Annotated in this window: 41 protein-coding genes; 20 read left to right on the forward strand and 21 right to left on the reverse strand. The window is 59.7% G+C overall.

What is annotated here, in order from left to right; translation table 11 throughout:
- Positions 1 to 141 precede the first annotated feature (141 nt).
- The 3 genes from ISS99_RS00440 to ISS99_RS00450 form a co-directional block, all read right to left on the reverse strand.
- Positions 142 to 411: a hypothetical protein gene (locus ISS99_RS00440; protein WP_204629596.1), complete on the reverse strand. Its 270-nt coding sequence runs from the start codon at positions 409 to 411 to the stop codon at positions 142 to 144.
- Positions 412 to 506: 95 nt separating this feature from the next.
- The gene (locus ISS99_RS00445) at positions 507 to 779 is read right to left on the reverse strand and encodes a contact-dependent growth inhibition system immunity protein (RefSeq protein ID WP_204629597.1); all 273 of its coding nucleotides are present in this window, start codon (positions 777 to 779) and stop codon (positions 507 to 509) included.
- A 444-nt stretch (positions 780 to 1,223) separates the two neighbouring features.
- Positions 1,224 to 1,532 carry a helix-turn-helix domain-containing protein gene (locus ISS99_RS00450; protein ID WP_204629598.1) on the reverse strand — a complete coding sequence of 103 codons (309 nt, stop codon included), beginning with the start codon at positions 1,530 to 1,532 and terminating at the stop codon, positions 1,224 to 1,226.
- Between the two features lie 162 nt (positions 1,533 to 1,694).
- On the opposite strand from ISS99_RS00450, the gene ISS99_RS00455 reads away from it, so the two are divergent.
- The 4 genes from ISS99_RS00455 (at position 1,695) to ISS99_RS00470 (ending at position 3,929) form a co-directional block, all read left to right on the forward strand.
- A complete protein-coding gene (locus ISS99_RS00455) occupies positions 1,695 to 2,267 on the forward strand; it encodes a hypothetical protein (RefSeq protein WP_204629599.1) in 573 nt (190 codons plus the stop codon).
- Between the two features lie 33 nt (positions 2,268 to 2,300).
- Positions 2,301 to 2,675 (forward strand): hypothetical protein, encoded by a 375-nt coding sequence (locus tag ISS99_RS00460; protein WP_204629600.1) that lies wholly within the window; start codon positions 2,301 to 2,303, stop codon positions 2,673 to 2,675.
- 120 nt (positions 2,676 to 2,795) lie between these two features.
- Complete coding sequence (locus tag ISS99_RS00465) at positions 2,796 to 3,461, forward strand: SseB family protein (protein ID WP_284343870.1); 666 nt, start codon at positions 2,796 to 2,798, stop codon at positions 3,459 to 3,461.
- A 120-nt stretch (positions 3,462 to 3,581) separates the two neighbouring features.
- The gene (locus ISS99_RS00470; protein WP_239537516.1) at positions 3,582 to 3,929 is read left to right on the forward strand and encodes a BPSL0761 family protein; all 348 of its coding nucleotides are present in this window, start codon (positions 3,582 to 3,584) and stop codon (positions 3,927 to 3,929) included.
- 315 nt (positions 3,930 to 4,244) lie between these two features.
- Here ISS99_RS00470 and ISS99_RS00475 read toward each other — a convergent pair whose 3' ends face one another.
- The 3 genes from ISS99_RS00475 to ISS99_RS00485 all read right to left on the reverse strand — a co-directional run bounded on the left by ISS99_RS00475 (position 4,245) and on the right by ISS99_RS00485 (position 6,824).
- Positions 4,245 to 4,994 (reverse strand): hypothetical protein, encoded by a 750-nt coding sequence (locus tag ISS99_RS00475; RefSeq protein ID WP_204629601.1) that lies wholly within the window; start codon positions 4,992 to 4,994, stop codon positions 4,245 to 4,247.
- 357 nt (positions 4,995 to 5,351) lie between these two features.
- A complete protein-coding gene (locus tag ISS99_RS00480; RefSeq protein ID WP_204629602.1) occupies positions 5,352 to 6,284 on the reverse strand; it encodes an SOS response-associated peptidase family protein in 933 nt (310 codons plus the stop codon).
- A gap of 12 nt (positions 6,285 to 6,296) precedes the next feature.
- A complete protein-coding gene (locus tag ISS99_RS00485; RefSeq protein WP_204629603.1) occupies positions 6,297 to 6,824 on the reverse strand; it encodes a hypothetical protein in 528 nt (175 codons plus the stop codon).
- 223 nt (positions 6,825 to 7,047) lie between these two features.
- Between ISS99_RS00485 and ISS99_RS00490 the strand changes: the two genes are divergently transcribed.
- The 3 genes from ISS99_RS00490 (at position 7,048) to ISS99_RS00500 (ending at position 12,097) form a co-directional block, all read left to right on the forward strand.
- Positions 7,048 to 7,422 (forward strand): LexA family protein, encoded by a 375-nt coding sequence (locus ISS99_RS00490; protein ID WP_204629604.1) that lies wholly within the window; start codon positions 7,048 to 7,050, stop codon positions 7,420 to 7,422.
- A gap of 1 nt (position 7,423) precedes the next feature.
- The gene (locus ISS99_RS00495) at positions 7,424 to 8,710 is read left to right on the forward strand and encodes a Y-family DNA polymerase (protein ID WP_204629605.1); all 1,287 of its coding nucleotides are present in this window, start codon (positions 7,424 to 7,426) and stop codon (positions 8,708 to 8,710) included.
- A gap of 357 nt (positions 8,711 to 9,067) precedes the next feature.
- Complete coding sequence (locus ISS99_RS00500; RefSeq protein ID WP_204629606.1) at positions 9,068 to 12,097, forward strand: GTP pyrophosphokinase; 3,030 nt, start codon at positions 9,068 to 9,070, stop codon at positions 12,095 to 12,097.
- Positions 12,098 to 12,496: 399 nt separating this feature from the next.
- Here the strand turns inward: ISS99_RS00500 and ISS99_RS00505 are convergent, their stop codons facing one another.
- The 5 genes from ISS99_RS00505 to ISS99_RS00520 form a co-directional block, all read right to left on the reverse strand.
- Positions 12,497 to 13,003, reverse strand: a complete 507-nt coding sequence (locus ISS99_RS00505) for a hypothetical protein (RefSeq protein ID WP_204629607.1) — start codon at positions 13,001 to 13,003, stop codon at positions 12,497 to 12,499.
- Positions 13,000 to 15,015 carry a site-specific integrase gene (locus ISS99_RS00510; RefSeq protein WP_204629608.1) on the reverse strand — a complete coding sequence of 672 codons (2,016 nt, stop codon included), beginning with the start codon at positions 15,013 to 15,015 and terminating at the stop codon, positions 13,000 to 13,002. The genes ISS99_RS00505 and ISS99_RS00510 overlap by 4 nt, the downstream gene beginning before the upstream one ends.
- A gap of 53 nt (positions 15,016 to 15,068) precedes the next feature.
- Entirely contained in the window at positions 15,069 to 17,066 is a 1,998-nt protein-coding gene (locus tag ISS99_RS00515) for a hypothetical protein (protein WP_204629609.1), read from the reverse strand.
- A 1,397-nt stretch (positions 17,067 to 18,463) separates the two neighbouring features.
- Entirely contained in the window at positions 18,464 to 18,928 is a 465-nt protein-coding gene (locus tag ISS99_RS23110) for a ComF family protein (RefSeq protein WP_306482352.1), read from the reverse strand.
- A 33-nt stretch (positions 18,929 to 18,961) separates the two neighbouring features.
- The gene (locus ISS99_RS00520; RefSeq protein ID WP_204629610.1) at positions 18,962 to 19,171 is read right to left on the reverse strand and encodes a hypothetical protein; all 210 of its coding nucleotides are present in this window, start codon (positions 19,169 to 19,171) and stop codon (positions 18,962 to 18,964) included.
- A 145-nt stretch (positions 19,172 to 19,316) separates the two neighbouring features.
- On the opposite strand from ISS99_RS00520, the gene bioB reads away from it, so the two are divergent.
- From bioB to bioC, 5 genes are read left to right on the forward strand one after another with little or no spacing between them, the layout of a single operon-like run.
- Positions 19,317 to 20,363: a biotin synthase BioB gene (gene bioB / locus ISS99_RS00525; protein WP_204629611.1), complete on the forward strand. Its 1,047-nt coding sequence runs from the start codon at positions 19,317 to 19,319 to the stop codon at positions 20,361 to 20,363.
- The gene (gene bioF, locus ISS99_RS00530) at positions 20,350 to 21,534 is read left to right on the forward strand and encodes an 8-amino-7-oxononanoate synthase (protein ID WP_204629612.1); all 1,185 of its coding nucleotides are present in this window, start codon (positions 20,350 to 20,352) and stop codon (positions 21,532 to 21,534) included. The genes bioB and bioF overlap by 14 nt, the downstream gene beginning before the upstream one ends.
- 26 nt (positions 21,535 to 21,560) lie before the next feature.
- Positions 21,561 to 22,343 (forward strand): sulfurtransferase, encoded by a 783-nt coding sequence (locus tag ISS99_RS00535; protein ID WP_204629613.1) that lies wholly within the window; start codon positions 21,561 to 21,563, stop codon positions 22,341 to 22,343.
- Positions 22,340 to 23,113 carry a pimeloyl-ACP methyl ester esterase BioH gene (gene bioH, locus ISS99_RS00540; protein WP_204629614.1) on the forward strand — a complete coding sequence of 258 codons (774 nt, stop codon included), beginning with the start codon at positions 22,340 to 22,342 and terminating at the stop codon, positions 23,111 to 23,113. Before ISS99_RS00535 ends, bioH begins: the two co-directional genes overlap by 4 nt.
- Positions 23,110 to 23,991: a malonyl-ACP O-methyltransferase BioC gene (gene bioC, locus ISS99_RS00545; RefSeq protein WP_204629615.1), complete on the forward strand. Its 882-nt coding sequence runs from the start codon at positions 23,110 to 23,112 to the stop codon at positions 23,989 to 23,991. Before bioH ends, bioC begins: the two co-directional genes overlap by 4 nt.
- Positions 23,992 to 23,996: 5 nt before the next feature.
- On the opposite strand, the gene lptA is transcribed toward bioC, so the two are convergent.
- The 4 genes from lptA to ISS99_RS00565 all read right to left on the reverse strand — a co-directional run bounded on the left by lptA (position 23,997) and on the right by ISS99_RS00565 (position 27,222).
- Complete coding sequence (gene lptA / locus ISS99_RS00550; protein ID WP_204629616.1) at positions 23,997 to 24,590, reverse strand: lipopolysaccharide transport periplasmic protein LptA; 594 nt, start codon at positions 24,588 to 24,590, stop codon at positions 23,997 to 23,999.
- 66 nt (positions 24,591 to 24,656) lie between these two features.
- Positions 24,657 to 25,235, reverse strand: a complete 579-nt coding sequence (locus ISS99_RS00555; RefSeq protein WP_275578092.1) for a DNA-3-methyladenine glycosylase I — start codon at positions 25,233 to 25,235, stop codon at positions 24,657 to 24,659.
- A gap of 32 nt (positions 25,236 to 25,267) precedes the next feature.
- Complete coding sequence (locus tag ISS99_RS00560; protein WP_204629617.1) at positions 25,268 to 26,218, reverse strand: pyridoxal-phosphate dependent enzyme; 951 nt, start codon at positions 26,216 to 26,218, stop codon at positions 25,268 to 25,270.
- Complete coding sequence (locus tag ISS99_RS00565; RefSeq protein ID WP_204629618.1) at positions 26,215 to 27,222, reverse strand: aldose 1-epimerase; 1,008 nt, start codon at positions 27,220 to 27,222, stop codon at positions 26,215 to 26,217. The genes ISS99_RS00560 and ISS99_RS00565 overlap by 4 nt, the downstream gene beginning before the upstream one ends.
- 66 nt (positions 27,223 to 27,288) lie before the next feature.
- Between ISS99_RS00565 and pepN the strand changes: the two genes are divergently transcribed.
- A complete protein-coding gene (pepN, locus tag ISS99_RS00570) occupies positions 27,289 to 29,934 on the forward strand; it encodes an aminopeptidase N (RefSeq protein ID WP_204629619.1) in 2,646 nt (881 codons plus the stop codon).
- Positions 29,935 to 30,002: 68 nt separating this feature from the next.
- On the opposite strand, the gene ISS99_RS00575 is transcribed toward pepN, so the two are convergent.
- Positions 30,003 to 30,188, reverse strand: coding sequence for a hypothetical protein (locus tag ISS99_RS00575; RefSeq protein ID WP_204629620.1), 186 nt, complete (start codon positions 30,186 to 30,188; stop codon positions 30,003 to 30,005).
- 544 nt (positions 30,189 to 30,732) lie between these two features.
- Here ISS99_RS00575 and mnmG point away from each other — a divergent pair.
- From mnmG to ISS99_RS00595, 4 genes are all read left to right on the forward strand, one after another.
- Complete coding sequence (mnmG, locus tag ISS99_RS00580; RefSeq protein ID WP_204629621.1) at positions 30,733 to 32,610, forward strand: tRNA uridine-5-carboxymethylaminomethyl(34) synthesis enzyme MnmG; 1,878 nt, start codon at positions 30,733 to 30,735, stop codon at positions 32,608 to 32,610.
- Between the two features lie 57 nt (positions 32,611 to 32,667).
- Positions 32,668 to 33,429, forward strand: a complete 762-nt coding sequence (locus tag ISS99_RS00585; RefSeq protein ID WP_204629622.1) for an RDD family protein — start codon at positions 32,668 to 32,670, stop codon at positions 33,427 to 33,429.
- A 136-nt stretch (positions 33,430 to 33,565) separates the two neighbouring features.
- Positions 33,566 to 35,893 carry a Tex family protein gene (locus ISS99_RS00590; protein WP_204629623.1) on the forward strand — a complete coding sequence of 776 codons (2,328 nt, stop codon included), beginning with the start codon at positions 33,566 to 33,568 and terminating at the stop codon, positions 35,891 to 35,893.
- 173 nt (positions 35,894 to 36,066) lie between these two features.
- Positions 36,067 to 38,109 carry an autotransporter outer membrane beta-barrel domain-containing protein gene (locus ISS99_RS00595; RefSeq protein ID WP_204629624.1) on the forward strand — a complete coding sequence of 681 codons (2,043 nt, stop codon included), beginning with the start codon at positions 36,067 to 36,069 and terminating at the stop codon, positions 38,107 to 38,109.
- A gap of 77 nt (positions 38,110 to 38,186) precedes the next feature.
- On the opposite strand, the gene ISS99_RS00600 is transcribed toward ISS99_RS00595, so the two are convergent.
- Positions 38,187 to 39,056 (reverse strand): YbaY family lipoprotein, encoded by an 870-nt coding sequence (locus ISS99_RS00600; RefSeq protein WP_204629625.1) that lies wholly within the window; start codon positions 39,054 to 39,056, stop codon positions 38,187 to 38,189.
- Between the two features lie 603 nt (positions 39,057 to 39,659).
- On the opposite strand from ISS99_RS00600, the gene ISS99_RS00605 reads away from it, so the two are divergent.
- Complete coding sequence (locus ISS99_RS00605; RefSeq protein WP_204629626.1) at positions 39,660 to 40,238, forward strand: helix-turn-helix domain-containing protein; 579 nt, start codon at positions 39,660 to 39,662, stop codon at positions 40,236 to 40,238.
- A gap of 165 nt (positions 40,239 to 40,403) precedes the next feature.
- Here the strand turns inward: ISS99_RS00605 and glyS are convergent, their stop codons facing one another.
- Both glyS and glyQ read right to left on the reverse strand, forming a co-directional pair.
- On the reverse strand, positions 40,404 to 42,551 hold the full coding sequence (gene glyS / locus ISS99_RS00610; RefSeq protein ID WP_204629627.1) for a glycine--tRNA ligase subunit beta: 2,148 nt from the start codon (positions 42,549 to 42,551) through the stop codon (positions 40,404 to 40,406).
- The gene (gene glyQ / locus ISS99_RS00615) at positions 42,548 to 43,459 is read right to left on the reverse strand and encodes a glycine--tRNA ligase subunit alpha (protein ID WP_204629628.1); all 912 of its coding nucleotides are present in this window, start codon (positions 43,457 to 43,459) and stop codon (positions 42,548 to 42,550) included. Before glyQ ends, glyS begins: the two co-directional genes overlap by 4 nt.
- Before the next feature lie 99 nt (positions 43,460 to 43,558).
- Here glyQ and tfpB point away from each other — a divergent pair, with 99 nt between their 5' ends.
- Together tfpB and ISS99_RS00625 are read left to right on the forward strand one after the other, a co-directional pair.
- On the forward strand, positions 43,559 to 45,388 hold the full coding sequence (gene tfpB, locus ISS99_RS00620) for a type IV pilus assembly ATPase TfpB (protein WP_204629629.1): 1,830 nt from the start codon (positions 43,559 to 43,561) through the stop codon (positions 45,386 to 45,388).
- A 28-nt stretch (positions 45,389 to 45,416) separates the two neighbouring features.
- Positions 45,417 to 46,145, forward strand: coding sequence for a glutamine amidotransferase (locus ISS99_RS00625; protein WP_204629630.1), 729 nt, complete (start codon positions 45,417 to 45,419; stop codon positions 46,143 to 46,145).
- A gap of 7 nt (positions 46,146 to 46,152) precedes the next feature.
- On the opposite strand, the gene ISS99_RS00630 is transcribed toward ISS99_RS00625, so the two are convergent.
- Both ISS99_RS00630 and ISS99_RS00635 read right to left on the reverse strand, forming a co-directional pair.
- Positions 46,153 to 46,476 carry a DUF1820 family protein gene (locus ISS99_RS00630; RefSeq protein ID WP_204629631.1) on the reverse strand — a complete coding sequence of 108 codons (324 nt, stop codon included), beginning with the start codon at positions 46,474 to 46,476 and terminating at the stop codon, positions 46,153 to 46,155.
- A 9-nt stretch (positions 46,477 to 46,485) separates the two neighbouring features.
- Positions 46,486 to 47,169: a rhomboid family intramembrane serine protease gene (locus tag ISS99_RS00635; RefSeq protein ID WP_284343868.1), complete on the reverse strand. Its 684-nt coding sequence runs from the start codon at positions 47,167 to 47,169 to the stop codon at positions 46,486 to 46,488.
- Positions 47,170 to 47,680 lie beyond the last annotated feature (511 nt).

A 47,680-nucleotide genomic window follows, 5' to 3' on the forward strand; every position in this document is an offset into this window, starting at 1 on the left:
TTAGACCAAGGATAATAAACAGACAGCCGCTAATGCGATGAAACATGTCGTTGACTCCTTAGCTCGATCGCCAAAGTCACTTACTGCCATCTCATTTTTCTATGTCTGCTTTGGGTCGAAAGCGGACCTCACGTATGCGTGTTAACTCGAAGTCGCAGACTGAATCAAAAGAGCGAAGCCTTGGAATGCCGCTGCGATCGCCGCACTACCAGCGGCGCGCTTGTTCCACTTTGATTGCAGCTTCATCATGCCAACCAAGGAAACTTTCATGTCAATCAACATGTCAGGACTTCCCCTTTCAACATGCCCTGGCGGGGGCTCGTCGGTAGCGGAGAGATACCACCAATAAGCAGCGAGAAATGCAAAAATTACGCTAATGATGTTGCAAGCCAGTTCGACAAATTTCCACATTAAGGCAGCTTCCTGTTAGACCAAAATCGTGGGGTTATGGCGCAGCAAAAAATAATTGACGCCTGCATTGGGTCGGACGAGGGTACCTCGTAGCCTTAGCGCAAAGCCTGCGCAACCTCGGTGAGCCAACTGCGGTACAAGCCTGGAGACCCCGGCCAGTAGTAGCATCCAATCTCGCTAATTTTGGCTTCCAGCATGGCGTCGTCAGGGTATTGATGAATCATCTGAATGATCTCTTCAGCAACACGACCAGTCTCTGACTCGGCGGCCTCGGCGCGATAACGCGCTACAACCGCCCGCCAAGTGGAGTCGTCATCAGGCCAATCTTGATGAAAATAGCCACTGAGGAATTGATCTAGCAGCCCCATTTGCCCCCCTTCAATGCGCCAAGTGTGTCCGCCTAGGGTCGGGAGCGGACCTTTCCAAAATATAGCCATAAGCGACCCATGGCATCCATGGTCAGCACCAGCGGGGGTGTTCAGTGGTCACCGGCTTGGGTGTTCAGTCAGACCGGAATCCGCACTACGGCACGGCAACCACCATCAATCTAAAGAGTGGGAGTTCGGGTGTGAAGATCGTAGATGTTGGAATCAACCGCCCCCCCTCCATGGCACCGCAAGCACGACGCGGGTCGATCCGTAGCCATACACGCCGCCCGAGACATTATTTGGTGGCACCGAGACGATCACTTACATTGCAGCCCAAACGGGGGACGTCGGCACTGCCACGGTCACGGAAGGCAATGTGGGGGTGCCGACGGTGGGCAAACTGTCGGCAATGACCCGGTGCGACACCGCCACCGTAATCCACAACTAACGCCCTGAATGGGGAGCGCGAGGCTTTCTTTTTGCCGCAGGCTTTGAAGGCTCAGCCTCGATCGAAACAAGTCGTTTTTCCAATTCCGCGACAAACCCAAGAAAATCCGCCCCGATTTGCTGGCAAAGATCGCGGAGCTCCAGCACGTCGATACGCCGAACCCCGCGTTCGATATCGCTGACGGATGCTTGGCCGCGCCCAAGCCGATCGGACAACACGTCCTGGGTGACGCCCCGAGCGACCCGGGTCTCCCGAATGAATTCAAGCAACACCTTGTACTCGGGACGATGGATCGACTTGGGCATTGGCCGCTACCAGAGGGTGGCGGTCAAGCAAGTTATATTGGAAGATACGATATCGGAAAATCCGATATCGGATGTTACGATATGGCCCCGCGCCCGTCCTGGACGTCGTGTTCGACGGCCGTCAATGCGCAGGAGGTTACTTACATACACACAGGGGGATCTATGGCAAAGCTTGCTTGGCGCCTTTTTACGAGCGGCATTTTGGCTTTCATATGCAGCGGGGCTCACAGCGCACCGAGGCAGCTGATGCTCTTCGGCGCGCCGCTAAAGGGAGCCAGCCGCCCTCAACTCCGAGAAGTGTTCAGAGCACACGGCCTCGCGCCAATACGGGAAGACGATCAATATTGGTATGACGAATACAACCCGACCTCAGTGCTAGAGGGCGCCAGTAGTTTGGCCGTTGGCTATGTGGCTGCGACACATAAATTCGCCGTCGCCGAATACAAATTTTCCGGCACGATGGATACGCAATTGGTCGCTCGGGTTATCAATTTGATCGAATCCAAATATGGCGCGCCATCTTCACGATCGGGAAATATCAATTTAGGCGATGTTTTAGCGACCTGGAATTTCCCCAACGGCATGAAGATTACCGTTTCGCGTGACTGGCCCGATACGACGACCTTTCTCGATTACGTGGACGTGACGGCCAATACGGCGATGCAAGCTGAAATTGATGCCGAAAAGCAACGCCAAGCCAAGGAAAAGGCAAGCAGCGAAAGCTCCGCCTTTTAATTGAAGTAACTGCATTTCATGATAGATGAGCGCATGTCCTTTCAACTGACTATCGACGAAGAAGTATTTATCCCGATCCCTCTCGATGACCTGACGCTTGAAGCTTGGCAGCTTCAATACGACAGAGCCGCCGAGCAAGGAACGGTCGCCGGTTTCTACAAGCGGCTGAGTACGTGCTTCGCGACGACGCTTTGCGAATGCCTTGATGCGGACCTTAAGCCTCCGACAGATGCTCAATTGAAGTACGCAACGGCCATTGCCCGCGACTTAAACCTCCCTCTTCCCCCCGAGGCATTACGCTTTCGTGGAGCAATGACTGACTTCCTTGGCCGCTTTGCAGAAATGCACAAAACGCAGCGTCGGACGCGGCCACAAAAAGGGGGCGGATCTACGATCACGCATGACTGATCAACTGGCGTGAGTGTTCAAACAATGCCAAGTGACAAAAAGCAGCGTACGGTAACGTCGGAACAACTAAGGAAGCGGCTAGAGGCAGCTCGAATGGCGCCGCATGGACCCCAGGGCATCGTGGCCCAAGATGAGGTTTTTAAGGCCATCCTCGACGCAACGGTCTATGCCCTCGCCCCCGTCGAGTCACACCCTTCGGGCCGCCTCCGGTTTATTCAACTGGTACGGCCTGATACAGGTCAAACCGTCCTCCCATTTTTTAGCGACCTTACCCAGGCGGAGCAGGCATCGAACAATCGGATCGCGATCATGGCGATGGCAGGACGCCGACTATTTGAAATAACGCGCGGAGCGACACTCATGCTCAATCCTAATACCGACGCTGTGGCGCTGTATCCGCCAGAAGTCGCGGCCCTTTTGGGAGGAAATGCCATTGGGTATTTTACCAAGGAGACCATCTTGGAAAATGCTCTCGCTTACGCGAGGCCTCCCTCCGTATCGACGGATGACCTTGATGTGGCGTTACGTAGATTGTTTGAGTCCGAGCCCACTGTTAGAACGGCCTATTTGGCCGAAGTGCATCGAGTGGGTGACTGTGAAGAAGTATTTCTACTTTTAACTATTGTGGCGGCACGCTCTCATCACGAGCGTATTCATCACATCGTCGCTCTTGCGTTAACGACAGAACCACCGGATTTGCTGTTGCCTTTGAGCATCACCTTTGCCGCCTCTTATGAACAACTCCCGGCGATCTGCCACGATGGAATTCAGATTTATGGCAAATAGCGCCTTTTACCTCCACGGCGGAATTGTCAGATCACGCCAATGACGTGCGGCTCGACATCTACCGAACCATTCACACTTGGCAACGGCGATCCGTATTGAACACTGAAATATCGTCCGTCAATGGTGATTTCCCAACAGCTTCACGCCCAAAACGAAAATGACATGACCTTACCAGATGAAAGAACAAGGGCACTTCTCCACGCGGGAAGCTTTTTGATTGAGATTGCTCGAAACGGTGACTTGCCCATTGCCATTAGAAGAAGGGCTATAGGTATTGCGCGACACTTTCCAACTCTCGAAGATGTTTCACTCATGGCCATGATCCGCCATCCTTCCGGGCTGGGCATGGGGTTGACTCCACCCCGCGAAGCAGGCTGGGAAAACAATTGTCCGTCAGGGCCACTGCTTCATTCAACACGGCTCGAATGGCCAGAAGAAAGTGAAAGCGTCACTGGTGGTGCCCTGTAATCTAAGCTGCGGATTGCCCCCAGTAGGCGCGGGTGAAATTGACAATCGATGTCACCGTACCCTCGGACCTCCCATCGAATCGCCAGTCTTTGGCCAATCCCTCTCAATCACCAGCCTTACATCGCGCAATCACGTTGACGCAGCATGCATCCCGACCAAATCGGAGATTCCCACGCTCACGGCAGTCGGATTCCTAACTGCCAACCTTCACCAACTTGATGATTCGAACGCCTTTCGGAGCAATGCGAAACTGACTCACTGACCATTCCGAGAAGACAGGCTGAGTGCCTCGACAGTATTGTGCATAGCTATAGACTATTGAATTGGCTCGATGATCTTCAATTTCAATTTGCTCAAAATGGCGTTGGATGACACATGAATTTCGTGCAATGAGTTTAAGACGCGTTTGTGCTCCTCATGCCAGAAGATGAATGATTGCTTAGACGCATCTGCCTGGTTGATGTAATCAAAGCGACTTACCAGATTGCGCGCGACGATTGATAGGCTCACGAAATCGCTTTGAATTTCTGCGAGACGAGCCAATTCCAGGGGATGGGTTCTGAAAAACACGAACCAATCCTGACCGATGGAACGGCGAACTAACGGGTACGTCATCTTCTCAATAATTTCCCGATCCTGATTCGAAAGGCCCGGTTTTTTATATTTCTCTGCGACCTCCTCATTTTTATTAATCGCATTCGTTAATTTGGCTGGAAATTTCAAATATTCCACACGCGCCCAGAATGACCGAATTTCGGCGTCCACAACCTTTTTTGCAGCCTCTCTGAGCTCCAACTCCCCCGCCACGAGAGTCCACGCCGCAGTTGCCGCTGCACCAAAGGCTGCCGACAAGACCAGGAAGCCCCCAATAGCCGGACCGATATCCTTCAACGAGATGTATAAATATTGATGTGGAGTGCAAGATTTTTGAAAGCAGGTGTCCGGCAGATGCCTCAGAACATGAGTGCCCCACTCCAAAGCAGATCCCGCAGTCAGCACCACGACAACCGACCAGAAAATCCAAAACCAAACCCAAAATTTTGCAAAACCCCTCGGCCGCTTCATGCTCCCTCCGGATGTAGCACTCGACATTCGCACGCGTGCAGCCGATCTTCGGATTCAGGTAATCGAGCTGATGTTGCCCCTCGTGCCCCACTGCTTCTGCACCGAATGCCTTGGTGAGGTTCGTGGAACTCATCCAGTTCCTGATTGAAGAACCGAATCTGGTTGTTTCTAATTTGCATCCTGGCCATTGGTGCTCTCTTATTGCTTGCTCGGCTCCAGGCGATCGAAGGCATGTTCGATCCCCCTATCATCTACCCCCAGCTCCGTCCATTTCGTGTGGCTCAGCATGAGCCAGTCGAATTCTTCTTTTTATTCCGCCCCTGCAAGGGATCGAACAGTCCCATACGAGCATTTCCCTTATGCAGCTAGTCGGTGTTCATAATAGGGGTGCCGTTTGTCATCGAAAATCGCATGCAAGGCAGCGATGTTCTTTGGATCCGGATTGAGCCAAGCGTCGATGTGTTCAGGCTTGATGTTGATGATGGTGCGGTCGTGCCCGGTTTCCGCCACCTCCGGTTCCGGCTCGTCGGTGATCGCGGCGAAAGACAACAGATCAGGTTCTTCGCCTTTGGGATCCGTCCAGTTCGACCACAAGCAAGCAATGAACATCGGCTCGCCTGTGCGCGGTTTGAACTGCACCACTTGGTTCTTCCCACCTGGGCCCTCCACGTTCTCGTAAAACGTGGTGCAGACCATCAGCCCATGGGTGTGCCCAAACTGGCCCTTCCAAAAGCCTTCCAAGTTGTCGCGCCTGGCGTTGTACGTGCCCGGAAACTTCGTGTCATACCAGGCCGGTTTTCCCGCCGGTCGGCATCCATATCGCATCGGGAGAAGTATGCGCTGGCCTTGCTCGCTCACCATCACAGGCGCATACCATCCAGGGAAGATGCGACTGTCGCGCGGTTTCAATTCCGTGCGGCGCAAATCATCCAGGTTGAGCTTAGCCTTCTCGATCTTGTTCGTGGCGATGCGCACACTCTCCTGCGCCGCCTTTGTCTCTTTGACTTGAAGCTTGCGCTCGGCCTCGTTCAACCGAGTTTTCTGGCTGAACAGTTCCTGCTCGAACCGCCGCGCCTCTTCCACATTGTGGGCGTCAATCAGTTCTTTGATGCGCTGTTCTTCTGGGCTGCGTGGATGGGCGAATGCCGCTTCCAACGCTTTGGGTATATACCACTTCCCCTCTTTGTCCTTCCGGCCGAACAGGTGGACGAAATCCCGAATACTGAGAACCGATCCGAACTCACGTTCAAATCTCCGGTAGTCCGCCCACACCTCAGCCGAATAGCACACAAGCGATTCCCCTTACGAACAGAACTCGCGAACGATGGCCGCGGCCGGACTGCCGGCAGGCGCCACGATCGTTTGTGTGGAGTCATCCGGCGTAAGGGCCAGACCACCAGGTTTGTCTTTGAAGTAAGTGCGATGGTCGAGTGTGAGCCGGGCACTCCCGCACTCCACTGACACATGCTCAGCCAAGGCTTTATACGTTTCACCCGTGAGGCTGCGCTCTCGTGGTGAAGCGAAAAGCCAAATGGTGCTGCCGGCATGCTCCGCATGTTTGTTTCGCCAATACTCGTTGACGTAGACCTTCCACTCGGATGTGCCACGACCACCGGAGGCGATGACGCGCCACTCGGCAGGGACGAAAGTGAAGAGCACGGTGCAACCGACGGACGGGACGGTGGTGTATTCGATGCTGCCGTCCGGGCGGACGCAATGGTAGACAACACCCTTGGCCGCCGTAGGCGGGTTGGTCGTTTGCGCGACCGCCAGGCACGGCGCCAAAAGCGCCACGGCAATCGCCCACGCGGATAAGTGTCTGATATCCATGTCACCCCCTTCCCCCGTTCCCGGAAATTTTATCGCACCTGCCGGCCCGGCCATAGCAGCCCCGGGCTCTCTCTCAGCGATTGAGACGAATCCAGCAGTAGACTGAGCCCCCAGCAGCCGGGTGTCGCCCATGTCCGCTTCTCTCCACCCGCTTCCTCCCCGGCCCGCCATGGCTCTCGATCCCCGTCCATTCCGCCCCCAGGCCCGCGCTCGGGTCCGGAAGATGGCATCGACGGTCCAGGCCGGCTTCCCATCCCCGGCCGATGACTACCTGGAATCCGTCCTCGATCTCAATCGGCACCTCATCATCCAGGGCCATGAGGATTCGACCTTTATCCTCCGGGTGGCTGGCCACAGCATGGTCACCGCCGGGATCCACGATGGGGATGAAGTGGTCGTGGACCGGGCGCTCGCACCCAAAGACGGATCGGTGGTCGTCGCGGTGGTGAACGGCGAGCTGACGATCAAATATCTGCGGTTCCGGGAAGGCAAGCCGGTTCTGGTCGCCGGCAACCCCCATTACGCTGACCGCGCGTTTGCCGAAGGCGAAGAGTTGACGATTTGGGGCGTCGTCACCCGCGTCCTGCACAAAGTTTGAAATGTCCCGTCGTTTCGTCCTTGTGGATGTCAACAATTTTTACGTGTCGTGCGAGCGTGTCTTTCAACCACGCCTCGAAAGCGTGCCCGTGCTCGTGCTCAGCAATTGCGATGGCTGTGTGATCGCCCGCTCGGCCGAAGTCAAAGCCATGGGCATCGAGATGGGTACACCCTGGTTTCAATTGACGGATCAAGCGCGCAAGCAAGGCATCACCGCGTTGTCGAGCAACTACACGCTCTACGGGGACATGTCCGCGCGCACAATGCGGACGATTGGCCGCTGGGTGCCCCAAGATGACCAGGAAGTCTATTCGATTGATGAAACCTTCCTCGACTTCACGCGGCAACCACGTGTGGATATGACGACGGTCGGGCAAGCGATCCGCACGACGGTGAAGCAACACGTGGGTCTCCCCGTGTGCGTAGGCGGCGGTGCCTCGAAGACTCTTGCGAAGCTCGCCAACCGCCTAGCAAAAAAGCAGCCTCGGTGGGGAGGGGTGTGCGACCTGACCGTCCTGCCTGATGTCGAACTCGAAGGCTTGATGGGCGGCGTGAATGTCACGGATGTGTGGGGCGTGGGGCGGCGCCTGGGCGCACGCTTGAACGCCGAAGGCATCCACACCGCCCTGCATTTGCGCAAAACCGATCCGCGCCGCATTCGGGAACGGTATGGCGTCGTGTTGGAACGCACCGTGCGCGAACTGCGCGGTTTGCCGTGCCTCGATTTGGAAGACATCCCACCCAAGCAACAGATCGTGGCGTCTCGCATGTTCGGGGCGCCTATCTATGACGTCGACGAACTCGTGGAGACGATCCAGGAATACATGGCCCGCGCCGTGCGCAAGCTGCGGCATCAAAACGGCGTGGCCGGGGTGGTGGGCGTGTGGCTGCACACGAATCCGCATCGCCAGCAGGATGCGCAACATCATCCCAGCGCATCTCTGCCCATTCCGATCCCAACCGATGATGTGGGCACACTCACCCGCGCGGCCGTCGCCGTCATGCGGGCGCTTCATCGGCCTGGGTTCCGCTATACGAAATCAGGCGTGATGCTCATGGACTTGCGCGCCAAGGAACACGCGCAAGGCGATCTGTTCGCCGCGGAGCTGATCCAACCGCGCGATGCGTTACTAGACACCCTGGATCGCATCAACGGCAAATGGGGCCGGGGCACCGTGGGCTTGGGTTCGGCGGGCCTACAACGTCCGCGCACCTGGGCGATGAAGCGGGATCAGTTGACGCCCGCTTACACCACGCGCTGGAATGAATTGGCGATCGTGCACGCTTAGGGTGCCGCTGGGCCGGCAGGCGATCAGGGGAACGAGACATGGCAGCAAACGACGATAGGTCACCGCCCAGGCCGAAGTGGAGCGAATGGGGCCGGATCGAAGATTGGGTGCTGATCTTCTTCCTCATTGTCATCGGATGCCCCGGAGACCCTCAAATCTAACGAAATCTAGTGCGATCTAAGGAGAATCGCCTAAATTGGGTTAGATTTCCTTGGATAACCGTCGTCACATCTCCCCGCCGTCGGGCAATGTCTATTCGTAGTCATTATCGCGGCGGCCAACTACCACATATTGATCAGAAGCCACGGCCGTTTGGCGGCCTTCTTGTATCTCGCCCCATGCATACGGACACTGCGTATGAACATAGATGACTATGAGAGGCAGTACTTTCCGGTTTACGAGGCGTTCGCCGCCACGGTTCAGTTCATCCTTAAGGTTGCCCTAGCTGCTGACCCCCAACTTCCCCAGCCGCAGTCCCTCCAATCGCGCGCAAAATCCGTCGAGAGCTTACGCAAGCGACTTAACGATGAAGGGAAGCTGGACTCACAGACACTTGAGCAGGATCGGCGTGATCTAGCCGGCGCCAGGATCATTTTCTACACCAATAATGATGTCGAGCGATTTCTTGCCTCGGCGCTGATACGCGACAATTTCGAGATAGAGGAAGACTCGCCCAAGGTTCATCACCCCACACCCGAGAATGACGGTGTGCGCTACCGCGGCATTCACTACACGATTCGGTTGCGTGATGACCGCATCCAGTTACCTGAGTATGCCCGCTTTGCGGGCCTGCGCTGCGAGATCCAGATACAGACCATTCTCAATCACGCTTGGTCCGAAACCTCACACGACATTATTTATAAAAATCGTTTGGGTGATGGCTTCGGCAAAAAGGCCATCGAGGGCATCACGCGGCGGTTCGAGCGGATCATGGATAAATACCTGATTCCGGCGGGTTACGAGATCCAAAAGGCGCAGCAAGACTACGAAAGAGTGCTCCGTGGCAAACAGTTGTTCGATAGCGATCTCATCACGTTGCTTCAGAACGCAAAAAACAACAATGAGCGTTACGACATCCTCTCTGGACTAAAGGATTATGCAATCCCTCATTACGATGATCTTCCGGCAGCATATGCGAGCTTGAAAGGACCACTTTTGGATGCTGTTCGGGCAGCTCGTGCTGATGAAGTCGTACCCATTGAAACCACCTTTGGAGCCATGAGAGGGATGCGCGCCGAAGATGTCACCAAGCTCGTAATCGACATTATCAGCGTCTTGCGCTATCAGGACGCCGTAGGCACGCTGACCCTCCTCTTCGAGATGTACACGAGCGAGCCGAGTGGGCGCATTAAAGAAGAAATAGTCAGCATTGCTAGACATCTTGGTGAGTACAACATCAACGTCTACAACCAAGTCGGCCCCAGCTTGCAATTGGCTCTGATTAATCACATTGATGCCATGGCCCCTGCCGAAATTGATCGCGCCGGACCGGTAGCTCTGGCCATCTGGTCAGAAGCCCTTAAGCCGGAAATTACGAGCCAGACATGGAAAGCTGACTCCATGATTCTTCGTTCTGGCACCGTGCCCGCATCAGACCAGCTTGGAGACGTGCGAACAAAGGCCATTCATGCGCTATTTGCGGCTTTCGACAGGTCAACCGACGACGATCAAAGACGGCTGGTTCTGTCGGCACTAGAAGAAGCAACGCGTGCGCACGGTGCCGCGGAGCGGAGCGATGCGCTCTTGACCACCTCGCTTCAAGACACGACCCGTATTGTTGAGTTCTTAACCAAGCGCGCCACAGGAATGAGTTATGAGTTGCGTCAGCACCTGGAGCAAGCTCGCGTCCGTGACTACCACTGGGCAAAACACCTAAGTGAAGAAGGATCCCATACACAACGCAAGCTTGCGGAAGAGCTAGCCACGGCGATTTTAAAATTCCGCGACTGCATCAATGGCGACGAGCGATTTGTCCGATACAAAGTGCTTGTCGGGTTTGAGTCGGTCTATCCAGTGCAATGGGATGATCCAAACTTTGGCTTCAACAAGTCTGAGGAATTTCGCAAGACCGAGTGCAGTCGCTATCTGGATGAGATTAACGATGAAACCGAGGAAGAGTGGTTCGCACTGATCACGCGCTGCGCAGAGACAAAATCCAACGACATGGCTACATTTCCTACTTTTATAGATTTTCTTGTTCAATTGGCTCAGCGCAAGCCTGACGTCGTGCAGAGATTTTTGATCAAGGCAGGCCGAGACCTTCGTGGATTCCTGACCGCATTTCTCAACGGGCTGTTTGCCAGTAGTCGGCAGGACATCTACGAGAAAACATTAGCCGCGGAATTGGATTCTGGAGATAACTTGCCTGCTGTGGCGCGCCATCTCCGATATGGCAACACTCATAACCCCAGCGCCGCACGATCGCTCCTAGACCGGGCCATAGCTATTCAAGATTCGTGGTCGGTTATGGAATGCTTGCTTCTCGCCATGCAGCATTGGAGCACGGATAGGGTGACCGCGCCAGACGTATATGTACGGGATGCTTTGAGTTATCTAACCGAACGGAAGGACGCCAGATGGGTATATCAGGCTTGGTTCTCTGCCAGTCGCGAATCATCGTTTTACGACGCGGTCTCCTCAGATATCGCCACCCAGATGCTTGAGAACATGGCGCACCTGCCAAAAATCAACCACCATATTGAGCAAATATTGACTCAACTGGCGAAACACCACCTCGAAGCGGTCTGGGATTACTTTGGCGAGCGTCTCCAGCACCAAGATGGTGATGGCGACGATGCCAAGAGTTTTGAGGCTGTGCCGTTCCAGTTATTCGGTTTGGAGAAGGCACTCGCCAAAGACCCCGCGCTTTCGTTGGCTAAAGGGTTGGCATGGTTCCAGCGCGATGCAAGATTATTCGAGTTTCGCGGCGGCCGACTGCTGAGCGCAGCCTTCCCGCGTGATGCCGACGACTTTTTTGTGGCCTTAGCTAATCTGGTCAAGGCCGGCGGTGAGGTGGAGGCTAAATTCGCTCTGGCCATTCTTCGAAATTATCGCGGCGAGGCTTTTACCCACAATGTTTTAAAAGAGATTGTTTCGCTGTTTCCAAAGAACAGGGCTCTGCATAGTGCAGTACGAACCTGCATCGAAAGCTATGGCATAGCTCATGGTGAGCATGGCGTGGCAGATGCTTGGAGGGTTAGACGGGATTTGCTTGATGATTGGCTGAAGGATTCACGCCAAGCAGTGGTTGCGTTCGCCGAGCGAGAAATCGCCAATCTCACCCGCATGATCGCTGACGAAGAACGTCGAGCAGAGTCTGATAAACGGCTGCGAGACATGAAATATGATGATCAGCCGGATGATGGCAGTGACGATGATAACAATTAGTGTTGGATATCATCCCCAAATCCCGGATGCTGTCAGAGATAGATTGGATCAGATGGTGGCCGCCATGCAGACATCGCAGTCCAAAGCGGCATGTGAGTGGCTCTTTCGAGCCGCCCCCGAAGATTTGGGCGCGGCCGCAATGCGTGGCGCCAAAAGGAAAAAGCGTTGAGTAGAAGCGCTGACCCGGCCCGGGTCACTTCGCCAGCGACTTGGATGACATAGAGAGCAAGGAGCAGAAACGCAGACCCAAGTCCGGCGACCAACACAGAATCCACGCGATCGCGCGGAGTCAGTATCCTGCTGAGGGCGCGACAGTCTTGGCGTACTTCGGACGTGAGAGAGAACCCCAGCGGAGGCTCCCAAGAATCCGCCCGATAAGTTGATGGAGGCTAGCTGTGGTCATTTTTTTCGTGGATTGCGATTTGATAAACTGACGACTTGAGCACCCGTCGTGAGCTTTAGCAATCGAGCGTTTTCAGCTTGCAGTTCCCCGACCTTATCATTCAGTCTTTTAATCTCGCCGTCGCGGGCAGGCATTTCCACTTGGTACATCGCTTGGAATTGAGCAGCTATCCGGCGAAATTCGTCCTTTGCCACATCTGCTCGCTTAGTGACGGTACTCTGAACTGTCGCAGCACCCTCAACTTTCTCTAATTTCCGCAGCCAGTCCAAGACCATTGGTCGTGTCGTATCACGGTGCGACTTCCCCATCATGGTAATGGGATGAACGTCTGCTCGTCGGCAGACTTCTGCCATGGTTAAGCGCCCCCGGTTTTGCGGGTAGATCCCTTCGTTCCCTTTAATCTCATTTTGAATCACACCCATTGCGCGCTTTATCGCTTCAACGACTCGTTGAGTGCGCTCATGCGCGATATGGGTAAGGTGATGCACTTTTGATCCACTCATGGAAGTAACACAACATTTGATAGGTGCTTTGTAATGAGAGGATTGTTGAGGTGATGATCTCGAAAGTGCTGATCGACCTCGCGCCACTGGCGAAGAAGTCCGGTTATTTGCCCAGCGAACTGCGCAATTAGCATCACCTCGCCGTTTTCTGCGGAACATTTCAATTGTTCGACCATGTAATCCACCGTCTCAATTGCCTCCCTGACCGCTGAGGCAACGGTCCCGTTCACTTGCTCATAGTCAGGAAACAACAGCTGGTTGTGGCACTCCGGAGTACAATAATGCGGATTGGCTTCCCCGCTCGCTGCATTGCAAAGACCGCCGGTCCTGAAGCCCGTGCAGACCTTGCCCGGACCGATAATTGCCCATCCACTACCTCCCTCCGTAATCGACTCTACAAACTCTCGAAGATTCTGTGGCTCTAGTGCATTGCGCCCGAGCAATTGGGCGTACTGCTCGACTCTTTCACGCAAAACTGGCGCGGCCTTACCCTGCAATTGGTCCCGCTTATCGATGGCCTCAAGACCCTTGAGTATGATCAGTTCGCGTGTAACTTCCTCGATTTCCGACAACATTCCGGGATCAGAAAGGATGTACCGCATTACAGTCATCTGCTCGTCCCGATGACCGAGAATATCCATGAGAATTTTTGGTGCGTGGACCAACGCGAGCGCAACGATACGTACCAGTGTTTTGCGAAATCGGTGCATATGGACATTTGTGTTCTCCATAAGCGGTTCGATCCCGAACGCCGCGTTAAACGCTACGAGCCCAGTGCCCAAATCATTCAATCTCTCTCCCGCACCGGTCGAAGACTTTAGTCCTATTTTTACCCAAAGGGCGTCATTCTCGACCCCATGAGCCCGTTTAACCAGCTTAGCGAGCCGAACTTGTTGCTGAAGCGTCTGGACAACAACGTCGGGCAACGGCGCTTCAGCATCTCGACCGCTAACGCCGTCAAGTTTCCATGTGACAAATCTCCCAGTCGGCGTTTCGGAGTCTTGCCGTTTCAGGCAATCCTCCTTCATCTCAAGAATTTCGCCGTGACGCCCGGCGAGCGACAGAGCAACCAGCCATAGGTGGGACGTCTGCAGTAAGTTGATTAAGTTCCATGTGTCAGAGTAGGACCTTGGCGGCCAAGGTACATTGCCGGCATTGCGACCAGATGCAGACAGGGTGATCGCCATCGGTAGCGTGTTTAATTCAGAATTATCCGGTGCTCGCCATTCCCAATTCTTTATAACGTCATCCCGAGATGCTTTATTCACGGCGCGTATGGAAGACTTCGACAGCGGTTTTCCTTCAGCTGTTGTTAGGCGAATTGGGATTGATACAGCCCGCTCCATGGCTCCGATCACGTTCGGGCCGACCGCTTGCATCATTGAGATTGCCCGCCACCCTGCCGCTGCCGTATATGGATCGGGAAATGGTTGCCATTGCTTACCTTCATTCTTAGGGGTTGCGTGCTCGGGCTCGCCGGTCCTGTCGCGGCGTGGCTGATGGCCTTTTCTCATCGCTGCGTTCGGCCCATCAGGCAATGCTCCCATTCCGCGAAAATACGCAACGACATTTAGACGTGTAATTGCGGCCTTCCCTCCAAATATGCGGGCATTAGTTGGATCGACGCGCGCCCAGAGACTTTCTTCGCTTGAGTCGGCCAATCCCCGTAACACGCGTCCGATTGTGCCAACGAGTGACCTTATGGAACTTGGCTTCGAAACCAATCCAAACGGACCCGGCCACAAGCGCAGTGCCAATGTCAATCGAAGCAATTCCCTCCACATTCGTTGAGCGAATGGGCTATCTGGATCTTCATTGTCCGGCAGAACAAGTTCCAGGCGATATGATCGCCGGCCCAAAGTTTGCCATTTTCCCCGACCCCATTCTTTGGGGTATTCCCAATGGCCCCAAGTGTTTCCCATCAACAGCTGAGCTTGAATTTGGAGAAGCTGTTCATCGCTTGCATGGCAAAGCTTTTGCGGTGTCAGCCCGATCAAAGATAGGACATCCATCCGATTCTTCTCGATCTCCGCAATAACCGTACTTGAAAGTGACGTAATGGGCATTAGTGTTGGCCTGCAATGCGCAATGGTCGATGGGTCCCGTCTCGGAGGCGATCAAGCCAATGTTTGAGTTCCTTTTCGACTTCCTTTTCTGGCCACTGCTTCAAAGTTCTGCGAAGTTCTTCCAAATCACTTTCATCAGTTGAAACCGAAAACCTCACCATACCTGTTTGCTCCTCTTGCCATTCCAGCTCTGCGGCACGGCGCGCGATCCAGGGCAAGCTTTCATTGAATACCTTCGCTAGCGGACAACGCGACGCAACGCACCGATGCCCCTGAATGCAACGCACTTTTCCATTTCGTGGGTTAGCTGGATCAATGTTGCGCGGCGGGTTGAAATGATCTTCGCAAACACTGCCATCGTAGGTTCGCTGACTTCGATACCAATTTAGACGTGATTTATCACCGTCGGATACATCAATGCCCTCGACCTTGGCACGGGTTAATGCTGCGTCCCAAGTCCGAGTTACGACTATCTGTTCAAACACGTCGTCCATCACCGATTTCACGGCTGCGTGCGACTCTTGACGCGCTGCCTGCGTATCCAAATACCCACGCGTGGTGGACATTTGCTTGTGATCCAGAAATAGCATCGTGACCCAAACTGAATACCGTGAATTCCGATAGACCCAAGCTGCAGCAATATCGCGAAAGTCGCCTATGGTCGTATCCCTCACTTGTAGCTTTGAGCGAGGCCACTGATTGTGCCGCGCAATAGCTAGTTTGAGATGATCATTCGCTACTTTGACTTGTGTCGGGTCAACCGTGAACAGCAGCAGGTTCACTCGAGAGCTCACACCGAGCCACGGACTCCTTAAAGCAATGTCGGGAGTCGGATGAGCATGTCGATTTCGTTCCAACCAGGCTCGTATGGGTGCTGAGCGCGCGATGATGGCTTTGACGATGCCGAAAACACTAGTCGAATCTGCCGTCCGAGATACGGTGTACTGAAACGCACCTTCTGAGCGCCCTTTTGGAGCGAATACCCACGTTGCTTGGTCGTCGTATTGGCTAAACCAGTTGCCAATATTCAATGAAAATAGCGTCGATGGATTCCACCCGCTTCGGCCCAAGCAAAGCAGTGAACAGAGCATTAGGTCGTCCGTCCAGGGATACAAGCCCAAAGACAAGTCGGTGAACGAAATGAGGCTGCCTAGTTTCGCTCCCGCCGGAAGCTTGGCGTCATTCGAATAGTGCGGCCACCAAAGTGGCAGCTTTGAATGTACAGGCAATCCAAGAACTTCTCGAAGAGCTGCCGGTGATGGCAATGGGTTACCAGTGTGTTCTATCAGAGCACGATAAGTTGTATGAGCATCGGCCTCCGTCAGCTCCAGGTCATTTAGAGACTTAACGCCATCGCGGTTAGCGATATCTAGAAGATTTCGCCCGGTAGCGGCTAACTTATCTGCGCGCCTCCATCTTGCAAATATTGTGACGACCTCTGAACGAAGATAGCGGATCAGAGACAGGCCTTCTTCCTGTCTCGGCACGTCCTTTTGAAGACGCCGTGGACTCGGCAGCGCTTGTACGTGAATCTCAGGGAGGTCGTTTGCGAGGATGGCATCGAGAATCACCGTCCGTATCATCTGCAATTGAGTGTGACGCAAGGTCGGCCACCACCCTTCAGGCGCAGGCTTCGCCATCAATTCTAGGTGCGTACCTGTCAGATGATACAAACGCTCAACTTCTTGAACGTCAACACCTTCACGTTCAAGAAGTCGTTCGTAGCCGTCCAAAAATCGAAACAGCCCCCTCAATTGATCCAAGACCGTTTTAAAACTGGTTGCATTTAGCTTGCTGTATTTCGAGCGAATCACAGGTAAAAGATCTTCGATCAAACCCGGACGACCCCGAAATCCGCCGATCCAATTGTATGCACCCTGACCAACCTTTTTGTCAGGGGCTCCCTCTGCAAATTCAGAGAGGTTGTGGATGACGCTTGGATAATCAGGATTTGAACATGGAAACTTCCAGCGTGATTCAAGATGTATGGGCTTCATTGGTCATTCCATGAATCGGAATCAATGAGCTCATTCCAATCTAGTGCTGGATGCCCAATCGCATCAATAAGACGGTGATGTGCGCACTTTAGATAGCGCATCGTCGTGTTTTCACTTACATGTCCCATAAGAGGGCTGAGGATCAGCCTAACTTGTCCCGCCAGAAGGCCGTGGAGCCAACCAATACTGGTAGTACTAGGATCGTGATGACCGTGATGCCTCATTAGAAGGCGCGTTTGTTCACAGATCTTTTCGACTGCAAAAAAGTGCCGGCCGTCGTGAGGATTCCAACCGGTTGGACAGTGGCGCGCTTTTGTCCAAGCTTTGTAAAGCATCGCATTGCTAACTGGCTGTCCTTTACTCTCGCCTAGCCAGAACCGACCGTCGCTGCGATCTTTTGACCGGTCGCCTCGCGTAAAGCGACGAAGTATCGTGGGACGGATCAACTGCTTGTAGTGCCACATTCGATCCGCAAGGTCGATCGGCACTTCAATCGTCCGCGAGCGTGTACTGATAGATGATGCCGGCTCGACCTTGCCACCTTTAACTCCATATCGGAGGGTAACTGGCACGCAACCGCGCTTCAGCCAGCGCGGATTCCAGCGCTCACTGCCCTCGTAGGACTTATCGGGAAAACATGCCAAACGCAACTGATTTGCTTCGGATAGACGGGCGCCCGTTCGGACAATGAATTCGAAGAGAAGTGCCTTTACAGGCGCTCGACTACGAACGCTATTAGTCCACCTTCCCACTTCCTGGTCCGTAGGCAACGATGGTAGAGGGTCGCCAATGACTTGCATCTTTCCGTGTCGCTGAAAGACAACCTTACCTCTATTGCTATGGGAATGGTTTCCGCTCGATGCGCGTACTCTCACCCTTCGGCGCGGCACCTTAAATGGTCCGCGATAACCCCGCTCGGCAGCCCACCGAAGAAAGGCTGTTGCTTCATCGAGGTAAACGTTAACTGTGGCTGGCTGGAGTGTATTGCCCGATGCAGAGCATGTTCCCTTCAAAAGCCCTGGCTGATACTCACCGAGAAGATGCTCGGCATATGTCATGAGTCGCCAGTCATTTGATGGAACCTGCCGGCAATACCGCAGAAAAGCGCACAGCCTGTCTGCAATACCCTGCCGCGACTTAAGCGTTGGAATCGGTGGATAGTCCTCTTCGCCGGGCGCCCATTCCCCACAACTCCTCTCGACCATGTAGGTATTTGCTTCCAGCGGATAACTTCCGTCCTCAGAAATTAGGATCGGAATGTATTGGAGCTTGGGAACGTTTTTGTCGCTGAAAAAGCGATCCGGCGGCATAACCCATCGCATAGTAGTTACTCAGCATCGGCCTAACTCATAACTAACCGTACAACGGCACAGGTGCAGACCACAATGCTTATTTAGTCACTTCCGGCCTCGTAATGTCACATAGTGAAATCCAACGGTTGTACTAGACTGGTTGTAGCCGCGCTCGCGAAGGCGGCGTCGATGCAGTGGCACGGGAACAATTATCGGCGGCAACGCAATGGGCGATGGTTCGCGTTTCCACACGCTGGCCAAGCTTCGGCCCGCGGCAAGATCGCGGCCGAATTTGAAACGGGTTTCCAGGCGATCCAGCGGCCACGTGTAGCGAAACGGCGCCCACGCGGCATCCCACGGCGGCGGTTTGCGCTGGCAACGCCCGCACTGCTGTGCGGGTATCGGCAGCGGCAATGCGCAGTGCGCGCAGCACGAAATATTTCTTGGCAGTTCCGCGATGCAATCGGGACACAGGTCAACGCCCGCAGCACCGCGGTCCCCGCATAGCAGGCAGCGCCACGGCAGCAACCATTGCTGCAAGGCCGATGACCATCGAACCAACGCATCCATGCGCGAATGAAGAACGGGCTTAGAAGAGCGGACTTAGTTGTTCGCCTTGAACATCGCCGCGTCGATGATCGACCAGAGATGGATGATCCAACCCATCCAGAAGATCCACAGAATGCCGGCCAGCACGAACATCACCACCGCCTTCAGCAGGCGCCCCTGTACCAGCTGGCCCAAGCCGGGGATAAACAGACTGCACACGGCCGCAATGACGTTGCCCGCACTGCCCTGACCTGCTGCACTCATGAATCGACTCCTTCGATAGTGGGACGGGTGATGGTAATGGTTTCCAGGGACCGGGATGCCGTCAACCATGCGCCGCCGGATAGAGTTGACACTGTTTGGGACGGCTCCCAAACTTGCGCTCCACACCGCCACGGAGCCCTTCCCCATGCCCGCAGCCGCTCTGCGCCACGACTGGACCCGCGACCAGATCGCCGCCCTGTTTGCCCTGCCATTCAATGAGTTGCTGCATCGCGCGCATGCCGTGCATCGGGAAAACCACGACCCCAACGCGGTCCAGGTCTCCACCCTGCTTTCGATCAAGACCGGCGGTTGCCCGGAAGATTGCGGCTATTGCCCGCAGGCCGCGCGCTACCACACCGGCGTGAAGGCCGAGAAATTGATGTCGGTGGATGCCGTGGTCGCCCGCGCCCAGGCCGCCAAAGACGCTGGCGCCAGCCGTTTCTGCATGGGCGCTGCCTGGCGCAGCCCGAAAGACCGCGACGTGGCCCAGGTGGCCGAAATCGTTTCCGCGGTGAAGGCACTGGGCCTGGAAACCTGCGCCACCCTGGGCATGCTCAACGGCGAGCAGGCACAGACGCTGAAGCAGGCGGGCCTGGACTACTACAACCACAACATCGACACCGCACCGGAGTTCTACGGCGAAGTCATCCACACCCGCCAATACCAGGATCGCCTGGATACGCTGGAACAGGTACGCCAGGCCGGCCTGAAAACCTGCTGCGGCGGCATCGTCGGCATGGGCGAAACGCGCGACCAGCGCGCAGGCCTGCTGCAGACGCTGGCCAACCTGCCGGAACATCCGCAATCGGTGCCGATCAACCAATTGGTGCAGGTGGAAGGCACGCCGCTGCACGGTACCGCGGCGCTCGATCCGTTCGAATTCGTGCGCACGATTGCCGTGGCGCGCATCTTGATGCCGGCCTCCATGGTGCGCCTGTCGGCCGGACGTCAGCAGATGGACGATGCCGTGCAGGCGCTGTGCTTCTTCGCCGGCGCCAATTCGATTTTCTACGGCGAGAAACTGCTGACCACCGGCAATCCCGACGTGGAGCATGATCGCGCCCTGTTCCGCCGGCTGGATCTGCACGCACTGGAAATTACCGAAGAGGCCGACACCGTGCACGCCGACATCCTGGAAGCACAGGCGGAAGGCAGTTGCGGTCAAGGCTGCGGCTGCAGTGCCGCGGCCTGACCTGCTCGAGCGATTGGCCGTCCAGACGGCCGAGCGTGCGCAGGCGCAATTGCAACGGCGCCTGCGCACGATTAGCGAAACCCAGGGCCCTTACGTGCAGAGCGGCGGGCGCCGCCTGCTCGCTTTCTGCAACAACGATTATCTCGGCCTGGCGCGCGACCCGCGCCTGGTTGCCGCCCTGAAAAAAGCTGCCGACGAAAGCGGCGTAGGCAGCGGTTCGGCGCACCTCATCTGTGGGCACCACCGCGAGCACGCCGCACTGGAAGAAGCCCTGGCCGAATGGACCGGGCGCGAACGGGCACTGTTGTTTTCCACCGGCTACATGGCCAACCTGGGCACGATCCAGGCGCTGCTCCAGCGCGGCGACCTGTGTGTGCAGGACAAGCTCAACCATGCCTGCCTGCTCGACGGCGCGCAGCTTGCCGGTGCGACGCTGAAGCGTTATCCCCACGCCGATGTCGAAGCCGTCGCGCGCCAGCTGTGCAGCGAAGGCGATCGCTGCGCCCTGCTCGCCACCGACGGCGTTTTCAGCATGGACGGCGACATCGCACCGCTACGCGAACTCGCGGCACTCTGCTCGAGCGAAGGCGCCAGCCTGATGGTGGACGATGCGCACGGCCTGGGCGTGCTCGGCGACGACGGTGCTGGCAGCGTGACAGCCGCCGGCTTGAATCAGCAGGAAGTACCGATCCTGATGGCAACCTTGGGCAAGGCGCTTGGCTGCAGCGGGGCATTCGTGGCTGGTTCCTCCGCGCTGATCGACGGACTGACCCAATTCGCACGCACTTATATCTACACCACGGCCATGCCGCCGGCGCTGGCCTCGGCCGCCCGTTGCGCGGTCACCCTGGCTCGCGGCGAAACCTGGCGCAAGGAAAAGCTGCAAGCATTGATACGGCACTTCCGCCGCGGCGCCGAGCAGCTCGGCCTGCCCCTGATGCCCTCGCAGACGGCTATCCAGCCGCTGATGCTCGGCGATGCCCGGCGCGCCATGGAAGCCGCCCAGCACCTGGAGGCGCAAGGCTTGCTGGCCGTGGCCATCCGTCCACCCACCGTGCCCCAGGGTCAGGCGCGCCTGCGCATCACCCTTTCGGCGGCCCACGAAGAAACCCACATCGACCAGTTGCTGCTGGCGCTGCAATCCCTGCGGCTGGCGGACGCGCCGGTATAATCGGCGCTCAAGACCTGCTCCCGCCTATGTCGATTCTCAATATTTCCGCCTACCGCTTCGTCAGCCTGGACGACTTGCCCACGCTGCGCGAGCGCATGCTCGAGCAATGCCACGCGCTGGCCTTGAAAGGCACCATTTTGCTGGCGCCCGAGGGCATCAACCTGTTTCTGGCGGCACCGCGCGAAGCGATCGAAGCTTTCCTGACGTGGCTGCATCAAGACCCGCGCTTCGCCGGTATGCAGGCCAAGGAATCGCTTTCCGACGACATTCCGTTCAAGCGCATGCGCGTGAGGCTGAAGAAAGAGATCATCACCTTGCGGCATCCCACCATTCGCCCCGAAGGCGGGCGGGCGCCCGCGGTCGCTGCCGCCACGCTCAAGCGCTGGCTGGACCAGGGCCGCGACGATGCAGGGCGGGAAGTCGTATTGCTCGACACGCGCAACGCTTACGAAACCGATGCCGGCATGTTTCCGCAAGCTGTGGACTACCGCATCGACAGCTTCACACAGTTGCCCAACGCATTGGCCGCGGATCAAGCGCGTTATACCGGCAAGACCATCGTGTCGTACTGCACCGGCGGTATCCGCTGCGAAAAAGCGGCGTTGTACATGCAGGATGTCGGCATGGAAAACGTCTATCAGTTGGAAGGCGGCATTCTGAAATACTTCGAAGAAGTCGGCGGCACGCACTGGCAGGGCGATTGCTTCGTTTTCGATGAGCGCGGCGCCGTGGATCCGTCCTTGAGTCCCGCTCCGCTCAAGCCGCTTTCCTCTGCGGAAGACGCAGGCGACGGAGCACCGCACACGTGAGCCTGCACATCGAGGTACACGGCAGCGGCCCGCTACCGCTGGTGATGATCCACGGCTGGGCCATGCACGGCGGGATCTTCGCACCGCTGGTCGACGTGCTGCGCGAACACTGCACGATGTACCTGGTCGACCTGCCCGGGCACGGTTTTTCGCGCGGTTGCTCGCTGCCGCTGGAACCGCGCGCCTGCGCGCGCGCCATTGCCGAAGCTACGCCGCCCGCGACGTGGCTGGGCTGGTCGCTGGGCGGCCTCGTCGCACTGCGCGGCGCGTGGGATCTGCCTGAGCAAGTGCGCGGCCTGGCCATGCTCTGCGCAACACCTCGATTCGTTTCCGCCGAAGACTGGCCGTACGGGCGAGACGCGTCGCTGGTGCAGCAACTGGCTACCGACCTGGAAACCGATTACCACGCCACCATCGAGCGCTTTCTCGCACTCGAAGTGATGGGAAGTCCGGATCCGCGCGCCGACATGCGCAGGCTGCGCTCGGAAGTGTTTTCGCGTGGCGAACCGGATCTGCGCGTGCTGCAGGAAGGCATCCGCGTGCTCGACCAGACCGATTTGCGCGATGCCCTGCCCCAGCTGAAGCCGCACGCGAGCTGGTGGAGCGCCGGACGCCTGGATCGCCTGGTGCACCCGGATGCCATGCAGGCATCTGCCGCCGTGTGCGACGGCGAGTTTCACGTGGTGGCGCATGCCGGACATGCACCATTCCTCAGTCATCCCGAAGCGGTAGCACGAACCTTGCTGCCGTGGCTTGAGACGCTTCAATGAGTGATTTCCAGGTCGACACCCCGCGCGTACGCGCGAACTTCAGCCACGCCGCCGCAAGCTACGAGCAGCACGACGCGTTGCAGCGCGAGGTGCAGCAGTTGCTGCTGGAACGCCTCGATTTCTATCTGCAACAGCCTGATCGCGTGATCGACGTCGGCGCCGGCACTGGCCGCGGCAGTGCGCTGCTGAAAAAGCGCTACGCCAAGGCACAGGTCATCGCCATCGATGCCGCGCTGCCGATGCTGCGCACGGCCAAGTCGCACGCGAGCTGGATCAAGCCTTTCCTGCGCGTTTGCGGCGACGCCACCGCGTTGCCGCTGCCCGACCACAGCGTCGACGTACTGCATTCGAACCTTTGCTTTCAGTGGATCGACGACCTGCCAGCGCTGTTCGGCGAATGCGTGCGCGTGCTCAAGCCCGGCGGCATGCTGCTGTTTTCAACCTTCGGCCCGGACACCCTGCGCGAACTGCGCGCGGCCTGGGCCTCGGTGGACCAGCATTCGCACGTCAGCCGCTTTCTGGACATGCACGACGTCGGCGATGCGATGATCTCCGCCGGCCTGCGCGATCCCGTGCTGGACGTGGATCGCTACACGCTCACCTACAGCGAACCGCAGGCATTGCTGCGCGAACTCAAAGGCCTTGGCGCCACCCATGCGGATCGCGGCCGCGAGCGAGGGCTGACCGGCAAGCGTCATTTCCAGAGCATGCTGAAAGCCTACGAGGCGATGCGCACGAACGGGCGCATTCCCGCGACCTGGGAAGTGGTGACCGCGCACGCGTGGGGTCCACCGCCGGGCCAATCGCGCCGCGCCAAAGACGGCGGCGAAATCGCCAGCTTTTCGATCGACAGCTTGCGCGGGTCGCGGCGGCGCTGAGGCGCTCAGGGCTTTGAAGCGGGTGCAGTGCTCGCAGCAGCAGGCGTGGCGCCACCTTGCGCCGGAGGAGCAGTCTTGCCCGGCTTCGGCTTGGGCAGATACGTCGCACTCACGTTGCCGTCGCCCGTGAAGTACGTGGTGTTGGTGTTATAGGTCAGCTTGTCCGCACGGGCATCGCCGGTGTCCTGCTCGGTGACGACACCATGGGGCGTCAACACGGCAATGCCGTTGATGTTGTCGTAATCGAGCGTGGGTGCTTCGCCGGTCATCAGCTTGTCGTTGTCGTCGAGCTGCTGGATGTGCGCGGGATTGCCTGTCACCACGATGCGGCTGATCTGGCTATCGGCATCGAGATAAAGGTGCGCGATGTCGCCGGTCGCCTTCATGGTGCCCTGCGTGACCACCACGTGGCCGGTCAACGTGGTAACGGTGTTGGGCGCATTGAAGCCGCTGACCGAGTCCTGGGTGGTGTTCATCGGCTGGTTGCGGTCGCCGGTCTTGGCGTGCGCGCAGGGCAGGAAGCCGATCATCACGAGCGCGGCACAGGAACGCACCACGAGGCCGCCGAAGCGAGCGCCAGAGTCACGGAACGGCTTCATGCAACCTGTCTCCAAGAGCGGATGATTCGGCCCATTCTAGGGCCAGTTTGCGGCAAAGCGAGAGGCTCAGTGCAGGGCCGCGCAAGGTTTGTGACGGAAGCACTCCACCAGGTGGTCGTTGACCATGCCGGTGGCCTGCATGAAGGCGTAGCAGATGGTGGTGCCGACGAAGCGGAAGCCGCGCTTTTTCAGGTCCTTGCTCATCCGGTCCGAGAGGGGGGTGCTGGCGGGCACTTCACCCTTGCTGCGCCACTTATTGTGGATCGGCTTGCCCTCGACGAACGACCAGAAGTAGGCATCGAGGCTGCCGAACTCGTGGATGACGGCCAGCGCGGCCTTGGCGTTGTCTCGCGCCGCGGTGATCTTCAGACGATTGCGGATCAGGCCGGGATCGAGCAGCAGCTTTTCCAGGTCCTTGTCCTTCATCGCCGCCACGCGGGCGATGTCGAAATGGTGGAAGGCCTGCCGGTAGTTCTCGCGCTTGTGCAGCACCGTGCGCCACGACAAGCCGGCCTGCGCGCCTTCCAGGCACAGGAACTCGAACAGCGCGCGGTCATCGTGCAGCGGCGAACCCCATTCGGTGTCGTGATAGGCCTGCATCAGCTCGCCGTCGGCGGCCCAATGACAGCGGATACGCGTTGCCAAGACTGCTCTCCTTTATTCACCCGGCTTGCGGGTCACCAGGGCAGATCGTCGATGTCCACGTTGCCGCCGGTCAATACCAGCCCGACGCGACGGCCTGCGAATTGTTCGCGCCGCTTGAGCACGGCGGCAAACACGGTGGCGCTCGATACTTCCACTACCAGCTTGAGCGATTGCCACAACAAGCGCATCGCCTGGATGGATTCCTGGTCGGTGACGGTGATCACCTCCACGCGGTGCTCGCGCATCGCCTGGAAATTCGGCGCACCGATAAGAGTGCGCAGGCCGTCGCAGACCGTGTCCGGCGTGAAGGCTTCGACGCGCGCACCGCTGGCAAGGGATCGCGCGGTATCGTCGGCGCCGGCAGGCTCCGCTCCGTACATGGCTATGGACGGATTCACGCCATGGGCGGTGATCGAACATCCCGAGGAAAGACCGCCACCGCCGACCGGCGTGATGATCGCGTCCAGCCCTTCGCATTGCTGCAACAGCTCAAGCACCACAGTGCCCTGTCCCGCCATCACGCGCGCATCGGCATAGGGGTGAACGAGGTTGGCGCCGGTTGCCTGCTGCACCTCGGCCGCCTTGGCCTCGCGGGCCGCGGTGGTGGCGATGCAGCGATGCAAAATCGCACCGGCCCGTTCGATCGCTTCCAGCTTCGCCCGCACCGCGCCGTCAGGCACGATGACGTGCGCGGCGATGCCTCGCGTGGCCGCCGCCATGGCCAGCGCATTGCCGTGATTGCCGGACGAATGGGTCACCACGCCTCGCGCGGCCTCTTCATCCGACAGGGACCACACGGCATTGCAGGCGCCACGAAACTTGAAAGCGCCACCGCGTTGCAGGTTCTCGCATTTGAAGTGCAGCTGTGCGCCAACCATGGCGTCCAGCGCCGCGTTGCGCATGACGGGCGTTACGATTGCATGCGGCGCGATGCGTGCAGCGGCATCGCGGATCTGATCGAGACTCGGCAAAGGCGTGCTCATGGCAGCTCGATCTCCACGCCGCAGAGGAACTGTCTTTGCGCGCCCGGCTCCAGGCGAATCGCGTCGGCGCAGTCGGCGCGATTGAACGCATTGGACATGCTTTCCATCGGCTCCAACGCCACCGAGCGCCGTACGTCGCGCGTTACCGTGTCAGCCGTAAACACCAGCATGACGCCGTGTTCCTGCCAGACATTGAGCGCAAGACCGCTTGTTGGATTGCGCAGGTGCGTACGGATGCGTCCATCCGCATCCGCTACCAGGCCCGCGTAGGCGATATCGATGTGGGTGCTGCCGATGGGTTTTGCGTGACGAAAATCCAGCGTACTCGACGCTTCATCCAGCGCTTGATAGGCCTGCTCGCCCGGCAAGGGAATATTGCCCGGCGTCATGCGCACCACGTGCGTGGCCGGAACCTGCAACTCCCACGCATCCACCAGGCTGTCATCCACACGGAAGTACGGGTGCCAGCCAAAGAAGCACGGTGCCGCGACGTCGCCGACGTTGTGCATGCTCACGCGCAAGCTGAGACCCTTGGCATCGAGGGTGTAGGTGACGGCCAGATCGACGGCGTAGGGATATCCGGGATAGGCGCCCGGCCGCAGCACGTCGGTGACGAAGGTGATCTCCGCGGCATCCCCGGTTACGCGCCGGGTCGACACGTCGAAGTCCACGCCGCGCACAAAACCGTGCCGGCTGGCGCGCTGGTCCGCCGGCACGCCCGGCTGAAGATCCTGTTCGCGACCATCGAAGGTATAACGGGCATCGTCGATACGATTGGCGAAGGGCAGCATGATCGCCGAGCGCGAGCTTGGCCGGCTATCCAGCTCGGCCGCACCCCGATAGCCGTCCAGCAGCGACTGCACAGTGCCGTTCACCAGCTGCTCCAGCGCGATGACCGTGGCCCCGCGCCGGGCAATGTGCATGCTGCGCCCGCGCGCGGCGTCACGCAGCACAATCACCTCGTGCGAGCCCAACTGCTGCTTCTCGATGCTAAAAGCGGTCACGTGGTTGTCCTGGGGGGAAAGACCCGCATGTTAGCCTGATACGTCCCAGCCATTGCCGTCCCACTCATGACTCTTGCCAACGAAACAACCGCCGATCCCATCCGCCTGAGCGACTACCGCAAGCCAGCCTGGACAGTGGCCACGGTGGAACTGGACGTGGACCTTGGCATTGATGCCTCCGAGATCGCCGCGCGCCTCACGCTGCACCGGGATCCGGCCCAGGCATCGCCGTTGCGCCTGAATGGCGAAGGCTTGGAATTGCTGTCCATTTCGGTCGATGGCCAGCCGCTTGCCCCCGCGGACTATCGTTACGACGGCAGCACGCTGGAGATCGGCGCCGCGCGCGACGGCAGCGTGCTGGAAACGCGCGTGCGAGTCCGTCCCGCGGCCAATACCGCGCTGGAGGGTTTGTACCTGTCGGGGCCGCGCGAAACCGGATTCCTGTTGACTCAGTGCGAAGCCGAGGGGTTTCGGCACATCACCTTCTTCCCCGACCGCCCGGACGTGCTCGCCCGCTTCACCGTCACCTTGAAAGCCGACCGCGAGCGCTTTCCGGTGTTGCTGGCCGGAGGCAACCCTGCCGGCGCCGGCGAACTGCCCGACGGGCGCCACTGGGCGCGCTTCGTGGACCCTCACCCCAAACCCAGCTACCTGTTCGCCCTGGTCGCCGGCCGGCTGGAGAATATCGAGCGCGACTATGTAACGGGCGACGGGCGCAAGCTCAAGCTGGTGATCTGGTCGGAAGCCAACGTCATCGACCGCTGCCATTACGCGCTCGACGCACTCGAACGCTCGATGCGCTGGGATGAGCGCACCTACGGGCGCCATTACGATCTCGATGTTTTCCACGTCGTTGCCACCCACGACTTCAACATGGGCGCGATGGAGAACAAGGGGCTCAACATCTTCAACGCCAAATATCTGCTGGCCGATCCGGACAGCAGCACGGACGACGAATATCGCGCAGTGGAAGCCGTGGTGGCGCACGAATATTTCCACAACTGGACCGGCAACCGCGTGACCTGTCGCGACTGGTTCCAGTTGTCGCTCAAGGAAGGGCTGACGGTTTTTCGCGAACAGCAGTTTTCCGCCGAAATGAATTCACCCTCGCTCAAGCGCATCGAAGATGTTTCCTTGCTGCGCCGCGCGCAATTTCCGGAAGACGCAGGCCCGTTGGCGCATCCCGTGCGTCCGCAGGAATATCGCGAGATCAATAATTTCTACACGGCCACCGTCTACGAAAAGGGCTCCGAACTGGTGCGCATGCTCGCGGGCCGGCTGGGCACGAGCGGTTTCCGCCGCGGCATGGATCTGTACTTCGAACGCCACGACGGGCAGGCCGCGACGATCGAAGATTTCCTGTCCGCCCTGGGCGATGCGAACGATATCGATCTGACGACTTATCTTGCGTGGTACGCGCAATCGGGCACGCCGCGACTGCATGCCAAAGGTTTGTACGACGCACACAAGCGCGAATACACGCTCACACTGTCGCAGCAGACCCACGCCACGGCAGGACAACCGCACAAGCAGCCGCTGCCGATCCCGGTGAAGCTGTCGCTGTTCGGCTACGACGGCAAAGCGCTGCCGCTGCATCTGGACGGTCACGCTGCTGAGACGGAAAAAGTCGTGGTCGTCGACCAAGCCACGCAATCATTTGTGTTCCGCAACGTTGCTTCGGCGCCGGTGCCTTCGCTGCTACGCGGCTTCTCCGCACCGGTGGTGCTGGAATGCGATTACACCCCGGCCGAACTGGCCTTGCTGGTGACGCACGACATCGACGGATTCAATCGCTGGGAAGCGGGCCAGCAGTTGGCAACACTGGCTTTTGAGAATTTGCGCAGCACCGGCGACACGGCTGCATGCAGCGCATGGTGCGAAGCTCTGTCCGCGCTGTTTCACAACCCCGCGATCGACGATGCCCTGCTGGCCGATCTGATGACGCCGCCGGGTGAAATCGAATTTGCCGATCGCCAGAGCGAAGTGGATCCGGCCAAGATCCACGCACAACGGCAAGCACTGCAACATCGCCTGGCGCAACACCTCGGCGCAACCGCGCTGCTCGACCGCTACCAGGCACTGGCCGCTCACACCAGCCAGGCCTTGGATGCCGACAGCCAGGCGCGGCGGCGACTGAAGCGCCGGGTGTTGGAATTACTCGCGCTACTGGACGCGGATCAGGCCCACGCGCTGGCCGCTCATCAGTATCAAAACGCACCCGGCATGACCGATCGCCTTGCGGCGCTGGGCGTGCTGGTCCGCGATCGTGCTCCGCAGGCCGCCGCCGCGCTTGCCGATTTCCGCCAGCGCTACGCGGACAATCCGCTGGCCTTGGACAAGTGGTTCAGCGTGCAGGCGCAGATTCCGGGCGAACCGGCGCTGGCCACGGTCATGGCGCTGGAGAACGATGCGTCGTTCACCTTGAAGAATCCGAATCGCGCGCGTGCACTGCTCGGCGCGTTCGCCAGCACCAATCCCAGTGGTTTTCATCGGGTCGATGGGCAGGGCTACCGGCTGCTGGCCGAACGGCTGGCACAACTGGATGCGCTCAATCCGCAAATCGCCGCGCGCCTGGCCACGGCATTCAATGGATGGCAGCGCCTGGAGCCCATCCGTCGCGAGGCGGCACGTGCGGCGCTGAAAGAACTGGCTCAGCGCGAAGGGCTGTCACCCAATCTCAGCGAGATTGTCGCCAACGTGTTGCAACGCTGATCCCTATCACGCAAACGGCGGCCTCGTTGGAGGTCGCCGTTTGCGGGGCGGCAAGCGATGGGTCTGGTTCAAGCGGGAAGATGGTCCAGCTCGCTCAACAGATGACTCATGCGCGACTCCAGTCGCGGACGCAGATGTTGCTGCTGCGTAGCGTCGCGCTCAACCAGATGATCCATCGCCATTTCCAGGCGACCGATCTCAATCATCAGGTCATGCCGCAAGTACACCGGTGCGAATTCGTTACAGTTATCCATGACACGTCCCCGTCTTTGGCTTGCATCGGAATGCAGCAATAGGCGTGCCATCCTGTGATGTGTATCACACAATGTTTTCGCGCTAAATCACACTGTGACGCAGTACGTCAGCAGCTGCCGTTAACCGGCATAATTTTGCGTTTCAGTCACCCAATGTTCACGCGTACGGGGTGATGATCGCTCTCACGCAACGGGGGAGCGGCAAGGCCGCGCTGCCTACAGAATCTTAAGTTTCTGGCGCCCGGCAATACGGTCATCCTGGATTCCCCCTGTTCCTGAGACCGCCGGGCGCCAGATCTCTCTTGAATAAGATCGAGATCGCAGAAAAAACGACGGCGCCCCAAGGGGCGCCGTCTTGCTTCCTATCCCGGTACGCGAATGGACCCCTGTCGTCCTATCTCAGCGCGCGTGTCGCGCGGCATCTGCCCGTGAAAGTGCGAGTGAGAGGAAGCAGAAAACATGCCAGCTTTGTGTGAGGGATGCCCTACACCGCGGCTGGCGGTACTATAAGCCTTTGTCTATTCCGCATTTTTGGGTCGCCCCGATGCTTCACCCCAGCTCCTACGATGTGATCGTGATTGGTGGCGGCCATGCCGGCACCGAGGCCGCCCTGGCTGCGGCACGGTGCGGCGCGCGTACGCTGCTGCTAAGCCACAACATCGAAACGATCGGCCAGATGAGTTGCAACCCGGCCATAGGCGGTATCGGCAAAGGGCACCTGGTGAAGGAAATCGACGCCTTGGGTGGCGCAATGGCACAGGCTGCCGATCGCGCGGGCATCCAGTGGCGCACCCTGAATGCCTCCAAGGGCCCGGCGGTGCGCGCTACGCGCTGCCAGGCCGATCGCGCGTTGTACAAGGCTGCCATCCGACGGATCGTCGAAACCCAGCCCAATCTGGACCTGTTCCAGCAGGCCGTGGACGACCTGCTGATCGAAGACGGCCGCGTCACCGGGGTGGTGACGCAAATGGGCCTTTCCTTCCGCGCCAGGTCCATTGTGCTCACAGCGGGCACCTTCCTGGCGGGCAAGATCCACATCGGCCCGGCCCAATACGCCGGTGGCCGTGCCGGAGACCCGCCTGCCACGACCCTGGCCCAGCGCCTGCGCGAGCTGCCGGTGGCCGCCGACCGCCTGAAGACCGGCACCCCGCCGCGTATCGACCTGCGCAGCATCGACTTCGCCGGCCTGGATGAGCAACCGGGAGACAATCCCGCTCCGGTGTTCTCCTATCTCGGCTCGCGCGCCGAGCACCCGCGCCAGATCAGCTGCTGGATCACCCACACCAGCGAACGCACGCACGCGATCATTCGCGGCGCGCTGGACCGCTCCCCGCTCTATACCGGCCAGATCGAAGGAACCGGCCCGCGCTACTGCCCCTCGATCGAGGACAAAGTGGTGCGCTTCGCGGAAAAGGCGTCGCACCAGATATTCATCGAGCCGGAAGGGCTGGACAGCTTCGAGATCTATCCCAACGGCATCTCCACCTCCCTGCCCTTCGACGTGCAGCTGGACCTGGTGCACTCGATCAAGGGCTTCGAGAAGGCGCACATCACCCGCCCCGGCTACGCCATCGAATACGACTATTTCGACCCACGCGGTCTGCATCCGTGGCTGGAGACCAAGACCATTCCAGGTCTGTACTTTGCGGGCCAGATCAACGGCACGACCGGCTACGAAGAAGCCGCGGCGCAGGGCCTGATCGCCGGCCTCAATGCGGCACTGGCGGTACAGGGCAAAGCGCCGTGGTATCCGCGCCGCGATGAAGCCTATGTCGGCGTGCTGATCGACGACCTCACCAGCAACGGCACCATCGAGCCCTATCGCATGTTCACCTCGCGCGCCGAATATCGGCTGCACTTGCGCGAAGACAACGCCGATCTGCGCCTGACCGAAACCGGCCATCGCCTGGGCGTCGTTTCGCAACAGCGCTTCGACGCGCTGCGCACCAAGCGCGAGGCGGTCGAACGCGAGATACAGCGGCTGGGCACGTTGTGGGCGGCGCCGAACAATGCACTCGGCGCGGCGATCGAACGCCAGCTCGGCATCGCGGTAAGCCGTGAAACCAGCGCACTGGACCTGCTGCGCCGCCCCGAGCTGGATTACGCCAAGCTGACCACGGTGACCGAACTCGGCCCGTCGGTGGAAAGCGAAGACATTGCCGCCCAGGTTGAGGTGCAAACCAAATATGCCGGTTATCTGGAGCGCCAGCGCGATGAAATCGAGCGCCAGCGACGCCACGAAAGCACGGCGATTCCCGCCAGCTTCGATTACGACAAAGTACGCGGCTTGTCCGCCGAGGTACTCCTGAAGCTCAAGCGCAGCCTGCCGGCAACCATCGGCCAGGCAGCGCGCATCAGCGGCGTGACACCCGCGGCAATTTCCTTGTTGCTCGTGCACCTGAAGCGGCGCAACGCAGCGTGAGCGCCATCGGCCGCGCTTGCGTGGCATCATGCGCTCCTGCTTAGCGAGGAGCACGCAATGGAAGTCTGGATCGGTCGTCAGGGCGAACGCCACGGCCCCTATCAGGAAGAACAGATCAGGGAATGGCTGCGCAGCGGCCAGCTCAGCCGCGACGATCTGGGCTGGTACGACGGCCTGGCCGACTGGCAGCCGCTATCGGTGCTCTATCCGGACGAGTTCGCCAAACCTGCGTCGCCCTACGCGCCTCCTGAGCTGCCGCCACAGGTTTCCGCACCGTCCACGATGGTGAGCTACGCGGGCTTCTGGAAACGGGTGATCGCCTACCTGATCGATTGCCTGGTGCTTTATTTCCCGTTCTCGCTGCTTGAAATTCCCTTCGGCACCCGCGCCGCCGAAGACGCGCTGAGCGAGAAATTCAAAACCCTTTCGACATTCCACGAAATGATGATCGAGTACCGCCATTTCTACGTGGAACAGTGGCCCTACACCCTTACTACGCTGGTGCTCGGCTGGCTGTACTTTGCGGCGTGCGAAAGCTCTTCCTGGCAAGCCACGCTGGGCAAGCTGGCGGTCCGCATTCGCGTCACCGATCTGCACGGCTCGCGCATCAGTTTCGGACGCGCACTCGGACGCTACGGCGCCAAGCTGATCAGCGCCTTTCTCTTTTGCTTCGGCTTTCTGATGGTGGCTTTCACCCGGCGCAAGCAGGGTCTGCACGATTTCATGGCCGATACGCTGGTGGTCAACGGCCGCGCCAGCGAAGCTGCGCCTCGTACGAGCACATCGGCGTCTCACGACAAGACCTCCTTTGACGCATGAGCGATTCCACCTGAATCGACGGTGCCGGCATCTGCCCGGCGCCGTCTTTTTTATCGCGCAAGCCATCTTGTTATCATCATCAGCTTCTTCACCGCATGTCGGCGCCCGCGCCGGCGCAAGGAAATAGTGCTTCACCATGCTCAGCATTGAACAACGCATTGCCCAGGACATTGCCGCAAAACCGGAACAGGTCACCGCTGCGGTGGATTTGCTCGATGGCGGCGCCACCGTGCCCTTCATTGCCCGCTACCGCAAGGAAGCCACCGGCGGACTGGACGATACGCAGTTGCGCCTGCTCGAAGAACGCCTGCGCTATTTGCGCGAACTGGAAGAACGCCGCGATGCGATCCTCGCCAGCGTCACCGAGCAAGGCAAGCTTACCGATGCACTGAAGAACGACATCCTCGGCGCCGACACCAAGGCGCGCCTGGAAGATCTTTATCTCCCCTACAAGCCCAAGCGGCGCACCAAGGCACAGATCGCGCGCGAAGCCGGCCTGGAGCCGCTGGCGCTGAGCCTGCGCAGCGATCCGACGCAAACGCCGGAAACCTTGGCGGAGACGTTCGTCGATGCGGAAAAAGGCATCGCCGACACGCGTGCAGCATTGGATGGCGCCCGTGCGATCCTGATGGAAAGCATCGCCGAAGATGCGCAACTGGTCGGCGAACTGCGCGACTGGTTGTGGGACAAAGGACAGATCCGCGCCAAGGTGGTCGAAGGCAAGGAGCACGAAGGCGCGAAATTCCGCGACTACTTCGACCACGTGGAAGCGATCGGCAAGATTCCCTCGCATCGCCTGCTGGCCCTGATGCGCGCGCGCAACGAAGGCGTGATCGAGCTTGAACTGGCCCCCGCAGCCGAGGCCGAACAGGGCCACGCCGAAGGCGAAGGCCGCGTGGCCGCACACGCCGGCATCCTCGATCGCGGCCGCGCGGCGGATGCCTGGCTGCGCGAAACAGTGCGCCTGACCTGGCGCGTGAAGTTGCATCTGCATCTCACCCTGGATCTGTTCGGGCGCGTGCGCGAAGGCGCGGAAGACGAAGCCATCCGCGTGTTCGGCGACAACCTCAAGGACCTGATGCTGGCCGCACCGGCCGGTGCAAAGACGGTGATGGGCCTGGACCCGGGTATCCGCACCGGCGTGAAGGTCGCCGTGGTGGATGCCACCGGCAAGCTGCTGGCAACCGACACCATTTATCCGCACGAGCCGCGCAATCAATGGGACCAGTCGCTCGCGCGCCTCGCCGTGTTGAGCAAGCAGCATGGCGTGAACCTGATCGCCATCGGCAACGGCACCGCCTCGCGCGAAACCGACAAGCTCGCCGGCGAGATGATCAAGAAGCACGCCGACCTGAAGCTGTCCAAGATCGTGGTGAGCGAAGCCGGCGCATCGGTGTATTCGGCATCCGAAACCGCTGCCAAGGAATTCCCCGATGTGGATGTCAGCCTGCGCGGCGCGGTGTCCATCGCGCGCCGCCTGCAAGATCCGCTGGCGGAACTGGTAAAGATCGAGCCCAAGGCGATCGGCGTGGGCCAATATCAGCACGACGTCAACCAGGTGAAGCTGGCGCGCGCGCTGGATGCAAAGGTCGAAGACTGCGTGAATGCGGTCGGCGTCGACGTGAACACCGCTTCGGCCGCCTTGCTTTCGCGCGTGGCGGGGCTTACGCCCAGCGTGGCCGAAAATGTGGTGAAACATCGCGATGCGAACGGCCCGTTCCCCAATCGCAAGGCGCTGCTGAAAGTGCCTCGCCTGGGTGACAAGGCGTTCGAGCAATGCGCCGGCTTTTTGCGCATTTCCAGCGGCGACAATCCGCTGGATGCCAGTTCGGTGCATCCGGAAGCTTATCCGGTGGTCGAACGCATCATTGCGCAATGCGGGCGCGAAGTGAAAAGCATCATCGGCGACGCCGGCTTTTTGCGCGGCCTGAAGGCCGAGCAATACACCGATGAGCGATTCGGCGTACCTACCGTGCGCGACATCCTCAAGGAACTGGAAAAGCCCGGCCGCGATCCTCGTCCCGAGTTCGTCGCACCAAGCTTTGCCGAGGGCGTGGAGGACGTGAAAGACCTCAAGCCGGGCATGATTCTGGAAGGCCGCGTCACCAACGTGGCAGCCTTCGGCGCCTTCGTCGACATCGGCGTGCACCAGGACGGTCTGGTGCACGTGTCGGCGCTCTCGCACACCTTCGTGAAAGATCCTCGCGACGCGGTCAAGGCCGGCGACATCGTCAAGGTGAAGGTGATGGAGGTGGACATTCCTCGCCAGCGTATCGGCCTGTCCATGCGTCTGGATGACGAGCCGGGCCAGGCTCGCGGAGGAAAGCCCGGCGGCAACGATGCCCGCCCCGGTTCGCGCGATGGACGCGGATCGCGCGCCGGTTCGCCTGCGTCACCCAAGCCTGCACCGGCGCCCGCCAACAGTGCTTTTGCTGACGCGCTATCTCGAGCCCTGAAGCGCTAAGCCTCGAATCAACCGCGCAAGCGCTTGATTTATCATGTAAATCATAAAAGAGCGGCAGATCTGGCGCCGCTCTCGGGCGGCCATGGGCTGCCATTTGCTTGCAGCGCAGCATGCGCGGACGTATGGCATGCATTAACGTAACTGAACTATAACAAACGCAGGAGCACTACCCCATGCTGTACCCGCGCAAGATAGTAGGCGCCGTGGCGCTAGCCCTTGGCCTCGTAAGTGCCGCCCATGCCACCGGCAACCCGAAGTCCACGTTCGATGGCGTGATCACCTTTGGCGACAGCTTGAGCGACGCCGGTAATATTTCGTTGTCGACCGATCCCAGCATCCAGCCGCCGCTGGAATTCACCACCAATCCGGGCGCGGTGGCCGTGCAAAACGTCGCCAAAGGGCTCGGTTTTTCGTTGAGCGCCTCGTTGGCTGGCGGCTCCGATTACGCATGGGGCGGCGCGGGTGTGCTGAATAACGACCCAGGCACGCCAGCGGCATTGCCCACCATCACCGATCAGGTCACCGGTTATCTCGCAGCGGGACACGTCGATCCGCATGCGCTGTACACGATGTGGGGTGGTGCGAACGATATCTTCTATGCGGCCACCGCCGCGGGAGCTGCGGCAGTAGTGCCTCAGCTCGTGCAGCAGACGATTCAGGGTGAAGTCGCACAGGCCATCGCCAACAACATCATCCCGAACAACCCGACGGCGATTGCCGCCTTTACGGCGCAGATCACGCCGGCCGTGACGCAACAGGTCGAGGCCGCCGTGGCAGCGCAAGCTGGCGTGGCCAGCCTGGAAACCCAGACCCAGGCGGCCGCCAGTATCGCCGCCGCCGCCCAGCAGGAAGTAAAGCTGATTGGCGCGCTGCAGGGTGCCGGTGCCAGGAACATCCTGGTCTTCAACTTGCCCAATATCGGCATCACCCCAGACGCCACCGAGCAGGGTGCTGCGGCAGCATCCGCCTTGACCACGCTCGGCCTGATCTACAACGGCCAGCTCAACGCCGGCCTGGGCAAGCTTGGCGTCGGCATCATCCCGGTGAACACGTTCGCGCTGCTGAACCAGGTTGTCGCCAATCCGGGGCGCTACGGATTCACCAACGTGACCGTTCCTGCGTGCGGCGTAGGCTCCAGTTCGGTGCAGTGCGGCCCACAGGGTTCCGGTCTGCCGTACACCTATGCACCGGGCACGAACAATACTTATCTGTTCGCCGACGGCGTGCATCCGACCACCGCAGCGGATGTGATGTTGGGCCAGGTGGTGTTGTCCGAGCTGGCCGCCCCGCAGCAGATTTCCTTGCTGCAGGAAGCACCGCTCACCGCCATCACCACGCAGACATCGGTCGCCCGCACCCAGATGATGAGCGACAGCTTCGGCTCCCCGACGCGCGCCTTCGCCAGCATCAACTACGCGAACCAGGAGTTCGACCAGAAAGCCGGCGCACCGAAAACCACCAGCAATAACGTGGACCTGACTGTCGGCGTCGACGTACACGCCAGCGACTACATTTCGGCGGGCGCGTCCCTGGGTATCGGCGAGCACTATGCCGACGTCAGCGGCGGCGGCGGTTACGACCTGCAAGCGCTCACCGGCCTGGGTTACCTCACCTGGCACGATGCGGGCGCCTACGCCGGCATCTACACCGATTTCGGCCAGGCCAGCTATACGAACGTCAATCGCGTCTTCATGGTCGGCGCCGCTCGTACCAACGAAGCCGGCAAGACCGACGGCTCCTACTACGGCATGGGCCTGCATGGCGGCTACTGGTTCGACGTGGGCAGCCTCAAGACCGGTCCGTTCGCCAACTTCGAGTACCAGAGCGTTCGCATCGACGGTTACAGCGAAAGCGGCAACGATGCCACGGCCATGTGGTTCGGCCGCCAGGAACGCAACGCACTCGTCAGCACGCTCGGCTGGCAGCTGCAGGGGCACTGGCAGTACGACAGCATGGATCTTGCGCCGTATGTCCAACTGGGCTGGAACCACGACAGCCGTGCCAGCACGGACATGGTCACGGCCGGCCTCAACAGCATGAACGGCAGCTTCCAAATGGCAGGCTTTACGCCTGACAAGAACTGGGGTTCGGCCAATCTCGGCCTGATGGCGCAGTTCACCCAGAATGTGTCGGGCTGGGTTGCCTATAACGGCCACATCGGCGACAAGAGCCAGCACTACAACGGCGTCAATCTGGGACTGAAGTTCGGTTTCTAAGCCGGCATCGCAGGTATGAAAAAAGCCGTCCGCTATGCGGACGGCTTTTTTTGACTCCACATCTTGCTACGGAGACCTTATTTGCCCTTGCCGTTGGTAGCGAGATTGAGGATCTCCTTCGACTGCTGCTGCAGGCTTGCAGCGTCGCTGTCGCTCAGCGTATCGGTATTGCCGCCAGCCTCGTGGGTCTTCAGCACCAGCGAGCCATCATCGCCCCAACCGGCCGTATCCGTAGACGTGGCCTTGGCGCCCTGATTGGCTTTCTTCTGCTGCTGGACCACCCAGGGCTTGCCGTCTTTGTAGGCGTAATCGGTGCTGGTGAAACCCTTGTCGCCGTAATCGACCAGCTCACGGATGAACTTCACTTCGGTGCCGTCACGGAACACCTGCCAGGCACGCGAGGCGTTCGGCTCGAGCTTGGTGCCGGAGGTGCGCTTCATCCCGCCAATCTGCTTCTGCAGGCCCTGGAAAGCTGCCAGCATCTTTTCGCCTGGAGTCTGTTCGGGCGCCAGTTCGATGGTGACGTTGGCGACCGGATTGCCCTTGGTCAGCACGGGCGCCTGGATCGGCATGCTGTAATGGCGCTCGCCATCGGTCAACTCAACCTGCACGATATAAAGATCGTTCGGCGCGACGTTGGCCGGGCTGAAGTCCAGTTCGAACTTCAAGGGGAACGTGGTGGCCGGAGCGATTGTCTTGGTCGCCAGCGGCGCGGAGCCCTGCGCAGTGACGTCGACCAGATTGATCACCAGCTTATCCTGATTGGACGGCGTGATGCCGCCACGAAGGGTAATGGTGCCGGTAACGGTATTGGCGGCTGCAGCCGGTGTGGCGGCACTCTGGTCTTCCGTGCCAGCCGACGACGGCGACGACGAATTGGAAGAACTATTGCAGCCGGCCAGTGCAACCGCTGCCACTGTCATCAGCGACCAAACAACGCTGCGCATGGGATTGAAACCTCAGGTGTGGATCGAAATCGGACGAAATGTTTGCCAATTCACGCGGAGCAAACATTCGCGGGGGAGCCTCAGAGAATAGCCCAATCCCAGCCTGTGGAAAAGTCAACTCGAGCGGCCAACCATTCGCATGCGTATGTAATTATTGAGGTTAGTTACCGACCCGCCTGGTTCCTGGGTGATGCAGCGACGGGGCACTCCCTGACATGACGTCAGAAATGCCCTTCGAACCTCATCAGCAACACCTCCTTGAGCACCCCCTCCGTTTAAAAGACCCTATATTCCGCGCGCTGGCACCTGGAATGGCACGGTTGGCGCGATCCGGCAGCCAGCCTTGCCGATAACTCGCGTAAAGAATCGCCCGGTCCTCCGCAGTTTCTTGCCCCAGCCACCCCCTGACGTGTCAACCCAACCAAACCTGACGCGTTTATGCGGTCGAGAGCAGGTTGTGGCGCCGCTTTTCGTAATAAATTGCGAATTAGTTCAGATAATCGCTCAAACAACTTCGCTCTAACACTAGCTACACAGGTACGTGCAAGGCACACCAGTAAGAATCTGCCGGCAGGCGCCCTCTGTTTACTGTGGAAATTTGCGATGAATCTGCCACTCAATACCCGTCTCGAATCCGCCTCGACGTTTGCCGATCGCATCAAGGTGCTGATCCAGCGCGTTGGCAGTGTCACGGAAATCGCACGTATGTGCGGGTTTTCCGAAGGCGTCGTAAGAAGCTGGCGCGACGGCAACACCGATCCGTCCCGGGCGCGCTGCGTAACGCTGGCGCGTACCTTGGGCATTTCCCTGGTCTGGCTGGTCGCCGGCGAAGGCGCCATGCAGATGGATCCGGCAGCCCTGATGTCCGACGACAGCATCAGCACCGAAACCGTGGCTCCGCAACGCCCCCGCGCCAAGCTGCGACTGACCGCTGATGCCCTGGATAACAGCCTGGGCATGGATGCGCAGCGACTCAACACGGCGCTGCACATCCTGCAGTCCGAGCTGGATCTGGCCAGCAGCAGCCTCACGCTGGCCGAGAATTCGGACATGTTGGCCGAGCTTTACGACATCCTCGGCCCGGGCGGCAACGACGTCGATGCTTCGGCCATGGTTGCGTTCAATCACCGGCTTGCCGAACGCCTCAAGAGCAATCGGGCTGCCGCGCAAGCAACGGCCTGAGCCGCGCCCCAGGCGCGCTTCGAAAAACGGCGGCTCCGGTCGCCGTTTTTTTAAGCCTGAAAAGCCTGGCGCTCAAGGACGACCGTCATCGCCAGGCCCCGCTGTCGGCCCCATCAGCGCAAACCCGCCCTGCGCATTGCACAGAGAGGGTCTTGCTCGGTGCGATTACAGGCGCGCGATATCGGCAATGGCCGTGAACTGCGCTTTCAGGCGCCCCAGCAACGCGAGCCGATTGGCGCGCACGGCGGGGTTTTCGGCATTCACCAGCACGTTGTCGAAGAACGCATCGACCGGCGTCTGCAATTGAGCAAGACGCGTCAGTACCGCCGCATAGTCGCGACGCTGCAGTGCGCCCACGTTGTCCGCCTGCGCCGCTTCCAGCGCCTGCGCGAGGGCACGCTCTGCATCGGCTTCAAAGTGTGCCGGATCGACGTGACCGCCGATGCTCTGCATGCCGTGCTCTTCCTGCTGCTTGCGCAGGATATTGGCTACGCGCTTGTTGGCGCCGGCCAGGCTTGCCGCCTCGGGGCGCCGGCCGAATTCGAGCACGGCGCGCAAGCGATGATCGAAATCGACCAGGCTGATCGGCGCTACGGCCAACACGGCTTCGAATTGCTCCGTGGTGAAACCGCGCTCGGCGTAATAGCCGCGCAGGCGATCCAGCATGAAGTCATTGAGTTCCGACACCAATGCGGCGCGGCGCTCGCCCGCGTCGAACGCAGGTGCCTTGCCGTCTTTGCCGGGCTTGATGCCGGCGGCCAGGGCCGCCTCGGGCAATAGCTCCAGTGCTTCGGCAAACAGTGCCTTGTGATCCAGATCCAGCCCGCCCTCGATCAGGGTTCGCGCCAGACCCAGGGCCGCACGACGCAGCGCAAAGGGGTCCTTGTTGCCACTGGGCTTCAGGCCGACGGCAAAAATGCCGGCGAGCGTATCGACACGTTCGGCAACGGCGAGCACTTGCCCCACTTTGCCGGCCGCAATGGTGTCGCCGGCAAAGCGTGGCTGGTAAACACTGTCGAGCGCATCGGCCACTTCGGCCGGCTCGTTGTCGTGCCGGGCGTAGTAGCGCCCCATCACACCCTGCAATTCCGGAAACTCGCCCACCATGCGGGTAAGCAGATCGCACTTGGCCAGGCTTGCGGCGCGCGTGGCCTGACCGGCATCGACGTCCACGCGATTGGCAGTGATGCGCGCCAGTTCCGCGACGCGAACGCTCTTGTCCCACAGGCTGCCAAGCGCCTGCTGATAGGTGACGTTCTTGAGCGCCTCCTGATAACCGGCGAGCGGCGTTTTCAGGTCTTCATCCCAGAAGAATTTCGCGTCGGCGAAGCGCGGGCGAATCACGCGCTCATAGCCTTTGCGGATCTCGCCGGGCTGCTTGCTTTCGATATTGGCAATGCCGATGAAGTGTTCGGTCAAGGCACCTTGCGCATCGAACACGGGCACAAATTTCTGGTTGGCCTCCATCGTGGTCACCAGGGCTTCCGGCGGCACGCCCAGAAACTCCCGATCGAAGGTACAGGCGATGGCGACCGGCCACTCGGTAAGGTTCGCGATTTCATCCAGCAGCGCATCGTCCAGGCGCGGCGTACCGCCAGTCTGCTTGGCCGCGCGCGCCACTTCGTCACGGATGCGTTGGCGACGCTCTGCCGGATCGGCCAACACCTTGGCCATACGCATGGCATCGGGCCAGCTGTCGGCATCGGCCACGTGCACCGGTTGCGGATGCATGAAGCGATGGCCGCGCGATTGACGGCCGCTTCGCAGGCCAAGCACGTTGCCGTCCACGATGTCCGAACCGTGCAGGATCACCAGCCAATGTACGGGGCGCACGAAGCTGTAATCGTGATCGGCCCAGCGCATCGGCTTGGGAATGGGCAGCCCCTTGAGGGCTTCGTCGACGATCTCCGGCAACAGCGCCGCCACGGCCTGGCCGGGCTTCACCGCACGGAAGACAAACCAAGCGCCTTTGTCGGTTTCCAGCTTTTCCAATTGCTCGACGCCGACGCCGCAGGATTGCGCAAACCCCAGCAAGGCCTTGCCGGGGTTGCCATCGGCATCCATCGCGGCATTCACGGCGGGGCCGCGACGCTCCAGCGATTGCTCCGGCTGCGCCGTCGCCACCTGCGGGATGTGGACGGCCAAACGCCGCGGTGTGACGTACAGCTTGGCCTGTTCCAGCGATGCTGCGATACCGCGCTTGCTCAACCCTTCGCAGATGCCTCGCTGGAACGATGCGCCGAGTTCGTCGAGCGCCTTCGGCGGCAGCTCTTCGGTGCCCAGTTCGATCAGCAGTGACTTGGCGGCGCTCATGCGGCCTGCTCCTTTTTCTGATGCTTGAGGCCGGGGAAGCCGAGTTTTTCACGCTGCGCCACGTAGGTCTCCGCCACGCTGCGGGAGAGTGCGCGCACGCGCAGGATGTACCGCTGGCGTTCGGTCACGCTGATCGCGCGCCGGGCGTCCAGCAGGTTGAAGGTGTGGCTGGCCTTCATCACCTGCTCGTAAGCCGGGAGCGGCAATCCCGCCGCAATCAGCTTGTTGGCTTCGCCTTCGCAGACGTCGAACCAGCGCAGCAGCTCGGCGACATTGGCGTATTCGAAGTTGTAGGTGCTCTGTTCCACTTCGTTCTGGTGGAACACGTCGCCGTAGGTCACCACGCCATGGGGAGCGTGGGTCCAGACAATGTCGTAAATCGAATCGACATTCTGCAAGTACATCACCAGTCGCTCGAGGCCGTAGGTGATCTCACCCGTCACCGGGCGACACTCCAGGCCGCCGGCCTGCTGGAAGTAGGTGAACTGGGTGACTTCCATGCCGTTGAGCCAGACCTCCCAGCCCAACCCCCAGGCGCCGAGGGTTGGCGACTCCCAGTTATCTTCGACGAAGCGCAGATCGTGTATCTGCGGATCGATGCCCAGTTCCTTCAACGAGCCGATGTACAGCTCCAGGATGTTGTCCGGATTGGGTTTCAGCACCACCTGATATTGGTAGTAATGCTGCAGGCGGTTGGGATTTTCGCCATACCGGCCATCGGTGGGCCGGCGGCAGGGCTGCACATAGGCCGCCGCCCAAGGCTCCGGACCCAGCGCACGCAGGAACGTGGCGGGGTGGAAAGTACCTGCGCCCACCTCGGTATCGAGCGACTGAAGCAGCACGCAGCCCTGCTTCGCCCAATAGCGGTTGAGGGTCTGGATCACATCCTGGAAGGTAGGTGCGGACATTGCTTTCCTAACCTAAGTGTAAAGCGCGCTAGTATAGCCGCAGCGCATCATTTCGCTGTTTTTTACCTGCAATCGAAGCCCATTCGGGGGGCCAGGCAGATGGCTGCTACTCAACAAATCGCCTCCATGCTCGGCCGCCGCGGCCGTCTGGCTCTGGATGACGTGCTAGCCGCCCTGGTGGTCGATGGCTATGTAGCGGCCGAGGACGCCAAGCAGTTGCGCCTGGGCCACCATGCAGGACGCAGTGCGATCGAGCTCAACCCGCTGGTGGTGATCGCCAACGCCAAACTCACCAATCAGCGCGATCCCGGGCGGCCGCTCAGCCTGGAAGGGCTGACCGAATGGCTGGCAGGCCAGGCAGGGCTGCCATACCTGAAAATCGATCCGATGAAGATCAACGTGGCGGCCGTCACGCAGGTGGTCAGCCATGCCTATGCACAACGCCATCGCATCCTGCCGGTGGCGGCAAGCACCGGCGAGGTAACGTTCGCATCGGCTGAACCCTTCGATCATGCATGGGCCAAGGATCTGTCCCAGATGCTGCGGCGCGATGTGCATCGCGTGGTTTCCAGCCCGATCGACATCAATCGATACCTGCAGGAGTTCTACGGCGTCCAGCGCTCGATCCAGTTGGCGAAAGATGCCAAGAACCAGATGGGCGGCTACGAATCCGGGGCACTGCTCAATTTCGAACAATTGCTGGAACTGGGCAAGGCCGGCGAGGTGGGCGCCGATGACCGGCACGTCGTGCACATCGTCGATTGGCTGCTGCAGTATGCCTTTGAGCAGCGCGCGTCGGATATCCACCTGGAACCGCGCCGCGAAGCCGGTTTGATGCGCTTTCGCATCGACGGCGTGATGCACAAGGTCTTCGAACTGCCGCCGCCGGTGATGACGGCGGTCACCTCTCGCATCAAGATTCTTTCGCGCATGGACGTGGCCGAAAAACGCCGCCCGCAGGATGGCCGCATCAAGACGCGCGCCACCTCCGGTCGCGAAGTCGAATTGCGTATTTCCAGCATGCCTACCGCTTTCGGCGAGAAGGTGGTCATGCGTATTTTCGACCCGGACATCGTCGCCAAGGATTTTTCCCAGCTGGGCTTTTCGTCGTCCGAAGATGCCTTGTGGCGCAGCATGGTGGAGCGTCCGCATGGCATCGTGCTGGTCACCGGCCCCACCGGCTCGGGCAAGACCACCACGCTGTACTCCACGCTGAAACACCTGGCCACGCCGGAGATCAACGTGTGCACGGTGGAAGATCCCATCGAAATGGTGTCGCCGGAATTCAACCAGATGCAGGTGCAACCGGCGATCGACCTGGATTTCGCCACCGGCGTACGAACGCTGATGCGCCAGGACCCGGACATCATCATGGTCGGCGAAATCCGTGATCTGGAAACCGCCCAGATGGCCGTGCAAGCATCGCTGACCGGGCACTTGGTGCTGTCGACGCTGCACACCAACGACGCACCCAGTGCCGTGACGCGCCTCCTCGATCTGGGCGTACCGCACTACCTGATTCAATCGACCGTTACGGGGATCGTCGCGCAACGCCTCGTACGCACCTTGTGCCCTCACTGCAAAGCTCAGACGCAGCAGGACCCGCACGAATGGACCGTGCTGACCCACGGCTGGTCGATGCCGGTTCCCGAGCAGGTATTCAAGCCAGTGGGCTGTCTGGAGTGCCGCAACACTGGCTTCCTCGGGCGCACCGGCATCTACGAAATGATGCCGCTGACGCCACGGTTGCGCGGGATCATCAGCGCACAGTTGGATCTGATCCGGTTCGGTCAGGCTGCGTTGACCGAAGGTATGCGTCCATTACGCATCTCGGCAGCGGAGCAGGTCCAGCGCGGGCTTACGACGGTGCAGGAAGTGCTGACGGTATTGCCTCCGCTCGAGCACGCTGAAGATTCCTCCCCCGAATGACGAGTTCGCTCTCTGTGTACGCCGCTCCATGAAACCAGTTCTGATCATCCGTACCGGCCAAGCGCCCGACAATATCCGTGCCCGCCACGGCGACTTTCCGCACTGGTTTCGACTGGCGGCGCAACTTGAGCCGCAGCAAATGCAGGTGGTCCACGTAGCGGCTGGCGAGGCATTGCCGCCGGTGAAGGACGTGGCTGGCGCGCTGATTACCGGTTCGGCAGCGATGGTGACCGATCGCGCGCCCTGGAGCGAAGACACGGCAGGATGGATCCGCAACGCGATGGACGTCGACCTGCCCTTGCTGGGCGTTTGCTACGGACACCAACTGATGTCGCACGCGCTGGGTGGGCGCGTCGACTACTTGCTGGGCGGCCGCGAAATCGGCACGTTGCCGATCGACCTGCTGCCAGGCGCCGAGCAAGATCCATTGACCGCGAACGTCACCACCGGATTCCGCGCACACACCACGCACGAGCAGAGCGTGATGGAAGTTCCGAAGGGCACGACGGTGCTGGCCCGATCGGAGCGCGACCCGCATCACCTATTGCGCTACGGCCGCAATGCCGTGAGCACGCAGTTCCATCCGGAATTCAATGCCGACGTGATGCGCGCATACATTCAACGCAAGCATCACGACATGCGCAAAGAAGGCTTTGATCCTTGTCGCGTATACCAACAGGTCGCTGCGACCCCGATTGCGCGCCGACTGCTGAAGATGTTTTCGAGGCACCACGGCCTGCACGGCGGGGCACGTTGAACGAGCGTTAGCGACCGCGCGGCGGCATCGGGAATGGCGTGACTTTCTGACCGTCCGCCGCATCGCGGATCGCCAGCGCACCCTTGCGCTCCACTTCTTCGATGCGCACGACAGCCTGCATGGGCAGGTGCAAGACGCGGGTATCTTTGAACTCTTCGCGAAGACGCTCTTCAGTGGGATCGACCACGAGTCCGTCTCCGGCAGGCTCGAACACCAGTTCGCCGACCTCGGTAAACCCCCACAATCCGCTGGAAGCGACGTGCTGCGCATAAAGCTCGTAGCACTTGCCCAGGTGAAGAAAGGTCACTTTGTAGAGTTTCTTGTTGCGCATGAGCGTATTTTACCGCCGCATGCGGCGCATGATGGCGCCCCGGGAAGTAAGCGCAAATATCGCCCCAAACAGGAACCCGGCGACGTGAGTCCACCAGGCGTAGCCGCCGTAGCTAGGACCTACGTAACTGAAAAGCAATTGCAGCAGGGCCCAGATGCCGATCAGCAAAAACGCCGGCACACGCACGAATTCCAGATAGAAACCCAGCGGCAATACCAAGCCCAGGCGCGCGCGCGGAAACAGCGATACATACGATCCCAACACGGCCGAAACCGCACCGCTGCAACCGATGATGGGCCTCACCACGCCGGCCAGTGAAATGGCGCCGGCAAGATTGGCGACCACTCCGCCCAGCAAAAAAAGCACTAGAAAGCGGACGGAACCCAGTGCGCGCTCAGCCGGGATGCCAAAAATCATCAAGAAGAGAAGATTGCTCAGCAGATGCAGCCACGCCACGTGGATAAACAGCGCGGTGACCAGGCGCAATAGCGCCGGATCGCGCAACTGCTGCCAAAGCGGCCGATGCGCATCAAAGATATTGGCCGGAACCGTGCCCCATTCCAGCAAAAAGGTAATGCGGCGCGGTGGCGGCATCAGAGCCAACGCCACAAACGTCACGACGCAGATGAAAACCAACAACATGGCCGCCCAATGCACACGCGGCCTGCGTCGGGTTTCGACATTGACGAACACAGCGCTCCTCCTTGGCAACCGCGTCAGACGGGCTGATCAGACGAACATGATAGGCGATCGTCTATGTTGGTTCTGGCTTTTCGTCGATATTTTCGTCGATGCGCGTGCCAAGCAGCACGGGCCGCAAAGCAAAACGCCTTCCCGGTTGGGAAGGCGTTTTTAGGATAAAGCCCCTGGCGGTGACCTGTTGCGGGGTGCGCCGAGGCGCACGAGCCGCAACAAGCCCAAGCATAAGCACAAAGAAAAAACCCTCACCAAACGGTGAGGGTTTTTAGGATAAAGCCCCTGGCGGTGACCTGTTGCGGGTGCGCCCAGGCGCACGAGCCGCAACAAGCCCAAGCACAAAGAAAAAACCCTCACCAGGCGGTGAGGGTTTTTAGGATGAAGCCCCTGGCGGTGACCTGTTGCGGGTGCGCCCAGGCGCACGAGCCGCAACAAGCCCAAGCACAAAGAAAAAACCCTCACCAGACGGTGAGGGTTTTTAGGATGAAGCCCCTGGCGGTGACCTACT

This window comes from Dyella mobilis (assembly GCF_016904945.1).
GTDB classification, from domain to species: domain Bacteria; phylum Pseudomonadota; class Gammaproteobacteria; order Xanthomonadales; family Rhodanobacteraceae; genus Dyella_B; species Dyella_B mobilis.

What these genes read in the sequence shown, in the direction of transcription:
- ISS99_RS00440 (WP_204629596.1), bottom strand. Translation starts at nt 411, where the DNA reads ATGTGGAAATTTGTCGAACTGGCTTGCAACATCATTAGCGTAATTTTT.
- ISS99_RS00445 (WP_204629597.1), bottom strand. Translation starts at nt 779, where the DNA reads ATGGGGCTGCTAGATCAATTCCTCAGTGGCTATTTTCATCAAGATTGG.
- ISS99_RS00450 (WP_204629598.1), bottom strand. Translation starts at nt 1,532, where the DNA reads ATGCCCAAGTCGATCCATCGTCCCGAGTACAAGGTGTTGCTTGAATTC.
- ISS99_RS00455 (WP_204629599.1), top strand. Translation starts at nt 1,695, where the DNA reads ATGGCAAAGCTTGCTTGGCGCCTTTTTACGAGCGGCATTTTGGCTTTC.
- ISS99_RS00460 (WP_204629600.1), top strand. Translation starts at nt 2,301, where the DNA reads ATGTCCTTTCAACTGACTATCGACGAAGAAGTATTTATCCCGATCCCT.
- ISS99_RS00470 (WP_239537516.1), top strand. Translation starts at nt 3,582, where the DNA reads ATGGTGATTTCCCAACAGCTTCACGCCCAAAACGAAAATGACATGACC.
- ISS99_RS00475 (WP_204629601.1), bottom strand. Translation starts at nt 4,994, where the DNA reads ATGAAGCGGCCGAGGGGTTTTGCAAAATTTTGGGTTTGGTTTTGGATT.
- ISS99_RS00485 (WP_204629603.1), bottom strand. Translation starts at nt 6,824, where the DNA reads ATGGATATCAGACACTTATCCGCGTGGGCGATTGCCGTGGCGCTTTTG.
- ISS99_RS00490 (WP_204629604.1), top strand. Translation starts at nt 7,048, where the DNA reads ATGGCATCGACGGTCCAGGCCGGCTTCCCATCCCCGGCCGATGACTAC.
- ISS99_RS00495 (WP_204629605.1), top strand. Translation starts at nt 7,424, where the DNA reads ATGTCCCGTCGTTTCGTCCTTGTGGATGTCAACAATTTTTACGTGTCG.
- ISS99_RS00500 (WP_204629606.1), top strand. Translation starts at nt 9,068, where the DNA reads ATGAACATAGATGACTATGAGAGGCAGTACTTTCCGGTTTACGAGGCG.
- ISS99_RS00505 (WP_204629607.1), bottom strand. Translation starts at nt 13,003, where the DNA reads ATGAGTGGATCAAAAGTGCATCACCTTACCCATATCGCGCATGAGCGC.
- ISS99_RS00510 (WP_204629608.1), bottom strand. Translation starts at nt 15,015, where the DNA reads ATGGATGTCCTATCTTTGATCGGGCTGACACCGCAAAAGCTTTGCCAT.
- ISS99_RS00515 (WP_204629609.1), bottom strand. Translation starts at nt 17,066, where the DNA reads ATGAAGCCCATACATCTTGAATCACGCTGGAAGTTTCCATGTTCAAAT.
- ISS99_RS23110 (WP_306482352.1), bottom strand. Translation starts at nt 18,928, where the DNA reads ATGGATGCGTTGGTTCGATGGTCATCGGCCTTGCAGCAATGGTTGCTG.
- ISS99_RS00520 (WP_204629610.1), bottom strand. Translation starts at nt 19,171, where the DNA reads ATGAGTGCAGCAGGTCAGGGCAGTGCGGGCAACGTCATTGCGGCCGTG.
- bioB (WP_204629611.1), top strand. Translation starts at nt 19,317, where the DNA reads ATGCCCGCAGCCGCTCTGCGCCACGACTGGACCCGCGACCAGATCGCC.
- ISS99_RS00535 (WP_204629613.1), top strand. Translation starts at nt 21,561, where the DNA reads ATGTCGATTCTCAATATTTCCGCCTACCGCTTCGTCAGCCTGGACGAC.
- bioC (WP_204629615.1), top strand. Translation starts at nt 23,110, where the DNA reads ATGAGTGATTTCCAGGTCGACACCCCGCGCGTACGCGCGAACTTCAGC.
- lptA (WP_204629616.1), bottom strand. Translation starts at nt 24,590, where the DNA reads ATGAAGCCGTTCCGTGACTCTGGCGCTCGCTTCGGCGGCCTCGTGGTG.
- ISS99_RS00560 (WP_204629617.1), bottom strand. Translation starts at nt 26,218, where the DNA reads ATGAGCACGCCTTTGCCGAGTCTCGATCAGATCCGCGATGCCGCTGCA.
- pepN (WP_204629619.1), top strand. Translation starts at nt 27,289, where the DNA reads ATGACTCTTGCCAACGAAACAACCGCCGATCCCATCCGCCTGAGCGAC.
- ISS99_RS00575 (WP_204629620.1), bottom strand. Translation starts at nt 30,188, where the DNA reads ATGGATAACTGTAACGAATTCGCACCGGTGTACTTGCGGCATGACCTG.
- mnmG (WP_204629621.1), top strand. Translation starts at nt 30,733, where the DNA reads ATGCTTCACCCCAGCTCCTACGATGTGATCGTGATTGGTGGCGGCCAT.
- ISS99_RS00585 (WP_204629622.1), top strand. Translation starts at nt 32,668, where the DNA reads ATGGAAGTCTGGATCGGTCGTCAGGGCGAACGCCACGGCCCCTATCAG.
- ISS99_RS00590 (WP_204629623.1), top strand. Translation starts at nt 33,566, where the DNA reads ATGCTCAGCATTGAACAACGCATTGCCCAGGACATTGCCGCAAAACCG.
- ISS99_RS00595 (WP_204629624.1), top strand. Translation starts at nt 36,067, where the DNA reads ATGCTGTACCCGCGCAAGATAGTAGGCGCCGTGGCGCTAGCCCTTGGC.
- ISS99_RS00600 (WP_204629625.1), bottom strand. Translation starts at nt 39,056, where the DNA reads ATGCGCAGCGTTGTTTGGTCGCTGATGACAGTGGCAGCGGTTGCACTG.
- ISS99_RS00605 (WP_204629626.1), top strand. Translation starts at nt 39,660, where the DNA reads ATGAATCTGCCACTCAATACCCGTCTCGAATCCGCCTCGACGTTTGCC.
- glyS (WP_204629627.1), bottom strand. Translation starts at nt 42,551, where the DNA reads ATGAGCGCCGCCAAGTCACTGCTGATCGAACTGGGCACCGAAGAGCTG.
- glyQ (WP_204629628.1), bottom strand. Translation starts at nt 43,459, where the DNA reads ATGTCCGCACCTACCTTCCAGGATGTGATCCAGACCCTCAACCGCTAT.
- tfpB (WP_204629629.1), top strand. Translation starts at nt 43,559, where the DNA reads ATGGCTGCTACTCAACAAATCGCCTCCATGCTCGGCCGCCGCGGCCGT.
- ISS99_RS00625 (WP_204629630.1), top strand. Translation starts at nt 45,417, where the DNA reads ATGAAACCAGTTCTGATCATCCGTACCGGCCAAGCGCCCGACAATATC.
- ISS99_RS00630 (WP_204629631.1), bottom strand. Translation starts at nt 46,476, where the DNA reads ATGCGCAACAAGAAACTCTACAAAGTGACCTTTCTTCACCTGGGCAAG.